Raw genomic sequence first — 57,671 nt, 5'->3', positions numbered from 1 at the left:
AAATCGCGGAGTTGGATGCGGCCTTCGAGCTCACCCAATCTGGTAACGCCGAAATTCTGACGGCTTGGCTACCCGTGGCGCTGGCTACGGGGCATCTGCCAGCCGAGGAAGCCACCCAGCGTTTTTTGCTGCGCGTGGGCCGGCGCAAATTTTTAACTCCTCTTTATAAAGCCCTGCTGGCCCTCCCCGATGGGCAGGCCCGCGCCCAGGCTATTTATGCCCGTGCCCGCCCAAACTATCACGCCGTAGCCACCAGTACTTTTGACGCGCTACTGGGCCGCCCAGCGTAAATCCTTGGAAGAAAAAGGCCGAAAGTGGGAGATTTAAGTGGTTGAGGTGTTAATTGCCCAACTCCGCTGCTCTGCTAATGGAGCTAACTCAGGCCATGCGTTGCCTGAAGGTTGCTTAAATTTGGAGCTGACTGCTCTGTTTTTTGTGTTAAACTAGTCTAGAATGTTGGTATTGGAAACGCTAAAACCTCTCGGTAAACTAATTGCCATCGGTGGCAATGAAGATAAAGGCACTTATCCTAACCCCCGCACCAAGAAGAAGTACTACCTCAACTTCTTCGAGTTAGGTATTCTGAAACGAATAGTGACCGAATCGGGCAAAGCCGACCCGCGCATTGAGGTGATTACCACGGCCTCCATGATTCCGGAAGAGGTAGCCCGCATTTACGTGGCCTCCTTTGCCATGCTCAACTGCCTCAACGTGGGGGTATTTGATATTCGCGTGCCCGATGACACCGACCGCCCTGAGCACCTGGCCCGCCTACGCGAAGCCGACATACTCATGTTTAGCGGGGGCAATCAGTCCCGGCTCACGGAAATGTTCGGCAACACCGAGTTTCTGCGCGTTCTCACGGAGCGCTATCACCACCACGCCAATTTTATTATCGCCGGCACCAGCGCTGGCGCTATGGCTATGTCAAAGGTCATGATTCGGGGCGGCAGCGTGCCCGATGCCCTGATGAAAGGTGCCGTAAAAATTGGAAACGGGCTGGGTTTAATGCCTAAAGTCATGATCGACTCGCACTTCGTGAAGCGCGGCCGCTTCGGCCGGCTTATTGAATGCGTAGCCTTATATCCCAAGCTCATTGGTATCGGATTGGGCGAGGATACCGGCATCCTTATCACGGAAGGCAATCTGATTGAAACTATCGGCTCTAATCTGGTGGTGATAATGGACGGGCACAGTCTGGAGCATAATACTGCCAGCCTGGCCAAGAAAGGTGCCGCCCTCTCCATTGAAAATATGGTGCTGCATGTAATGGTGAAAGGCAACGTCTATAATATTAAGGAGCGCAAGTTTTATCCAAGCAAGGATATTTTGCCCCCCATAGCTTCACCCAAGTCGGAGTCGCAGATTTTGTAGAAGCCTCGCTGTTTTCAATCAAAAAGCCGCTCTCCTTTGGGAAAGCGGCTTTTTTGGTAACGGGATGCTGCTTCTATATTAGGCGGGCTACTCCTATGTATATAGGTCGTAGCCAGAGCGCAGCTATTTATCCTCATAAATGGCGGTAAAAAGAGGACTTTCTGAGGTGATGGAGCCACGGTACATACCGCTTGAATTGAACGGCAGCGCCAGATTACCGGCGGCATCAACCGCTATCAATCCGCCTTCGCCACCTACCGGTGCCAATTTCTCGTGCACTACGACGCGGCAGGCCTCCGACAAGCTCAGGCCGCGATACTCCATAAGGCAGGCAACATCGTAGGCAGCCACGGCCCGCATAAAGTATTCGCCCGAACCCGTGCAGGAAATAGCGCAGGTCCGGTTGTCGGCGAAGGTGCCGGCCCCGATGATGGGCGAGTCGCCGATGCGGGAGTAGTGCTTGTTGGTCATGCCGCCGGTGCTGGTGGCGGCGGCCAGATTGCCGTGCTGGTCGCGGGCCACGGCCCCCACAGTGCCCATTTTCTTGGGCTGGGGGGCTTTTTTCGATTCGCTGTGGTCCAGATGAATTCCCCCCGATTCTAGGGCTTCCTGCAATTGGTCGTGGCGGTGCTGGGTAAAAAAGTACTCGTCGGGCTGGGTGGGCAGGTTATGCTCGCGGGCAAAGTCCTCCGCCCCTGGCCAGGCCAGCAGCACATGGTCCGACTTTTCCATTATCAGGCGAGCGACGCTGATCGGGTTTTGCAAGTTGCGCACCCCAGCTACCGCGCCGGCGCTCCGGTCGCGGCCGTCCATAATGGCGGCATCCATTTCATGGCGGCCATCGTGGGTGAATACGGCACCACGGCCAGCGTTAAACAGAGGCGAATCTTCGAGCAGGCGCACGGCCACTTCTACTGCGTCGAGGGCGGCGCCACCCTGGCGCAGCACATCGTGGCCCGCTTCGAGCACCTGCCGGAGCGCGGCGTGGTAGGCCTGCTCTTTTTCGGGCGTCATTTGGTCGCGGGAGATGGTGCCCGCGCCGCCGTGTATGGCCAGAGAGAAGGTATATTTCATAAGAAATAAATGGGTGGATACGCTTGAAAGCGCAAGATAAAGACAAAGCCTGGTTAGCTCCGTGAACCAGTTTCAGATCTTACTGGTCCTTATTGGTACACCGCTTACGGGTCGTAAATCTGCCCGTTTTTTTAACCGAAACGGGTTTTTTTTCGTACGTTTGACTTCCCCATTTTCATCATTTCAACTATTCTTTTTTATGGCTTACGACGCTACCGGCCGCCTGCACGAGATTTTCGACGAACAGCAGGTGAGTGAAAAATTCCGCAAGCGCGAGTTCGTGCTGGAAGTTCAGGAGGGCCAGTACCCCGAGCATATCAAGTTCCAACTGGTGCAGGATAAGACAGCCCTGATAGATCCTTTCAAAATCGGCGACGAGGTAAAAGTGACCTTCAATCTGCGGGGTCGCGGCTTCAACAAAAACGGCCAGATGCTGTACTTCACCAACCTGGAAGCCTGGCGCATTGAGGCTGGTGCGGGTGGCGGCGCTCCCGCTGCTGGCGGCAACTACGGCAATCAGCAGCAAGCGGCTCCTCGCCCCGCTGCTCCGGCCAACCAAAATCCGAACCTTCGCGCTCAGCCCGCCGCTCCTATCGCCGGCGACGACGACAACGATCTACCTTTCTAAGCAGTTGACTTTGCTGAATCTTCTCAATGCCGCCTTCTACCGAGGGCGGCATTGTTTTTTCCGGCTGGGGGCTTTTTTACTTAAATTTTGTTTCGAATGATGGTCATGGTTACATAACTGTCATGCAGCGCAGCGCGCAGTATCTCGCGTGTTTTGTTGAATTACCGTGGCGACATCAGCACACGAGATACTGCGCGCTGCGCTGCATGACGCTCTTTTCCGGTCGCACCACTTATCGCATGACCTTCAGATCAAACAGACTTTTTAGGCTCTAAAAGCCGTTCATAACCGAAATTCTACTCACTGTTCAACGTCTGCCCTTCTAAAGCGTACGTTACCTCAATTTTTGCCCCCACTACTGACTTTGCTTTTCTCTGATGACCGCGTCCTCTGAATCTGCTTCTTCTCCTCTGCGCGGTAAAATTGCCCTGGTTACCGGCGCCTCTGGTGGCATTGGGCTGATAACGGCCCGCGAGCTGGCCCGGCGCGGCGCCCGCGTAGTGATGGTGTGCCGTAATCCGGAGCGCGGCGAGCAAGCCCGCACTGCCATCCGCGAAGCCGTAGGTTCTGATGCTCAGCTCGATTTGCTGCTCTGCGACCTGTCGCTGCTGGCCAACGTGCGCACATTGGCCGGGGAAGTAACCCGGCGCTTCAATCAGCTTGATATTCTGGTGAATAACGCCGGCATCTTTCCCGGCCCGCTTACCATTACTGAAGAAGGCCACGAGTTGAGCTGGGCCACGAATCATCTGGCCGTGTTTGCCCTTACCAATCTGCTGTTGCCGCAGCTGCTGGCAGCCCCGCAGGCGCGCATCGTTACGGTATCGTCGGAGGCGCACTGGCTGGGCGAAATTGAGCAGTCGACGGAGGCCCGCAACGCCCCCGAGAAGTACAGCTCGTTCACGGCCTACTGCGACTCCAAGTTGGCCAACATAATGTTCACAAGCGAGTTAGCTCACCGCCTCGACCTAACCAAAGTGACAGCCAACTGCCTGCACCCTGGCATGGTAGATACTGGCTTAGTGAACACTGGTAGCTCTCCGCTGATGAAAGCAATGTGGTGGACTGCCCGGCCGTTTATGATCAGCCCCGAAAAAGGGGCTCGAACAAGCATCTATTTGGCTTCTTCGCCCGAAGTAGAAAGTGTCAGCGGCAAATATTTCAAAAACCGCAAGCCCACCCGCGCCTCCGGCCGCTCCCAGAGCCGCCCCGAAGCCGCTCGCCTCTGGCGCCTCTCGCAGGAGGAAACGGGCGTGGAGTAATTGTAAGTAACTGAGCATGATGATACTTACTGTCAAAATCAAAAGCCTCGATACCTAGTTCTTCTCTTAAAATCACTTTATAGCTCATGCCTACGCTGCAGGAGATGATTCGGGAGGGTGAGGGAGAACAGGTGGAGTTTAAGAAAAAGACGACTCACCCGACGCGCATTTCGCGCACCCTAGCTTCCTTGGCCAACACTCGGGGTGGCTACGTGCTGGTCGGTGTTGATGATGATGGGCGTATCGTGGGTGTGCGCGATGCGGCAGAGGAAATATATGTGCTACGCGAGGCGGCCGCGCAGTATATAGATCCACCCATTCTACTCACTTTCAAAGAAGTAGAGGAAGACGGCCGTACTGTCATCGTTGTAACCGTGCGCGAAAGTGCCCACAAACCCCACCGCGCCCAGGTGGCCGAGGGCGACTGGCGCGGCTACGTGCGCGTGCGCGACCAAAGCGTACAAACCAGCAGCCTCACCGAAAAAGTACTGCAACGCGAAGAGCCAACCTTTGAGAAGATTCCGCTAAATAAGGACGAGTTGGCTGTGTTGGACTACCTGCGCACGAATCCGCGCATTACGCTGGCTCAGTACCAAAAGCTCATTAATGTGGGGCAACGACGAGCCTATAGAACCCTGATCAAGCTCGTTCTCCACGGCTATCTGCGCCACCACGACAAGCAGAAGGAAGTCTATTATACGTTATGAAACCAACAGCCGGTAAGCCACTGATTATAGAAAGGCGGTCATGATTCGACTTCGCGGACGCCAGATGAAGCATGACCGCCTTTCTATTTATTCAAACAAAAAAGCCCCCAAATAAGTATTCGGGGGGCTTTTTTGGGCTTAAGCAGCTTACAATTCACTGCTACTCTCGCGCGATTTTTTCTTTTCGTCCTTGGCGGCTTTTTTTTCTTTAGTCGTCTTGGTGGGTTCTTTCTTTTTCTCTTTGCGGGCGTCTTGTGCTTTAGCCATGACTAGAACAGATGAAGGTGAGAGATGGGAGTATTAACGCAGGCAGCTTTGCTTGTGTTGTGCGCTTTAAAGCTACAATAACGGCAAATATCGTTCATGCAAAATTGTTAAATGATGCGCCTCATGGCCCGGCACTACATGCACCAGGGCCCGCACGCTTACCGGATGCTTGTTGGCCAGGCCCACCTTATCGAAGATATGAGGAGCAAATGACCGGTACAACGCGACAGTACCCGCGCGCACGGCGGCGTGCTCAGCCAGCAAATCAGCCAGCGAGCGGGTGTTGGCTTCCGAAGCCGGGGCGTAGGCATTTTCATCGAAGCCCAGCAGCGACTGTTGGTCGCCGCGGGCGATGCACAGGGCCCGGTAGGCAAAAATGCGCTCCGAATCCAGAATGTGCAGGATCATCTCCTTAATAGTCCACTTTTCGGGGGCATACGCCAGCAGGGCCTGCTCATCGGTGAGGGAGCCGAGCAACGCACGAACGTGGGCGCCTTGTTTTTCTAGAAGCTCCACCGGATCGATAGTATCGGGTACGTGCCGGAGGTAGTTATCGTAATAAGCGGGGTATTCACCACTTATGGGCTGCTTTATGACTATAGGCTCTGCTGGAACCAGTGCTTCCGCGGCCTGGGGGGCTTTTTTGGTTACCAGGCGCCGCTGCCGGTTCAGGCGTTGGCCGCTGCCCCAGTTCCGCTTAGAGGGTAGTGCTCCTGCTGGTTGCCACGTATCGGAAGGCCGAAGCGTGGCTTTCCCAAACGCCCAGCGCAGAAAATCCGGCATAATACGACCCCAGGTTTCCTGGTTATGCCGCCCGCCGGCTACTTCCACGTAGCGGATATGTTGATCGGGAATCCCCTGGCGGATCAGCTCCGCCAGCAAGTCCAGCGTATCCTCAATGGAGTCGATAATGCCGTTGTTGTTACGGTCGTTGGTTTCGTCCAGGGTGCCAGTTTGGAGCCAGAAGCGGTGCCCCGGATGCGGTCGGCCGGACCGCACCAGTGAATGCATAATCCGGTCGGCATCGATGTAGCCGTCCTCAAAGGCTTTGCGCCGCCACCAGAACGAGCCGGAAAAAACGCCTGCCCGCGTGAAAGCATCCGGGTTGCGCCATACCAAGTCGAACGCCATAAGCCCACCCAGCGAAAAGCCCGCGAAAACGGCTTGCTCGGGGTCGGAGGTCACATGGTATTTCTTCTGCACATACGGCAGCAATTCCTCCAGCACAAAATCAGTATACAAATGAGCTTTGCTGCCCCGGCCCAAATAATCGGGCCGGCCGGCCGCGCCGTATTCATGTATCCGGTCGCCGGCATGAATGGCGATGAGCACGAAGGGCCGCAGCGCCTGCTGCTGATAAAGCGCATCGAGGGTAGCTTTTAAGCGCAGGCGCCGCAAATCCTGCCCATCATTCAGGTACAACACCGGATAAGGCCCGTGGCTGGCTGGGTCGAAGGTGGGCGGCAACACCACATCAAGCCGCACCGTACGCTCTAAAGAAGCTGACCGGAGTGCTTCGTCGCGTATTACTTGTACGGCGGCGGCTTGCGAAGGCGAAAAAAGAGACTGATTCATTACTAAAAACTAAATCGGCGGGCGCTGTATTGGGCCTGCAAGGTACCTTTTTCCGGTTCTTCGCTAAAGCTTACGTGGCGCAATGAAATATTTCATTACTTTTCTCCAACTCTCCTCTCCCTATCTAAGTTCTTACGATTTTGCACGAAGAATACCGCTCCTTTCATTCTCAGCATCTTGGTCACGCCATCGAAATGCTGGTTTTTGGTACGCACGGGTACCCCATCGTCATTTTTCCAACCTCCGGCGGGCGCTACCATGAGGCCAAAGACTTTCTCTTGGTCGAATCGGCACGTTGGTTTATCGAAACGGGGAAAATCAAGCTGTTTTGCCTCGATAGCCGCGACCATGACAGCTGGTACGCCAAGCACCTGCACCCCGCCGAGCGGGTGCAAAACCACAACCGCTACGACCGTTTCCTCAGTCAGGAATTCGTGCCCGCGCTCCAGCAGGAGTGCCACGTCGATAAGATTGGGGTAGCCGGATGCAGCTTCGGTGGCTTCCACGCCCTCAACTTCGCCTTTCGACATCCAGACCAGGTCGCCTATTTATTTACGATGGGTGCTGCCTTCGATATGCGGCCGTTCCTGAACGGGCACTACGACGAGGATGTGTACTACAACAACCCGCCGCAGTACATGCTCGACGCCCAGAACGAGCATTTTTATCAGATGAATATCGTGCTGGGCACCGCCGAGCATGACTTCTGCCGCCCCGGCAACGAGGAGATGGCCGGCATCCTGCACAACAAAGGCATTCGGCACTGGCTGGACGTTCGGCCCAATGGCACCCACGACTGGCCCATCTGGCGCGACATGTTTCCGCATTATTTGTCCCTGATGTAAAAAGCCCCCCAGCCTTTCCACAACGTCACGCGCTGCCTGACATTCTTCTACCTTGAACATCTCCCTAACACCTTAACCTCTACACCATGAAAAAAATCGGAATCCTCTTTGGTCAGGAAAGCACGTTTCCACAAGCTTTTGTCGATCGGGTAAATGAGAAAGCCGGCGGCGAGTTCACCGCCGAGTTTGTCTCCATCGACCAGGTAGAGCAGAACGTGCCCACCGACTACGCCGTTATCATCGACCGCATTTCGCAGGATGTGCCCTTTTATCGGGCTTTCCTTAAGAACGCAGCTCTTACGGGCACAGCTGTTATAAACAACCCCTTTTGGTGGAGCGCCGACGAGAAGTTTTTCAATAATGCTCTGGCCGTGCAGCTGGGCGTGCCCGTGCCGCGCACGTTGCTCCTGCCCTCCAAAGAGCGCCCCGACGACACCAGCGAACGGTCGTTCCGCAATTTGCAAATGATGGATTGGGACGCGGCTTTCCAGAAAATAGGTTTTCCAGCCTTTATGAAGCCGCACTCCGGCGGCGGCTGGAAAAGCGTGTATAAGCTCCACAATCCCGAGGAGTTTTTTCGCGCGTACGCCGAAACCGGCCAGCTGGTCATGCTATTGCAGGAAGCCGTTGAGTTCGACGATTATTTCCGCTGCTACTGCATTGGCGGCAAAGAAGTGCTCATCATGCCCTACGAGCCGCGCAACGAGTTTCACCAGCGCTACGCCACCGAGATGCAAACCACTGGCCCGGCCGGCGAGAAACTTTTGGCTACCATTCACGACTACGTGCTGCGCCTAAACAAAGGCCTGGGCTACGATTTTAACACCGTAGAATTCGCCGTGCGTGATGGTATCCCAATTGCTATCGACTTCGGCAACCCCGCCCCCGACGCCGACGTGAACTCCGTGGGCCAGCAGAATTTCGAGTGGGTAGTGGAAGCCGCCGCCAACCTGGCCATCGAGCGGGCCCGCGCCTACCAGCCCGGCCGCGACAACCTGACCTGGGGCACCTTCGTGCAGCAATCGGCGCGACGCGATGCCCTGAGCATGCCAGCCGTAACCAAAGCGGCAGCTAAAAAGCCGGCAGCCTCGAAGGCAGCCGCTCCCAAAGCGGCGGCGTCCAAAGCAGCCGCGCCTACAAAAGACGCAGCTCCTGCCAAGAAAGAAAGCAAAGCCCCTGCAGCTCCCAAAGTCAAAAAAGCGCAGGAGTAGCCGCTGGGGGGCTTTTTTGACTAATGTGGCCTCATTCTCCGGTCCTCTTTATTATAGAAGCGACACCGGAGAATGAGGCCTCTTCTTCCCATTAGATAACCAGATACCACTATGGCTAAGCCCGTATTTACGCTCGGAATTGAGGAAGAATTTCAAACGATTGACCCGGAAACCCGCGATTTGCGCTCCCACATGTCGCAGATTGTGGAGGGGGGCAAAATGGTGTTGCAGGAGCAGGTGAAAGCCGAAATGCACCAGTCGGTGGTGGAGGTGGGCACTACTATTTGCCAGAACATCGAAGAAGCCCGCCATCAGGTCATTCATTTGCGCCAGCACGTAATTGAGCTGGCTGATAAGGTAGGACTGAAGATTGCCGCCGCGGGTACGCATCCCTTCTCGCGCTGGCAGGATCAGCCCATCACCTCTGATGTGCGCTACGACAAGATTGTGGAGGAGCTGCAGGACGCTGCTCGTTCCAACTTAGTATTCGGAATGCATGTGCATGTGGGCCTCGAAACCCGCGAACTGGGCGTGTACATGATGAATTCGCTACGGTATTTTCTGCCCCACATCTTTGCCTTATCGACCAACTCACCTTTCTGGGAAGGCCGCGAAACCGGGTATAAGTCGTTCAGGACCAAGGTATTCGAGCGTTTCCCGCGCACGGGCATCCCAGAGCATTTCGCCAGTGCCAGCGAATACGACGAGTACATTGCCCTACTGGTTAAGACGGGCTGCATTGATAATGGCAAGAAAATATGGTGGGATTTGCGCCTCCACCCTTTCTTCAACACCATTGAATACCGGGTGTGCGACATGATGCTGCGGGCCGATGAAGCCATCGCACTAGCGGCCGTGATGCAGGCGTTGGTGGCCAAAATTCATAAGCTGATGGTCAGCAACCTGAGCTTCCGACAGTACCGCAAGGCACTCATTAATGAGAATAAATGGCGGGCCGCCCGCTACGGCATCGCGGGCAAGATGATTGACTTTGGTAAGCAGGAAGAGATTTCGACTCGCACGCTCATTCTGGAACTGCTTGACTTCGTAGATGATGTAGTAGATGAACTGGGCAGCCGCCATGAGGTAGAATACGTACTGAAAATGCTGGAAATGGGTACTGGCGCAGACCGTCAATTAGCTGTATTCCGCCAAACCGGCGACTTAAAGCAAGTAGTAGACTTTATTGTTGCTGAGACCACTTTTGGTCTGTAATTCAAAGTGATAATAGGATTAAAACGTACTACCAGTTAGCTGCGTTGTAACTTGCCAATGTGTGTAGACCTCACAGACCTATTGGGTTACTGTTGAGGTCTACTTTTTTTTCAATAATTAGCTGACTCTCAACAGTTGGCACGTACGAATGAAGTTTTTGAAGATTGCCATTTTAGATATGTACGACAACCGGCCTAACGAAGGCATGCGTTGTATTTTGCGGTTAATTCGTCAGGCCCAAACCGACGGCGCGGCCCTGTATTTCGACGTTTTTAATGTTCGGGCCAACGGTGAGCTACCGGCTCTGGATTATGATATTTACATCTCATCGGGTGGGCCCGGCAGCCCATTGCCTTCCGATGAACCTTGGGAGCAGCCTTATTTTGCGCTGATTGACAGCATCTTTGCCTGGAATAGCATTCATGTGCGGAAAAAGCATCTGTTGCTCATCTGTCATTCCTTTCAACTGGTAAGCCGGCACCTGGGGGTTGGCACGTTGGGCAGGCGCAAGTCGACGTCGTTCGGCATTTTTCCCATCAGCAAAACCGAGGCTGGCCAAACCGACCCGCTATTCGCCGCTCTACCGACCCCATTCTACGCTGTCGATTCGCGCGATTATCAGGTAACGGAGCCTGATGCCAACCACATGGCAGACCTAGGTATCAAAGTGTTGTGCTTAGAGAAGGAACGGCCGCACGTACCGCTGGAGCGGGCCATTATGGCCATCCGGTTTACGCCCGAAATCATTGGTACTCAGTTTCATCCCGAGGCCGATGGCGAAGGTATGCTGCGCTATTTCCTGACCGATGCCAAACGCCAGCAGATTGTAATTGAGCATGGCGAGGACAAGTATAACGAGATGGTGCGTCTGCTTCAGGACCCCGGCACGATTGAATTAACGGAGTCAGTGGTTGTACCAACCTTCCTGCGCGAGGCTATTGCCGCTCTGCTAACGCCAGAAGCTACGTTGCAGCCGGCGTAGAGAACGTTAAAACAAGCATTTAGCAGAAAGAACGTCAGGTGCCACGCGGGTGGAGTCTGACGTTCTTTATTTTGCGTACACTTGCCAAACGCTCACCCTCCTCTCCGCCTCTATCCATCCAGCAATGATTCCCGAAATCCGCCAAGCGTACAACCAAGCCTTTAGCGTGTCGCGCTATCAGGCAATGCTCGCAGACATTGAGCGGGACTTGCCTGGCCTGCCGGATTTCCGTATTGCCGAAACGCCCATTTTTGTGCCAGCGACTCTGCGCGACAAGCTCATTAGCGCGGGCGAAAGCATCATTGACGTGCTCACTGCTCCTGATTTTAAAGCCCTCACCGAGCAGGCTGTGCCGCCCCGGCAGCGCGTACCCAATGAGAATGAGCACACTTCCTTTCTGGCCATCGACTTCGCGGTGTGCCGGAATGCAAAAGGCGAGCTGGAGCCGCAGCTAATTGAATTGCAGGGCTTTCCGTCGCTGTATGCTTTTCAGGATTATCTGCCGCAGGTGTTTCGTGAGCATTTTCCGGTGCCGGATTCCGTGTCGCACGTATTCCAGCCGGGCGGCAGCGCTGCTTATGTGGAGCATTTGCGTCAGCTTATCGTGGCCGATGAAGCCCCGGAGCAGGTGATCTTGCTGGAGCTGTTTCCGGAAAAGCAGAAAACCCGCCTCGACTTCGAGCTGACACGCCGGGCGTTGGGCATCGAGGTCGTGTGTTTGACCAAGGTTCGCAAGGAAGGGCGACAACTGTATTATGAGAAGGACGGCCGTCGTATACCTATCAAGCGCATCTATAATCGCCTGATTTTTGACGAGCTGGACCAACACCCCGATCTGCAAACGGAGTTTCAGCTTACCGATGACGTGGATGTAACCTGGGTGGGGCACCCGAACTGGTTTTTTCGCATCAGCAAGTACACAATGCCATTGCTGCATAGCCCTTTCGTACCCGAAAGCCATTACCTGCACACGCTGCCCGCTTACCCCACCGACCTGGAAAACTACGTGTTAAAACCCCTGTTTTCCTTCGCGGGCAGCGGCGTGCGCCTCCACGTAACGGCCGCCGACCTGGATGCTATTACTGACAAACATAACTACCTGCTCCAGCGCAAGGTACAGTACGAGCCGGTGGTACAGTCGCCGGATGGACTGGTGAAGTGCGAAATTCGGATGCTGTACGGCTGGCCCGATCAGGCACCACGCCCACTCTTGCTCACCAACCTGGGCCGCCTGAGCCGGGGCGAAATGATTGGCGTTGACTTTAATAAGAACAAGGATTGGGTGGGCGGTACGGTGTGCCTATTTGAGTAGAAAGACAGAAACAGAACTTGCAAGCTGGAGCTGAGCATCGGTAGCCAAAGCTCATTGTAAAAAGCCCCCGGAAGTAGTCCGGGGGCTTTTTATATTTATAAAAGTGCTTACAATGCTCCCAGATCCAACTTGGGGGGCATTTTGTTAGCTAATGACAGAAAGCTAATAGTGAAGTTATATCTATTCTTAGTGCTAAAACGTAGCTTTACTTATTCGCCACTTCTCCCGTACTCTATGAAACACGCGCTACTCTTTCGACTGCTGGCCTTCCTGCTCGCCCTCTGGCCTGCGGCTAGTACCTGGGCACAGGTCACACTGACGACCAGCCCCTACACAGAAAACTTCGATGACCTGGAGACGGCCCAGCCTACGGGCTTTAGCGTCCGCACGGGAGCTACGGCTACCGTGCTCGGGACTCCCGTGGCTGCTTTCCCGACAGCAGAGGTGCTCTGGAACAACACGAGTGGTGCCTTCAAAAACTTTGCTTCGGCTACCGGCCTCGAAGGCACAGCCACCGCTGAGCAGCAAAACAACGCCCCGAACCGGGCGCTGGGCGTACGGCAGACCGGCAGCTTCGGCGAACCGGGCGCCGCTTTTACGCTTCAACTAGCTAATACTGTCGGGAAAGGCAATCTGGTACTGACTTTTGCCCTTCAATCGCTGGATGCCACTTCAACCCGTACTACCACTTGGCGCGTTGACTATGGCATTGGGGCCACGCCCACCACCTTTACCCCGGTAGCTACCACGCCTGAAACCCCAGCAACCGGCGGCTCTACGTTCTCCTCTACTCCTGTAACTGCCAACTTTGGTACCGCGCTCAACAACATCAACGAGCCCATCTGGATTCGGGTGGTGGCACTGGCGGCCTCGACGGGTGCCGGCAACCGGCCCAGCTCTGCTATCGATGATTTCTCTTTGGCTTTCAATAGTAATATTGCCACTTCTCCATCGCTAAGCGTAGCACCTACCAGCCTCATCTTCGACCGGCAGGCGCTCAATACGAATTCTGAGCCGAAGTCCTACACGCTCACTGGCAGTAGCCTGACGGCCAACGTAACGGCCACGGCCCCAGCTGGTTTTGCTTTATCGAAAAGCAACGCACCCGCAGCCTCCTCTACTCCGACCCTCACCTTTACACCTGCTGAATTAGCCACGGCCCAAACGGTGTACGTGCGCTTTACGCCCACAACCGGCGGCATCACCAGCGGCACCATTACGCATACCAGCACCGGGGCGGAGGCCAAAAACGTAGTCGTTTCCGGTACGGGCATCGATCCGAACAACAATCTTTTTTCCTTTAATGTGTGTCCCAGCGGCTCTACCAGCTTCGATACCTGGACGGCTTTCAGTGTAACGGGACCTCAAACCTGGGGATGCACCACCTTTGGTCGCGCGGCCAACGACCCGACGAACCGGGCTTCTGCACCCAATGGCTTACAAATCAATGGCTTTGCATCTGGGGCCAGCGTCTCCAATGAGGACTGGCTTATTTCGCCGGCGTTCGATTTGAGCACCTTTCAATTTCCGCGTTTCTCTTTCTGGAGTCGGGTGGCTTTCTCGGGTGCGGCGCTGCGGCTCCGGGTTTCGACCAACTACACGGGTACGGGCAGTCCAACTGCCGCGGGCGTCACCTGGACCGATTTGAACGCCGATTTTCCTGGCAGCGGCTCCGACGTCTGGACGCTCACGCCCGACGTTGATCTCACGCGCTTTAAAGGCCCCAATGTGTACCTGGCCTTTGTGTATACGAGTGGCCCGGAGGTGGGGGCCGCCCGTTGGACTTTGGACGATTTGCGCCTGCAAAACGCCAACGCGCCCGCTGCGCCCGTCTTGCTGGTTAGTCCCGCTAGCCTGGCGTTTGGCTATCAGGCCGTGAATGCAGCGGCCCAGCAAACGCTGACGGCCACTTTCCGCAACCTGACCGGCCCCGTGACCATAGCATCGTCGGATCCAGCCTTTCAGCTTGCCAAGAGCGGCACGTCCCCCTTCTCTAACTCTCTGACATACACCGTTGAAGAGGCAAATTTTACTTCCGCAACCGTAAGTGTGCGCTTTACGCCTACTCTGGCGGCTCGCTCTTACACGGCTACCCTGACGGCCAGTACTGCGGGCGCTGCAAATGTAACCGTCGCCGTGGCCGGCAACACGTATGCGCCGGATAATACCCTGGACGTAGTCAACTGGAATATCGAGTGGTTTGGCTCGCCGGCGCAGGCCCCCACCAACGATGACTTGCAGCAAGCCAACGCGCTAACTATGCTGACTAACCTGAATGCTGATGTATATGGGTTGGTGGAAGTTGTAGATACGGCCCGCCTTGGGGCAGTAGTGCGCCAATTGCCCGGCAGCTACAAGTACAAGGTCGCGGACTTCGGCTCGAATGCTCCCGACAACAACGACCCCGACTACGTGTCAGCCCAGAAATTGGTTTTTGTGTATCGCACGAGTGTTGTGAGTAATCCTACGTTCTCCGGTTTGCTGCGCTGCCCCAATAATGGCACTACCTGCCCCCAGTACAACGCTTGGTCTTCGGGACGCTTTCCGTATTTAATGGAAGCCGACGTGACCGTCAATGGCCAGACGCAGCGTATCAACTTTGTGCTTATTCACGCCAAAGCCAACGAAAACACCTCCGTAGCCGATGCCCAAGCAGCGTACGACCGCCGTAAAGTGGGGGCCGACGCACTGAAAGCTGAGCTGGACGCGCGCTTTGGGACCGGCAACGTGGTTATTCTGGGTGACTTCAACGATGACCTCGACCAAACCGTGGCCTCGGGCATCAATACCACTGCTACCTCGTACAGCGCTTTCACCGCCGACGCGGCTAACTACGTGGCGCTCACCTTGCCCCTAAGCCAAACGGGACAACGCTCAACCGTTGATTTTGGCGATGTCATTGACCATGTCGTAGTATCAAGCGAGCTGAATGCCTTTTACCTGCCTTCCACGGCTCAGCTCCGCACCGATCTGGCGGCCCAGATTCCTAACTACGCGAACACCACTTCCGATCATTATCCTGTCTTGACGCGCTTTGCATTCGGCTACGTAACGGCCAGCAGCAGTGCGCGGCAGGCTAACACTCAGCTGGATATTTACCCTAACCCCGCCACTGACAAGGTGCAGTTGCGCCTACCCGCTTCCGCCGGCCAGTCGGTGCGCATGCAGGTAATGAGCACCGATGGTCGCGCCATGGCGCAGGCTGCGGGCTCGCTGGAGCAGGTAAACCAACGGCTTAACCAGCAGCTAGCTAATCTGAGCGCGGGCGTGTATATTCTACGCATTATCACCCCCAGCCAAACGTATGTGAAGCGGTTTGTGAAGCAGTAGATCCACGTCTGACAGTTTAAGAACAAAGAAGGCCGCACTTGTTAAGTGCGGCCTTCTTTGTTCTGCGGCGGCTGGGGGGCTTTTCTGAGTAAACATGGCAGCCTTATCGGGGGTAAACAGTTCTCAAAAAAGCCCCCCGGATTTAGGGAACTGGGCTGCTCGGCAATTCATTTCCTGTTTTACAGGTGTAGGTCAGCTCGCTGCATGACTTGCTGCAATAAGCTGATTTTCAAATTATTGCTATCAAAATTTATAGCCAATCATAAAGCTTCTACAACGCCAGCGCTTTCTCAACCGTACCCCTTTAACTAACCCTTTACCTAACCAATTCTCCATGTCCTCACTGTACGAAAAAGGCCTCGCTATTTCGAAAAACGCACTTTTCAACGTATTCCTGGGCCGGGCCGGCAAACTGCTGGGGCGCCCCTTCCGCATTGCCATCATCCTGCGCGAAGTAGCTTCCAAGCTCGACGCGAAAGACAGCAAAAAAGGCCCCCTGCAGCAGGTAGTCGATATGGGGCGCACGCTGATTCGTTTGATAGGCGCTTTTGCCAGTGGCTCGTACCGGCAAATTGAAACGACGACTATCGTCTCCGGCCTGGCTGTGCTCCTCTACGTGTTGTCGCCCATCGACCTAGTACCCGATTTTATTCCCGTAATCGGTTTTCTGGATGATCTGAGTCTGATCAGCTGGTTTATCAGCAAGTTTCAGGGCGAGATTGCGCGCTTTCAGGCATGGGAAAGCAAATCTGCGGCGCCAAACAACGGCGTGGTTGTCGCCCCTTCCTTACCTGCTGTATCCGATAAATCGCAGCCTGCCGTAGCCGAGTTGGGTCACTCCTAAAAAGCTACCTTTCAATGCATTCCTGCGGGAGCCGCAAAGGCGATGGCCCCTACAGGAATGCATTTATATTTTGGAGCTACCCCGAATAACCAACTGATTATGAAGGTTGCACAGGGCTGTAAATTGGTCTTAGTCGTCGGCTTTGCGTATACTTTTCTTTCTTTTATGAAGCGTTCCTCATTTAGTCGTTTAGGGTTGTTGCTGGCTGGTTTTTGGTTAGGGCCGCCGGTCTCACTGCTGGCCCAAACTTTTTCTACACCAGCGACTGTGCTACTTCGCCCGGCTGCTGTCTTCGATGGGGAAAGTCTGCATTCCGGCTGGGTGGTAGTGGTAACCGGCGACAAGATTACGGCAGCTGGACCGGCCAGCCAGATTACGGCACCGGCCGGCACCCGCTCGCTGGAGCTGCCGGGTCTTACGCTGCTGCCGGGTCTTATTGAGGGGCATTCGCACCTGCTGCTACACCCGTACAACGAGACGAGCTGGAACGATCAGGTGCTCACGGAGTCGCAGGCGCTCCGGGTGGCCCGCGCTACTGCTCACGCCCAAAAAACGCTGTTAGCCGGCTTCACCACTGCCCGCGACTTGGGTAGCGAAGGCGCGGGCTTCGCTGATGTTGGGCTGAAACAAGCTATCAACCAAGGTATTATACCGGGTCCGCGCTTACTAGTAGCCACGCTGGCGCTGGTAGCTACCGGCAGCTATGGGCCTAAGCTTTCCGTGGATGTAAATGCCCCCCAGGGCGCTCAGGAAGCCGATGGCGTAGACGGCATCGTGCGGGCGGTGCGCGAGCAGATTGGCAAGGGTGCCGATATAATTAAAGTATACGCCGACTACCGTTGGGGGCAGGGCGAGCCTTCCCGCCCTACGTTTTCGCAGGAGGAGCTGAACCTGATTGTGCAAACAGCGCGGGCCGCCGGCCGCCCCGTAGTAGCCCATGCCAGCACACCCGAAGGCATGCGGCGGGCTACCCTAGCTGGCGTAGAAACCATTGAGCACGGCGACAACGGCACACCGGAGATATTCAAGCTGATGAAGCAGCGCGGCGTAGCGCTCTGCCCCACCGTCGCCGCCGGCGATGCCGTTTCTCAGTATCAGGGCTGGCGCAAAGGCACCACGCCGGAGCCCGAGCGGATTCAGCAAAAGCGCATCAGCATGCAAGCAGCCCGCAAAGCTGGCGTCGATTTGGTAGTAGGCGGCGACGTGGGCGTGTTTACCCACGGCGACAATGTGCGCGAAATGGAACAACTGGTGCAAGACCATGGCCTGCCGCCCCTTGACGTATTGCGCGCCGCTACCAGCGGCAATGCCCGCATTTTCCATCTCCCCGACCGCGGCAGCATCCGCCCCGGCCTGCTTGCCGACCTGGTAGCCGTAGCCGGCGACCCTACCCGCGATGTGAAGGCACTGCGACAAGTAAAGCTGGTAATGAAAGGCGGAGTGCTGTACGCTCAACCATAAAATCAAAAGCTAAGCTATTCATTAAATTTCAGTCTAAGTAACTACGTCTCAATATCAATCTCTACAAATATATTTCTTATCATAATGTTGTAAAAAACTATCACGAGTTGGCTATGTTTAAATGATACTAGTATTTCTAGTGCTTACATAAACATGCGCCTTTATCAATTGGGCGAAAGCGAACAAATTTGGTTAAGACCCAATTATGCGGCACCAATAATTCGGGCTTGGTACTACTACCATCTACAATCTTTACTGTTTGTGGTTGGTCATTTCGCATATAATTGACATATAAATTAGTTTTCGCCTCACTAATAATCCGTCGAAATTCGAAATAAGTTATGTACTGCTTATTATGAGTATACTGCTTTAACTCATTAAGATCAGTAGCAATAATTTTAACTAAATCTTTTTCCAATCCATTTATTTGCAAGCTTTTAGGCATGAATAGGTGATTACTTATGCCACCCTCAGTCCTAAGATTGCTGAACATCGAAAGACTGGTCTGGGTCTTAAGACTCAAGTAAGGGCTCATGCCATTCAGAAAAACCACTAACGGAATAAACCGAAATCCAATAGGTTTAATTTTAAAAATCATGCAATATCTGTCTGATTCGAGTTTGCGTCCGAGTATATATATCACATAAAATATTATATACGCTATTCCCAATCCTAACCATAAGAATAGCCCTATGATAGTTAATTTATAAGAAACGTGAGTGATATAATCAGCTCCGGCTAAGGCTATTATAAGTAAGACAATGATACTAGCGAAGGAAAGGAGGTGAAAAATTAATAACTTGGTTATCAATTTTTTTTACTCTACCGCTAACGCAGTCTTTGGCTAGCCAACTTGACTTCATCCTCACGAATGGAAGTGACCGACAACCTATTGACTGAACTTGTAGCGCGCAGCTGCGAATCATTCTAGTTGACCCATAGCTACACTCTGCTATGCTGGTGTTGGGAAGTACTTCAGTAAAAACCGGCTAGACAACAATACAGTAAGTAAGCAAAGATCAGAGTAGCTTTTGCTCCACACCTAGCCCAAACAAAGAGAAATCGTACTTCACGGGGTCGTGGGGGGCAAAATCGCGGAGGTGGGCGGTCAATTCCTCGGCTGCGACCCAATCGACTAGGCGGCGCGTGAGCAGGCCCAGGCCGCGGGCAACACGCTCCACATGCACATCGCAGGGGCATATCAGATCGGCCATGGGCAGGCGCGTCCAGAGGCCGAAATCCACGCCTCGGTCGTCGCGGCGCACGAGCCAGCGCAGGTACATATTCACGCGTTTGCAGGCCGAACCGCGAGCGGGCGTAGCCACATGTTTGCGGGTGCGCTGGGGGGCATCGGGCAGGCTAAAGAACAGCGTGTGAAAGTTTTCGAGTCGTTCGCGCTGGGTATTACCCTGCAAAAAAGCATCTTCCAGCGTATCATGGCTGGCATAATACCAGCGCAGCCAATGCACGAAATACAGCAGGTCGGTGTCGCAGAAGGTGCGGTGGCAGAAGCCCAGCAGCTTCTTCAAATCGTCGTCGGAGTGTTGGGTAATGAACTGATAGGGCGCGTCGTCCATGCGGCGCATCAGCTCGTGGCACTTGCTGATAATGGTCGGGCGACGTCCCCAGGCCAGCAGGGCCGCGAACAGCCCGCTGATTTCCACATCCTGACGCTGGGAAAAACGGTGCGGAATACTGATTGGGTCATTAGTAATAAAGGCCGGCCGGTTGTAGCGGTCGTGGTGGCGGTCGAGAAACTGCCGGAGCTGCGCGTGATTCACAGGAGCTAAAGGTTAAGGGCTAAAAGCTAGTTCCCCTCCTCAGCTGAGGAGGGGAACTAGCTTTTAGCCCTTAGTTTCCAGTTTGTTATGGCACGTAAGAAGTTTCGACCCGAAAGCGGTTATCGGGTGTGGAGAGGCGCTGCACAGCACGGGGCGACAGGCGCACCAGAATATTACTGTTTTCGCCGGTATCAGGCAGTTGACCAATCACACGCACATACACCGACTGCCCGTTCATGATGTTGCGCACCTGCATGATGGTGCCAACCGCAGCCGTTTTGTGCAAGGCCAGATATTTATCGGTACCCGTCCCTTCAATTTTGGTTGCCAAGCCGCTTTCGGTTACGCGGCGCACTATTTCGCTGGCCCGCTCAGGAACACGTTCCTCGGCTGGCGGGGCCGGAGCGCGAACAGAATCTTTCGTGTTCGTTGGGCTCGAAGTCGGCCGTACGGGTGCCGGAGGCGTCACAACTGGCTTGGGTACAGTAGCAACTGGCGCCGATGTGGGCGCGGGAGTAGCAGGAGCAGGCGTTTCAACGGGCGCTACGGGCGGCGCAGCCACCGTTGCCGAGGCCGTGGCGGGCGACTTGGGCGCGCCTGCGGGCACAATAATCAGGCGCTGACCAACTTTTACACCGGTCGTAGCAGGCAGCCCGTTAAAACGTGCCAGGTCAGCGGGCGGAAGTTGAAAGAGGCGCGCCACGGCGTACAGCGTTTGCCCTTTCTGCACGGTGTACACGCGGTTGCCATTGTTATCAGTAGGTAGTGAGCGGGCCGCGGCGGCCGTGTTGGCGGGCTCTGATGGTCGCGTTGCAGCGTTGCCAGTTGACGCGGGCGTTATCATTACTACCCGCGTGCGGGGCACCAGCACCACCTGACCTGTTATGAGGGCTCCTTTGAGGGTAGAATTAGTTTCCACGATTTGCTCAACGGGCACCGCATAGCGCCGCGAAAGGCCATAAAGGGTTTCACCAGCCACCACGCGGTGCTTAATAAACATCTTATTGTTGCGGTACTCAACTCCAATAGAATCGGGCGGGAGAGCAGGCCGGGGCGCGGCGGTGGCAGCGAAGCCAGCGAGAACAAACGCGGGCAGCAGCGACAAAAAACGGGTCATACGAGCAGTTCGCGAAAAACGAGTGGCCCCAAAATCGGGCGGGGCAGCTTGGGGGAAATTTAAAAGCGCCGAAAGATAAAAAATAATCCCGGCTGAGTCCCAAAACGGCCACTTCCGCTGGGTTGAATGGCATTTGATACGCCACCTGTACCCAACGTGGTCGGGTTGCATTTATTGGCCAGCTAAGCCAAGTGTTTTATGAGAGCACAAAGTGATTCATGGTTTTCACTGTTCTTTGCAAAAAAGCCCCCCAGCTTCTATTCCGCTTCAATAATTCTCTTTTTTATGGTCCACGCCATTGGTATTATTCCCGCCCGCTACGCTTCTACTCGCCTGCCCGGCAAGCCATTGGTTGATCTGGGGGGCAAATCCATGATTCAACGAGTAGTGGAGCAGGCCCGGCAGGCTCAGTTGCAGCGTGTGGTAGTAGCGACTGATGATGAGCGTATTCTGGAGCACGTGCGCGGTTTTGGCGGTGAGGCGGTGCTTACTTCGCCCGAGCATCCGAGCGGCACTGACCGCGTGTTCGATGCTTACCAGCAGCTTGGCGAGGCAGCAGATTGCATCATTAACATTCAAGGCGATGAGCCCTTTATTCACCCCGCCCAAATTGATGCGCTTGTAGCACTTTTTGGCGCTGAAAAGCCCCCCCAGCTTGTCACCCTGGTCAAACCGGTGCTCAGTGAAGAGGAGTTATTTAGTCCGCACTTGCCCAAAGTAGTGCTCGATACTACAAGTCACGCGTTGTATTTCAGCCGTCATCCCCTGCCCTATCAGCGCCAGGCTGAACCCGCCCAGTGGCTTGCGCATCACCGCTATCTGCGCCACATTGGCCTGTATGCCTACCGCCCCGATGTGCTGGCCGCTATCACGAAGCTGTCGCCTTCCTGGCTGGAGCAAGCCGAAAGCCTGGAGCAGCTGCGGTGGCTGGAGAACGGCTACCGCATTCTGACGGCGGAAACGGAGCTGGAAACCATCGGTATTGATACGCCCGAGGATGTGGAGCGGGCCAGAAAGAGGCTGGCGGGAAGTGAATAATGTTTCGTCAGAACGGTGTCGAGACGCGTATTCCCACCTCAATCGTGGAACGACCGATTAAGGGCGTCCTGTTGAACAACGGCAGCAACGAGGAGAGGAGCCACGAATACGTGTCTCTACACCCTTCTATTTATCCTAGTTTTCAGGGGCTTGGTGCGCTCGCTCCGTCACCGATTGTTCGGCGCTTTGGCGTTCCTCTTCCTTCATTTCCTTGGTCAGAAAATAATTGAGGCCTGTTCGGATAACAGCAATGGCGCCGAGCTGCCCAATTTGCTGCCAGCTGGGGGCAATAGCCGTGGAGAGAATATCAGCGCCTAACTGGAACTCCAGGGCCAGGGCCAGGTAGCGGGCAAGCGTCAGGCGAATAGCCGTAAAATTAGCCGTACGACGCTGTACCAGTGCCTTTATCAGCAGCCAGCCCGCTACTCCGATGCCCAAGGCAATGATGAACGCCCCTACGGTTTCGACCCCCAGCTTCAGCCACTGCACGGCGTTGATAATGCCGCTTTCGGCTAATTCGCGTGGGTTTACCGCTTCCATTTATGACAACAAAAGGTGGCTGCACTAGTGAAGCACAGTTGTTAAGAGCAAGAATCTACGCCGAATACTGCTACATACGCTTTTACCACCAGACTAGCCGCCCGCTTTCTTCGCTTTATAGCCCTGATCGAGCAGTACGCCCATCACTTTGTCGCGGAAGTCACCCTGGATGAGTATGTCGCCGTCTTTGGCGTTGCCCCCTACGCCGCATTTGGTTTTGAGCAGCTTCGCCAGCGTTTGCAAGTCAGCATCCTGCCCCACGAAGCCAGTGATGAGCGTTACTTGCTTGCCCCCACTTTTGCGGTCGAGGTGTACGCGCAGGTTTTGCTGCTGGGGCGGCAGGGTTACCACCGACTCTTCGTCGGCGTGCTGGTAAGAGAAGTCGGAGTTAGTGGAATACACCACTCCCTCGCGGCCGCGCCGGTTTTTGTCAGCTTTCATGTGGTGAAGTTGTAAAGTTGTGAGATAGTGAGTGGTGAGTTTGACGTTCGGTTTGCGCAAGATTGAACGTCAAACCCACCATTTCATCATCTCACCACTTCACTATCTCATACGGCTACCTCCAGAGCCAGGGGCAGCAATTCAATTTCAAAGCTAGTGGCCTCGCCCGCGTAGTCGCCATCCACATGAAAGCCCAGGGGCGCTTCGGCCTCCACCAATATGTGCCGCGAGGTATGATACACCGCCGCCCCCGACTGTGGCAAATCGCCCAGGGCCAGGCCGAGGGCCACGCGTACGGCGCGACGCAAGGGCAACGCATCAATCAGGCACACGTCCAGCAGCCCGTCGCGAATGTCGGCGCGCGGGGCAATATAGGCGTTGTTGCCGTACTGCCCGGCATTGGCAAAGGCCAGCACGTAGCAATCGGTGGCCAGCGTGCGGTTGTTGAGCGTAACCGTAATAGGCTTGGGCTGAAAAGTTCGGTACTCGCGCAGTGCCACGCGCACGTAGGTGGCCAGGCCGCGGGTGCCGGCCGTGGCGAAGCACTTGCTTACGTGGGCATCAAATCCCAGCCCGGCCGTGCAAAAAAAAGGGTGGCCATTGATCCGGCCCACATCCATGCGCTGAAACTCGGGCTGACTCATCCGACTAATAGCGGCAGGTAGCGCCAATGGCACCTCCAGATGGCGGGCCAGGCCATTGCCGGAGCCCCGCGGCAGAATGCCCATAGCGGCATTCGTACCCAGCAGACCGCGTCCTACCTCGTTTACTGTACCATCGCCCCCCACTGCCACCACCGTGCGAAACCCATCTGCGGCAGCGGTGCGGGCTAGTTCCTCCGCGTGGCCAGCGTAGGCCGTCAGGCGCAGGGCGTGGTCAACGGCGGAATGGTCGAGGTAGCGCTCAATAAGGGCCGGCACATCCTGCTGACGACTAGTGCCGGAAGCAGGATTCAGAATAAAACAGATACGCGGCTTGGCGGGCATAGATGGATAGAAACGCGTTGCGAAGCGCAAGGTTGAGTAGTGGAGTAAGCAGGAGCGGCAGGACGTAAAACGTCGCGTTTCTACAATGGTTAAAACAATCGAAAAAGCCCCCCAGTTGCTTCAATTTACCAACAGAAAAGCCCGCCCAAAGCGGGCAGGCTTTTCACTAGAAAGCAATACAATAAGCGTTACTTCGCCATTTTTTCGCCTAGCTGCTGGATTAAATCAGCGGTGCGCGTGCTGTAGCCAAACTCGTTGTCATACCAGCCTACTACTTTCACCAGCGTACCGTTGGCGGCCGTCAGCTGCGAGTCGAAGATGCAGGAATGCGGATTGCCTATGATGTCGATGCTTACCAACGGATCGGTGGAATACTCAATAATACCTTTCATAGGGCCTTCAGCAGCCTTTTTCACGGCTTCATTGATTTGCTCCTTGGTTACTTCCTGCTTCAGAATAACGGTCAGGTCAGTGGTTGAGCCGTCCGGCACGGGCACGCGCATGGCGATACCATCGAGCTTGCCTTTTAGCTGGGGCAATACCAGACCTACGGCCTTCGCGGCACCGGTGCTGGTAGGAATAATGCTCAAAGCAGCAGCGCGAGCCCGGCGCAAATCCTTGTGCGGCGCGTCCTGCAGATTCTGATCGGAAGTGTAAGCATGCACCGTGGTGATATAGCCTTTCTCAATGCCGAAAGCCTCATCCAACACCTTCGCCATCGGGGCTAGGCAGTTGGTAGTACAGCTGGCGTTCGACAGAATGGTTTCGTCGCCGGTCAGGATATCTTCGTTTACCCCTAATACTACGGTCGGAATACCATCGCCCGAAGCAGGAGCCGATATCACGACTTTTTTGCAGCCCGCCGTGAGGTGCTGGCCCGCGCCGGCCTCATCCACGAAGCGGCCCGTAGATTCCAATACCACGTCGATGCCCAGGTCGCCCCAGGGCAATAGCTTAGGATCACGCTCAGCCAGGGCCTGAATGCGCTGGCCATTTACGGTCAGGCTGTTTTCATCGTATTCCACCGTGCCGTCGAAGCGGCCGTGTACGGAGTCGTATTTAAGCAGGTGAGCCAGCGTCTTATTATCAGTCAGGTCGTTAATAGCCACGACTTCCACGTTGTCGCGGCCGAGCAAAGACTTGAACGTGAGGCGACCAATGCGGCCGAAGCCGTTGATGGCGACTTTAATTTTAGCCATGAGTAGAGATTTGGGGTTTGGGAATTAAGTAGACCACGAGGGCCGGGTGGAAACGCGGAGCGAAGGTACAGGGCTAGGGGAATATAGCCAAATCGGCTAGTAAGCCTTCTGCTTTGCAACTACTCTTACGGTTTCTGGCCGCTCCCGACGGGCTTTCAGGTTTAAAAATGCCCCCCGCGAAAAGAATTTCCTCCTGAAAGTCAGCCCATTTACTGCTGGGGGCCATTTTTTTTGACCCTACGTATTGCGCTGAATTATCTCTGCCTTATCTTTGCACCACTAAAAACGAGTAAGGCACATCATCTGGTCCGTTCGTCTAGGGGTTAGGACAGTAGATTTTCATTCTACCAACAGGGGTTCGATTCCCCTACGGACTACATTGCAAGCCCACTAATTAACTGTATATCAGTCGATTAGTGGGCTTTTTGCTTTGTTACGACACAACTATCAAGAAAAAATCTCTATTTACTGCATACCAGCAATATCTCGCTCTATACGTTTTTCCAACGTCGGAGCCGTAGTCTTAGCGAGCCACAGAAGTTTGGCATTCCGGTGCTCTGTCGCAATATTGGGGGCTGAACAAGATCAGAGTGGGTCCGTATCTTCGGGCTACACAGTAAGAGAAAGAACATTCATCATCTGTCCCCTGAGGAAATGACAAAAATCAAAGTAGCAAACCCGGTCGTGGAGCTTGATGGCGACGAAATGACGCGCATCATCTGGAAGTTCATTAAGGACAAGCTGATCACGCCTTATCTCGACCTGGACATTAAGTACTTTGACCTGGGAATTGAGTACCGCGACGCAACGAGCGACCAGGTTACCATTGACGCCGCTAATGCAATCCGCCAGTATGGGGTAGGCATTAAGTGCGCCACTATCACGCCGGATGAGGAGCGCGTAAAAGAGTTTAACCTGAAGCAGATGTGGAAGTCGCCAAACGGCACCATCCGCAACATCCTGGACGGCACTGTTTTCCGTGAGCCCATCGTGATGAGCAACGTGCCCCGCCTGGTTCCTAACTGGACGGCTCCTATCTGCATCGGGCGCCATGCTTTCGGCGACCAGTACCGGGCTACTGATTTCGTGACCAAAGGAAAAGGCAAGCTCACTATCACCTTTACCCCGGAAGATGGGGGCGAAACCCAGTCTTTTGAAGTATATAACTTCAAGAGTGACGGGGTAGCACTCGCCATGTACAACACGGACGAATCTATCCGGGGGTTTGCTCATGCCTGCTTCAATCAGGCCCTGATGAAAGGCTGGCCCCTGTACTTGTCGACTAAAAATACCATCCTGAAAAAGTACGATGGGCGTTTTAAGGACATCTTCCAGGGGATCTACGAGCAGGATTACCGCGCTAAGTTCACGGCCGCGGGCATTACCTATGAGCATCGGCTGATTGATGACATGGTGGCCTCCGCTCTGAAGTGGAATGGCAACTTTGTCTGGGCCTGCAAAAACTATGATGGCGACGTGCAAAGCGACACCGTAGCCCAGGGTTTTGGGTCGCTGGGCCTGATGACCTCTACGTTAGTGACTCCAGACGGCACCGTGATGGAGGCCGAAGCCGCCCACGGAACCGTGACTCGCCACTACCGCGACCATCAGGCGGGCAAGCCAACCTCTACCAATCCCATTGCGTCCATCTTCGCCTGGACCCGCGGACTGGAGTTCCGGGGAATCCTGGATAGCAATCAGGAGCTGATCGACTTCTGCAAAACCCTGGAAACGGTCTGCATTGAAACCGTTGAAAGCGGTAAAATGACCAAGGATTTGGCCGTTTGTATTCATGGCAACAAGGTAGCGCACGGCAAGGACTACCTCTACACCGAGGAATTCCTGGAAGCGCTGGACGAAAATCTGAAAGCTAAGTTGGGCAAGTAAGACTGACGTAAGCGTACCGTAAAAAGCCCATCCGGTAACGGGATGGGCTTTTTCGTGTTTCCGGGTGCTTTGTATTCTTTACGCCGCATGGTTAGCGCCGCCGATGTTGACTTTATTTAAAGGCGAGCTAATAAATCCTGTAGGTTTGATGGCACACTTTGCCACATATTCGTGTTGCAGGCTTTTTGTACCTAATACTAGTTCTCCTTTAGAACAGACTTTAAATAAGGAGGATATAAATTCTAAATGATTTATTTCTTATATTAAGCCAATATATGCCCTGGAGTTGCCGCCGCCATCCCACCCAGCCAGCTCATTATTTCGCCTGCGACAGGGAGCAGGCGGACCAGACCATTGGCGGGGCTTGACCTCTGTATAATGGGGCTGGGCAACGGTACCAACATTCTCTCTTTTTCGACCTTTTCCAAAAGGCAACATTTTTTTAACACTGACTTCCAGATACTTATACTAATCTGGAGTATAAGTCAAGTGCTTCGCGTGGGCATGTAGTATTTCCTGAGAAAGACGATCTGCGCGCCGACGCTGGGTGTACCGCTGGGCGCTGGCCTACCGGCTACCCAGCAGGTGGGCCGATGCTAGTACTCGTCCCGCCACCACTTCTGACGATAACCCAATGATTTCCAACATAATAATCCTAGATCAGCCAACTGCTCTATCTCATACCCGCACTCACGAGCTGAAAATCTGGCCGGCGTGTTTCGAGGCGGTGCAGTCGGGTGCCAAGACTTTTGATGTGCGCGAAAACGACCGCAACTACCAGGTGGGCGATGCCGTGCAATTGCAGGAGTATGAGCCGGAAAGCGAAACCTACAGCGGCCGCTCGGTGGCCCGCTGGATCAGCTACGTGCTGCAGGGCGGTGCCTTCGGCCTGCAAGATGGCTGGTGCGTGCTGGGTCTGAGCGAGTTGCGACCTCTTCCGCCTGGCGTCAGCGACACCCGCCTGTGGTAAACTGAAGACCTTTTCAAGGGGTGAGGGCGATTTCAATCTCATCCTTTGTAAAGCTGCGTACCCACTTATTGCTGCTTGTTGAGTCCCAGCGTGCTACCGCCAACTGAGCAGTACGACCGAACCCTAACGCCCTCTTTCCAGTGATGAAATCTACTGACTCGCAAGGCCTGTATCGTCCTGAATTTGAGCATGATGCATGCGGCACCGGTTTTATCACTTCCCTCAACGGCCATAAGTCGCACCAAACGATTGCGGATGCGCTGACCATGTTGGAAAACATGGAGCATCGCGGCGCCTGCGGCTGCGATTCCGACTCAGGTGATGGGGCCGGCTTAATGCTGCAGGTGCCGCACTGGTTTTTCCTGGAAGAGTGTACGGCCCTCAACATTCGGCTACCTGAGCCGGGCTGCTATGGGGTAGGCATGGTTTTTTTGCCCAAAAATGCCCCCCAGCGCGAATCCTGCCGCTCTATTATTAATGCAACAACCGAAAAACTGGGCTTGCAGCTGCTGGGCTATCGGCCGGTACCAGTGAATCCGGCGGGTATCGGGCAAACGGCTTTGGCGGCGGAGCCCGTGATGGAGCAGGTTTTCGTGGCCCGGCCCACCGGCATTACCACTAGCGAAGAATTTGAGCGTAAGCTGTTTGTGCTGCGGCGGCTGATTACGAAAACGGTTATGAAATCGGTGCCGGAGGCGGCAGATGACTTCTACTTCGCGTCGCTTTCCTACCGGGTTATCGTGTACAAAGGCCAGCTGACCACCTATCAGGTGCGCCACTACTTCCCCGACCTGTCCGATTCGCGCGTCACGTCGGGGTTCGGGATGGTGCACTCGCGCTTTTCCACGAATACGTTTCCATCCTGGAAGCTGGCTCACCCCTTTCGGCTGCTGGCGCACAATGGCGAAATAAACACGCTGCAGGGCAATCTGAACTGGTTTTATGCCGGGCTCCGCTCCTATCTCGCCCTATTTCTCGGCCGAGGAAATGGACATGCTGCTGCCCGTCATCGACAACAATCAGTCGGACTCGGCCTGCTTGGATAACATCGCCGAAATTCTGCTGCACTCGGGCCGCTCCCTGCCCCATGTGATGATGCTGCTCGTGCCCGAGGCCTGGGACGGCAACACCCAAATGGACCCGCTGAAAAAGGCGTTCTACGAGTTCCACGCCACATTTATGGGCCCCTGGGACGGCCCGGCGGCCTTGCTTTTTACCGATGGCAAGATGATCGGGGCCATGCTCGACCGCAACGGGTTGCGGCCCCTGCGCTACGTGGTCACCAATGATGGGCGGGTACTGGTGGCCTCGGAGGCCGGCGTACTACCCATTCCCGATTCCAAAATTGTGCGGAAAGGCCGCTTGCAGCCCGGCAAAATGCTGCTGGTCGATACGGTTGGGGGGCAAATTATTACCGATGAGGAGCTGAAAATCCAGGCTGCCAGCCAGCAACCGTACGGGCAGTGGCTGAACGAGTACCAGATTCGGCTGGTAGAGCTGCCCGAGCCGCGCCAGATGTTCACCGACCTGTCGGCCGAGTCGGTGTTCAAATACCACCAGGTTTTTGGCTACATCCGCGAGGATATTGACAGCATCATTACGCCGATGGCGGTGGAGGGAAAAGAGCCTATTGGCTCGATGGGGGTTGATGTGCCGCTGGCGGTATTGTCTGATCAGCCCCAGCACCTATCCAGCTACTTCAAGCAGTTTTTTGCCCAAGTCACGAACCCGCCCATCGACCCGATTCGGGAGCGGCTGGTGATGAGTCTGGCCACCTTCATCGGCAACAACGGCAACATCCTCGACGAGGACAAAATGCACTGCCACTGCGTGGCCCTGCGCCAGCCGGTGCTGACCAACCACGAGCTGGAAAAGCTGCGCAGCATCGATACGGGCCTGTTTCATGCCAAGACGCTGATGAGCTACTTCAAGGCCGATGGCAAGCCCGGCTCCTTGCAAAATGGCGTCGATCGACTGTGCCGCTACGCGGAAGACGCGGTGAGCGACGGGTTTGAGGTGCTTATTCTCTCCGACCGCGCCCTGGATTCCGAGCACGCACCTATACCTTCTTTACTAGCGGTTTCGGCGGTGCATCACCACCTTATCCGCAAAGGGTATCGGGGCTTGGTGGGACTGGTGGTGGAGGCAGGCGACGTGTGGGAAGTGCATCACTTTGCTTGTCTGCTGGCGTTTGGGGCCACGGCGATCAATCCGTATCTGGCCCTTTCCACCATCCAAACCATGCAGGCTGGGGGGCAATTTGACTCGGCGGGAGATCATCCGCAGCTGGTCAAAAACTACGTAAAGGCCGTGTGTGATGGCTTGCTGAAGATTTTCTCCAAGATGGGAATCTCGACTTTGCAGTCCTACCACGGCGCGCAGGTGTTTGAGATTCTGGGTATTAATCAGGAGGTAGTTGACCACTGTTTCACGGGGGCCGTCACGCGCATCGGCGGGCTGGGCTTCGATGAAATAGCCCGCGAAACCCTCTACAAGCACTTTCAGGGCTTCAAAAGCACCACGCCCGAAGAGCAACAGCTACTGCCCGATGGGGGCGTGTACCAGTGGCGGCGGGGCGAAGCGCACATGTTCAACCCCGAAACCGTCCACCTGCTTCAGCACGCCACCCGTACCAACAACTACGCGACCTACCAGCGCTACGCCCGTCTGCTCAATGAGCAAACCGAGCGGCTGTTCAGCATCCGGGGCCTGCTGGATTTTGCCCACCACCGCGAACCTATTTCTTTGGAGGAGGTAGAACCTGCCGAAGACATCATGCGGCGCTTTGCCACCGGGGCCATGTCGTTTGGCTCCATTTCGCACGAGGCACACAGCACTTTGGCCATTGCCATGAACCGCATTGGGGCCAAGAGCAACACGGGCGAAGGCGGCGAAGACCCGATGCGCTACGAGGCACTGCCCAACGGCGACTCCATGCGCTCCGGCATCAAGCAGATTACCTCAGCCCGCTTCGGCGTCACGGCCCATTACCTCACCAACGCCGACGAGCTGCAAATCAAAATGGCCCAGGGGGCAAAACCCGGTGAGGGCGGACAACTTCCTGGCCATAAGGCAGATGAGTGGATAGCGCGGGTTCGCCACGCGACACCTGGCGTGGGCCTGATTTCGCCTCCGCCCCATCACGATATCTATTCCATCGAAGATTTAGCCCAGCTCATCTTTGATCTAAAAAACGCCAACCGCGCCGCCCGCATCAACGTGAAGCTGGTGTCGAAGGCGGGCGTGGGCACCATTGCGGCCGGCGTCGCCAAGGCTCATGCTGACGTGATTCTGATTGCCGGCTACGACGGCGGCACCGGCGCTTCGCCCATGAGCTCCATTAAGCACGCCGGCTTGCCCTGGGAATTAGGTCTGGCGGAAGCTCACCAAACGTTGTTGCGCAACCAGCTCCGCAGCCGCGTGGTGCTGCAAGCCGATGGCCAGCTCAAAACCGGCCGCGACCTGGCAATTGCCGCCTTGCTTGGTGCCGAAGAATGGGGCGTTGCCACGGCCGCTCTGATTGCGGGTGGCTGCGTGCTGATGCGCAAATGCCACCTGAACACCTGCCCCGTGGGCGTGGCTACCCAGGACCCGGAGCTGCGCAAGCTGTTCACGGGTCAGCCGGAGCACATTGTGAACCTGTTCCGCTTTCTGGCCGAAGAGCTGCGCGAAATCATGGCGGAGCTAGGCTTCCAGACCGTGAATGAGATGGTGGGCCGGACCCAATTTCTGAAGGTGCGCGAAATCAGCCATTGGAAGGCCCGTACCCTGGACCTCAGTGGCCTGCTTCACCCAGCCGCCAACCCTTCGGGGGGCACGTTGTACAACAGCGAAACTCAGGATCATGGGCTGGATAACATTCTCGACTGGCAGCTGCTTCAGCAGGCCAGATCGGCGCTGGACAAGCGCATTCCTGTTTTCGCGTCCTTCGCGGTGCGCAACATCGACCGGACCATCGGCACGCTGCTTTCCAACGAAATAACCAAGCGCTACCACGCCGCGGACCTGCCGGATAACACGATTAACTTTCACTTTAGCGGCTCGGCCGGGCAGAGCTTTGGGGCGTTCAGCGTGCGCGGCTTGTCGCTTACGCTCGAAGGCGAGGCCAACGACTACGTCGGTAAAGGTCTTTCGGGGGCTCAGCTGGTCATTCTCCCCTCCGCTAATAGCCACTTTGTACCCGAGCAAAACATCATCATCGGCAACGTGGCCCTCTACGGCGCTACTTCCGGGGAGCTGTTTGTGCGGGGCCAGGCTGGGGAGCGGTTTGCGGTGCGCAATTCCGGCGCCACGGCGGTAGTGGAAGGCGTGGGCGACCACGGCTGCGAGTATATGACGGGCGGCCGCGCCCTTATTCTGGGCCGCACCGGCCGCAACTTCGCCGCCGGCATGAGCGGGGGCGTGGCCTGGATCTACGACCCCGACGGCAGCTTCCCCGACAACTGCAACCGCGAAATGGTGGAGCTGGACCCCTTAGATGCGGACGATGAGGATCAGATACAGGCGCTGCTGCGCAAGCACGTACAGCTCACCCACAGCCAACTAGCTGCTTACCTGCTGGATAGCTGGGCGGAGGAAGCAGGCAAGTTCATCAAGGTATTTCCCTCCGAATACAAGAAGGTGCTGCAAAAAGCGCAGTACGCCACGGTGTAGAGACACATATTTGTGTCTCGGCGTTGAACGATACAGCGCCAGTCATGGCAAATATCTGTCATCCTGAGCTTGCGAAGGACCTTATAACACTAGCGCAAATAGTGCAACGGGCATAAGGTCCTTCGCAAGCTCAGGATGACCAAGTAAACAACGTCAGCAACGCTAAGACGCGAAGTGTCGCGTCTCTACATAACTATCTTCCGATGGCGCACATCACAGGATTCAAGGAATTTGAGCGGGAATTGCCACACAAGGCAGCGCCTCAGGAGCGAGTAACGCATAATCAGGAATTTGTCGGAATGTATTCTGATGAAGAGCTAAATCAGCAGGCGGCGCGGTGCATGGATTGTGGTATTCCGTTTTGTCACGCGGGCTGTCCGCTGGGCAATATCATCCCCGAATTCAACGACGCGGTGCATCAGCAGGATTGGGAGCAAGCGTATCAGATTCTGTCTTCTACCAATAATTTTCCCGAATTCACGGGCCGCATCTGCCCCGCGCCGTGCGAATCGGCTTGTGTGTTGAGCATTAACCGCGCACCCGTTGCCATTGAGGAAATCGAGAAGCATATTATTGAAATTGCTTTTAGCAAAGGCTACGTGAGGCCAACAGCGCCCATCCTGAAGTCGGGTAAAACAGTAGCGGTAGTTGGTTCGGGGCCGGCGGGTTTGGCAGCAGCGGCGCAATTAGCCAAAGCTGGTCATTCCGTGACCGTATTCGAGCGCGACGACCGGCCTGGGGGGCTTTTACGCTACGGCATTCCCGATTTTAAGCTGGACAAATGGGTGATTGATCGTCGCATCAAGCTGCTGGAGGAAGATGGCATCGTGTTTCGCTGCAACATCGAAATCGGCAAAGACCTGCCAGCCGCTGAGCTTACGCGCACCTTCGACGCGGTAGTGCTGGCCGGCGGTGCCCTCATGCCCCGCGACTTACCCATTCCAGGCCGCGAGTTGGCCGGGATTCACTTTGCCATGGACTACCTGACCCAGCACAATCGTCGGGTGAGCGAGCTGCCTATCACGGATGAGCCCATTCTTGCCACTGATTGTCAAGTAGTTGTGATTGGCAGTGGCGACACGGGCTCCGACTGCGTGGGCACGGCTAACCGACAGCAGGCTCGCTCCGTTACCCAATTTGCCCTGATGCACGAGCCCTCCTCCGACCGCCCCGTGCACGCGCCCTGGCCCAGCTACCCCACTATTTTCCGCACCAGCACTTCCCACGAGGAAGGCTGTCACCGCTACTGGGGCATCCATACGAAGGCCTTCCTGGGCGACGATGAAGGCCGCTTACGGGCCGTGCCGGTTACCGACGTAACCTGGGAAACCGATGTACTCGGCCGTCGCGTCGCCTTTCAGGAAATAGAAGGCTCTGAGCGCGAAATCCCTTGCGACATGGTTCTGCCAGCCCTGGGCTTCGTCTCGCCTCAATTCAAAGGCTTATTGGAGCAGCTAGGCGTGCAACTGGACGACCGGGGCAACGTGCTCGCCCCCGACGATACGTATCGCACCAGCCTACCGAATGTGTTTGTGGCCGGTGACATGCGCCGCGGCCAGTCACTGGTAGTCTGGGCTATTTCGGAAGGCCGGGAAGCGGCGCGACAGGTAGACGTGTTTTTGCTGGGCAAAACGTCGTTATCCAGCAAGAATGCCGTGGCAATGTTTGCCTAAGATATGAGCGGCCGTAATGTCAATCTGGATACGAAAAGCCCCCCAGCCATTATAAAACAGCCAGAGCCTATCATAGCCGCGTAGCGGCGATAGGTTTGTAGAAAGTAGAAATAAAACGACCAAAGCCGCATAGCGGCGGCAGAATCGTTGGACAATTCTACCGCCGCTATGCGGCTTTGTCTGCCTGGTAATCCAGATTCTACAAATCTGTCGCCGCTACGCGGCTATGATAGGCTCTGGCTGTTTTATAATGGCTGGGGGGCTTTTTTGCAGATTAAATAATCGTACTCAACCCAACCTCAATATTGCTTCGGTGCAGCTGGCAATCCTGCAAATCCAGGACGCCATAGGCAATGAAGCTACCTACTTGCTCGGTGGTGTACGGCACGCCGGAAGTCAGTTCAGGCGTGAGCACTCCCCTTTCCAGGGCATTATCTACGGCTTCTTTCACGCAGTCCGCTTCGGCTTGTAAGCCAAAGTGCTCCAGCAACATAGCAGCGGATAAGATGGTGGCAATGGGGTTGGCGATGCCTTTGCCTTTGGCTTGTGGGAAAGAGCCGTGAATTGGCTCAAACAGAGCAATCTGGTCGCCGACGGAAGCGGAGGGCAATAAGCCCAGCGAACCGGCAATTACGGAGGCTTCGTCGGAGAGGATGTCGCCGAACATATTCTCCGTCAACAGCACATCAAACTGCCGTGGGTTGAGGATAAGCTGCATGGCGGCGTTGTCCACGAACAGGTAATCGACGACCACACCGGGGTATTGGGGGGCAATTTCCTGCACTACTTCGCGCCACAAGCGCGACGTTTCCAGCACGTTGGCTTTATCCACCAGTGTCAGCTTCTGGCGGCGGTTTTCGGCGGCGTGAAAAGCGCGGTGGGCAACGCGGGCAATTTCCTCCCGAGTATAAGTGCACTGATCAAAAGCAGCTCCGTCTCCGGTACGGCCTTTTTCGCCAAAATAAATGCCCCCCGTCAGCTCCCGAAAAATGAGCATATCGACGCCCTGGATGCGGTCTTTCTTGAGGGGCGAATGCTCCAGCAGCCGGTCGTAGGCCGTGACGGGCCGAATATTGGCGTAGAGCCCCAGCGACTTGCGCAGCTTCAACAGGCCTTGCTCAGGCCGCACTTTGGCGGCGGGGTTGTTGTCGTACTTCGGGTCGCCAATGGCCCCAAGCAGGACTGCATCGGCCTGCCAACAGGCAGCCAGGGTTTTTTCGGGCAGCGGGTCGCCGGTAGCGTCAATGGCGCACGCGCCCATGAGCTGGTGGTCGAAAATGAATTCGTGGCCAAAGCGCTCGGCCACGGCTTTCAGCACCCGCACGCCCTCCTGACACACTTCCGGGCCGATACCATCGCCACCCAGTACTACAACTCGCTTTCTTAATATGCCCATGGTCGCTGCTGTTCGTAGGCGGCAATAGCCGCTTTTTGGTTTAAGAGAAAATCAATGTCGTCGTACCCATTGATGAGGCATTCTTTTTTGTAAGGGTCTAAGTCGAAGCCGATACTTTCTTCCCAGACGGGCACCGTCAGCGTCTGCGTGGGCAGGTCAACCACCAGCTGCGTCTGCGGGTCCAGCTCTACCTGCGCGAAAAGCCGTTGCAGAATTTCATCCGACACTTGCAGGGGCAACAATCCGGTATTCAAAGCATTGCCGCGAAAAATATCAGCGAAGTAGCTGGAAATGACAACCTTGAAACCAGCGTCATAGAGCGCCCAGGCGGCGTGCTCGCGGCTGGAGCCGCAGCCAAAGTTTTTGCCCCCCAGCAGAATTTTTCCCCCATAGCGCGCATCGTTCAGCACGAAGCTCTCCTTAGGCTGACCATCAGCCGTGTAGCGCCAGTCGCTGAACAGATTAGCGCCGAAACCTTCGCGGGTAGTCGCCTTCAGAAAACGGGCGGGAATAATCTGGTCCGTATCGATATTTTCGATGGGCAGCGGCACGGCCGTTGAGCGGAGCGTTTGAAACTTTTCCATGAGCGCAGCCTAGTTTAAGTACTTGGTAATGTCCACGATGCGGCCCTCCACGGCGGTAATAGCCGCCACTAGCGGACTAGCCAGCAGGGTGCGGGCGCCAGGGCCTTGGCGTCCTTCGAAGTTGCGGTTGGAGGTGGAAACGCAGTAAGCGCCGGCCGGAATCTTGTCATCGTTCATGGCCAGACAGGCGCTGCAACCAGGCTCACGCAACTCGAAGCCGGCGGCCGTCAACACCTGGTCCAAGCCTTCGGCAATGGCCTGCTTTTCTACCTGTTTGGAGCCCGGAACGATGATGGCCTCCACATGCGCGGCCTTGTGCTTACCCTTCACGTAGGCCGCCACGGCGCGTAAATCCTCGATGCGCGAGTTAGTACAGCTGCCGATAAACACGTAATTAATCTGCTTGCCCAATAAGGATTCGCCGGGCGCAAACCCCATGTATTGCAATGACTTATTGAAGCTGACTGTCTCGCTCTCCAGCACCTGCAACGGAATACTGCCATTCAATACCATGCCCATACCGGGGTTCGTACCATAGGTAATCATGGGCGAAATGCCCCCCGCGTCGAAGTGCAGCTCGGTATCGAAGGCGGCATCAGCGTCGGAAAAAAGGGTTTGCCAGTAAGCCACGGCCTGCTCCCACTGCTCGCCCTGTGGTGCATAAGGGCGGCCTTTTAGATAACTAAACGTGGTGACATCAGGCGCGATAAGGCCGCCGCGGGCCCCCATCTCGATGCTCATGTTGCACACCGTCATGCGGCCCTCCATGCTCAGGGCCCGAATAGCGCTGCCCGCGTATTCCACGAAGTAGCCCGTGGCCCCACCCGTACCAAGTTGGGCTATCACATGCAGAATCAAGTCTTTGGCCGTGACACCCCGCCGCAATTGCCTCTCCACGGTGATGCGCATGCGCTTGGGCCGACTAATCAGCAAGCATTGTGAGGCCATTACCTGCGTCACTTGGCTCGTACCGATACCAAAAGCAATGGCACCAAAAGCGCCATGAGTGGAAGTGTGGCTATCGCCGCACACGATAGTCATACCGGGCTGGGTAATGCCCAACTCAGGTCCGATGACATGCACAATACCCTGGTATTCATGCCCTAAGCCAAACAACTCCACCCCGTGCCTAGCGCAGTTTTCGGTCAATTTATCAACTTGGGAGCGCGAAAGGGGGTCCTGAATGGGCAAGTGCTGATTACGCGTGGGTACGTTGTGGTCGGCGGTGGCAACTATCTGGGCGGGGTTGTACAAAGTGAGGCCACGGGCGGCCAGCTCGTCGAAGGCCTGGGGGCTGGTCACCTCATGAATCAGGTGACGGTCGATGTAAAACACTTCCAAATTGCCCCCCACGGCTTTCACCACATGAGCATCCCAGATTTTATCAACTAGCGTTTTGCCCATGTTAATTGGCCGTAACCAGGTTTTCCTGTTCCACTAATAAGTGTAAGTCGCTGTCCACAACTTCTTTCTTACGATCAGCCAGGTGCATGAATGAGGCGTAGGCCTTATTGAGCGCCGGGCGGTCAAATTCATAGCCTAACTTTTGCAGGCGATACGCCAGCGCCGCCCGTCCCGAGCGGGCCGTAAGCACGATAGACGAATCAGCCACGCCCACTACGCACGGATCAATGATTTCGTAGGTTGCGCGGTGCTTAATCACGCCATCCTGGTGAATGCCGCTGGAATGGGAAAAGGCATTGGCCCCCACGATAGCCTTATTGGGCTGCACCGGCATCCCCATCATCGCCGAAACCAGGGCCGAGGTGTCGGCCAACCGCTGGGAGATAATGCTGGTATCGAGCTGCAGGTATGGATGCTGGCGCAAAATCATGACAACTTCTTCCAGCGCCGTATTGCCGGCCCGCTCACCTACCCCGTTGATGGTGCACTCAATCTGCCGGGCGCCGTTGAGCACACCCGCAATAGAATTAGCAGTTGCCAGCCCCAGATCGTTGTGGCAATGCGTTGACAAACAGACGCTTTCAATACCGCGCACATTCTCACGCAGATACTTAATCTTGGCACCGTACTCGTCGGGCAGACAATAGCCGGTGGTGTCGGGAATATTCAGGACGGTGGCTCCAGCCTTAATGGCCGCTTCACAGACGCGGGCCAGGTAGGCGTTTTCCGTGCGGCCGGCGTCCTCGGCGTAAAACTCCACGTCTTCCACAAATGATTTGGCCAGCCTTACGGCGGCCACCGCGCGCTCCAGCACTTTATCCTGGGTGCTGCACAGCTTGTGCTGAATATGCGACTCGGAGGTTCCGATGCCGGTATGAATCCGCGGATAGCGCGCCGGCTTCAGCGCCTCAGCCGCCACCCGAATGTCGTTCTCCACGGCCCGCGTCAGGCCACAGACGGTCGCCTCGCGGGTCTGGGCCGCAATAGCTTGTACCGCCTCAAAGTCGCCGGGGCTGGAAACGGGAAATCCGGCCTCGATAACATCGACGCCCAGCCGTTCGAGCTGTTCGGCAATAATCAGTTTCTCATCGCGGTTTAGCTTGCAGCCCGGCACTTGCTCGCCATCGCGCAGGGTGGTATCGAAGATTTGAATTTTCTCAGCTGCCATATAGTCGGAGTACTTTTAGCGAATAGCTGCCCGCAAGTACACCGGCAAAACGTAGGGAGAGAAACGAATTTTCGATAAGCCTACTATTTCCAATAGCGGCTTTTTAATTTATAAACTATTGATAGTCAGTTTATAAAAAGCCCACTAAATACGAAGGCTAACGCTTAAATAGAGTATATTTTATGTTAACAATATGCTATCAAACTACCTCAAAAGGCAGCTATGCTGAGCTCGTCGAAGCATCTCTCCCGCAGTGCCATCTAGTTACCACTGCGGGAGAGATGCTTCGACGAGCTCAGCATGACCGCCTTTTATTATTCATTCGTCAGCACGCGAGATGCTTCGCTGCCGCTCTGCATGACGTCCATTTAGACTTAGGCAATCCGTTTAGCTTAAGGCTATACCAGCAGGCTCAAGAAATCCTGCTTACCATTGAGGTATTCGTAGGCGAAGCCTTCCGCCTCCATCCGAAACTGGATACCCTCAATTTCGTGGGGCTTTTTTACTTCAATACCCACGAAAACAGGGCCTTTTTCCTTGTTGTTTTTCTTGATGTACTGGAAATGAATGATGTCATCGTCGGGATGGAGCACGTTGTTTACGAAGCGCCGGAGCGCCCCTGGGCGCTGGCTGAAGGTGACCATAAAGTAGTGCTTCAGGCCCTGGTGGCGCGTGGCGCGCTCCTTGATATCCTCCATCCGGGTGATGTCGTTGTTGCTGCCGCTGAGCACACACACGACCGTTTTTCCTTTGATTTCATCGGCGTATTGGCGCAGGGCCGAGATGCTTAGCGTGCCGGCCGGCTCCAGCACAATACCTTCTTCATTATACATTTTGAGCAAGTCTTCGCACACCTGCCCTTCCGGCACCAGCACCACCTCGTCGAGCAGCTCGCGGCACAGCTCAAAGGTCAGCGCGCCGGGGCACTTCACCGCAGCGCCATCTACGAAGCTTTCGATATGCTCCAGGGCCTGCCGCCGCCCGGCCTGAATGGCTTGCTGCATGGAAGGCGCCCCCAGCGGCTGCACCCCAATGAGCTTGGTATGCGGACTCAACTGCCGAAAAATGCCCCCCACACCTGAGGCCAGCCCTCCACCCCCTATGGGCATAAAGTAGTAATCAATAGGCACGGGCGACGCCTGCAGAATTTCCAGGCCCACAGTGGCCTGTCCTTCCACAATAGCCATGTCGTCGAAGGGGTGAACGAAGGTGCTGCCCCGCTCGTCGCAGAAGTGCTTGGCGGCCGTAAACGTGTCGTCGAAGGTGTTGTCGGTCAGGATTACCTCCACCTGATCCTTGCCGAACAGGCGCACCTTGCTCACCTTCTGGGCCGGCGTATTGGCCGGCATAAAAATATAGCCCTTCAGTCCCAGCAGCTGGCACGCGTAGGCCACGCCCTGGGCGTGGTTGCCGGCGCTGGCACACACTACATCTTGCGCGCCCTGCTCCCTCGTTAGCATGGAAATTTTGTTGTAGGCGCCCCGAATCTTGTAGGAGCGCACCACCTACAAGTCTTCCCGCTTGAGGTAAATGGTGGCGTCGTAGGCGGCCGACAAGCCCAGATTCTGCTGCAACAGCGTTTCGTAGATCACGCCATGCAGGTTGCGGGCGGCTTGTTCCACGTTTTTCAGCAGCACCGCCGGGGCTGAAGGGGCTATCGTTTCGCTATGCATCAGCTTCCTGGGTCTTTTTAAGGGAGCGAAGCTGGCGCACGGTCGCACCGGTCTGCCACAGCTCCGACTCGCGGACTTCCTTCAATTCCACTTCTAACTCCTGGCGATAATTAGGCGTCGAGCCGCGCTGAATGGTTCGCTCTGCTTCTTTGCCCGAGGCCACGCTGTCGTAGAGTTCATTGAGCACGGGCAAGGTAGCTTCGCGGAAGCGGCCTTTCCAGTCGAGGGCCCCGCGCTGGGCCGTCACGGAGCAGTTGCTGAACATCCAGTCCATGCCGTTTTCACTCACCAGCGGCACCAGGCTCTGAGTCAGCTCTTCCACGGTTTCATTGAAGGCCTCCGAGGGCGGGTGGGATGATGTTGGTTTGGTCGTTGAAGGTGATGCCGAAGCCGTGCGAGAAGTAGAGCGTTTTGCCGGGCGTGAGCCGGGCTTTCAGCGTGGGCCACAGCGCAATCTGGCCGGCATCCGACAGCAGGTTGGCGATGATGGTGCCGCGCTCCGCCGCTTCCTCAATGGAAAACAGCGTTTCGCCCTCCACCCAACCATCCTGCAAGGCCTTCTCCCAAGAAGGCGAGTTCTGGCGCTGCCCGATGATGACGTTGAAGCCATTGTCGCGCAGGTTTAGCGCTTGGCCGGGGCCCTGTACTCCGTACCCAATCACGGCAATTACTTCGTCCTTCAAATAGGCCTGCGCCTTGAACAGCGGATATTCGTCGCGGGTAATTACGGTTTCGTCTACGCCGCCAAAATTGATGGTTGCCATGTTATTGGAGTTGGGGTTTTGAGGTTTAAAGTTGATTTTCTGTTGTCTGGGGGGCTTTTTTCAGATTAATAACTGTCATGCAGAGCGGAGCGAAGCATCTCGCTCGCGGTGGCAGGATTAGTAATCAGACGACTGCACGCGAGATACTTCGCTCCGCTCTGCATAACAGTTATTAATCCATGTGTCAGCACACGAGATGCTTCACTGCGTTCTGCATGACCGCCTTTCTCACATCGTAAAGACTTTATCGCGGCTGTTGAGAAATTCGTTCTCAATGACTTCTGAGCCCGGCTCGGTGCGCTCAAACTCGCGCAGCTTGCGGTTAAAGCCGTCGCTGTGTTTGATGATGGCGATGCGGGCGCTGCGCACAAACTCAATCAGGCCGTAGGGCTGCAGCACTTCGATCAGATTGTCGGTTTCTTCGCGGTGGCCCGTGGTTTCGAATACCGTGTAGTCCCGGCGAATCACGACGGCACGAGCACCATATTCGCGCAGCAGGCGCTCCACAGAGGCTTTTTCGGCTATGATATCGGTGGGCACTTTGTAGAGCGCCATTTCCTGCCAGATTACTTCCTGATTGGTGTTGTAGTTCACTTTGAGCACTTCCACCTGCTTTTCAATCTGCTTAGCAATCTTGCGCACCACGTCTTCCGTTTCGTGAATCACGATGTTAAAGCGGTGAATTCCATCAATTTCAGAAGGCGAGGTGTTCAGACTTTCAATGTTGATTTTGCGGCGCGAGAAGATGATGGCAATGCGGTTGAGCAAGCCAATCTGATTCTCGGTGTAAGCCGTGATGTTGTATTCCTGGCTGTCGATGGGTTGCTCACTCATGATTTTTATTTTTTCTCTATTATCGAACGTCATGCATCGGCCCCGCCTCTGTATGACAGGTTCTGTTTGTTGTCGCAGTACCGCGCTTACCGCAGCCGGATTTCGCTGACGCTGCAGCCTTGCGGGACCATCGGGAAGATGTTGTTCTCCTTGGTCACCATCACTTCCAGCAGAAAAGAACCCGCGTGGTTCAGTATTTCCTGGAGGCTACTTTTCAACTCACGGCGCTCCAAAACGCGTTTGCCGCTAATGCTGTAGCCACTGGCCACCGTCACGTAGTCGGGGCTGGCGATGTTCACGAAGGAGTAGCGCCGGTCGTTGAACAGCTCCTGCCACTGCCGCACCATACCCAGAAACTGGTTGTTGAGAATGATGATTTTGACGTCAACTCCGGTCTGCATAATGGTTCCCAGCTCCTGAATCGTCATCTGAATACCTCCGTCGCCAATGATGGCGACCACCGTGCGATCCGGGCGGCCAAACCTGGCTCCAATGGCCGCCGGCAAGGCAAAACCCATCGTGCCCAGCCCGCCGCTGGTGATGTTGCTGCGCGAGTGGTTGAACTTGGCGTAGCGGCAGGCTACCATCTGGTGCTGGCCCACATCGGTTACCACAATGGCCTCGCCTAGGGTCAGCTCGTTTAGCTGCTGAATAACTTCGCCCATGGTCAGCTCATCCGACGTCGGGAAAAGCTCGTCCTGAATAACGGCGGCAACTTCTTCGGTCTGAAACTGCTCGAACCGCTGCCGCCATGCCGGATGATTTTTCGCCTCAATCAACTCCGTGAGTAAGGGTAAGGTTTCCTTACAATCACCCCACACAGGCACGGTGGTAGCCACATTTTTGTCAATCTCCGTGGGGTCGATGTCGAGGTGGATTACCTGGGCCTGCCTGGCGTATTTGTCGAGGCGGCCGGTTACCCGGTCGTCGAAGCGCATACCGATGGCAATGAGCACGTCGCACTCGTTGGTCAGCATGTTGGGACCATAGTTGCCGTGCATGCCAAGCATCCCCACGTTTAGTGGGTGGCCAGTAGGCAGAGCACCAGCACCCAGAATTGCCCAGGCGGCCGGAATACCACTTTTCTCGATAAAAGCGAGGAATTCCTGCTCGGCTGCTCCCAATATTATTCCCTGGCCCCAGAGCACGAAGGGCCGCTTGGCCTGGTTGATTAGCGCTGCCGCCCGGGCCACATACTCCGGGCGCACAATGGGCGCGGGCCGGTAGCTACGAATGTGGGTGCAAGGTGTGTACTCCGAAAAGCCAAACTTCTGCTGCTGCGCGTTTTTGGTGATGTCAATCAACACCGGGCCGGGCCGGCCGCTGCGGGCTATGTAGAAGGCTTTGGCCAGCGCCTCCGGTAGTTGACTGGCCTCCGTAACCTGATAATTCCACTTGGTAACGGGGGTCGTAATGTTGATAATATCGGTTTCCTGGAAGGCATCAGTACCCAGCAAATGCGCGAACACCTGACCGGTGATACACACCAATGGCGTGCTGTCGATAAGCGCATCGGCCAGACCCGTAACAAGATTGGTAGCACCGGGCCCGCTGGTGGCAAACACTACCCCTGCTTTGCCAGAAGCGCGGGCATAGCCCTGGGCAGCGTGAATTCCGCCCTGCTCGTGGCGCACCAACACATGGTTCAGCTGCTCTTTAAAGTCAAAAAGCGCGTCGTAGATGGGAATAATGGCCCCGCCCGGATAGCCAAAAACCGTGTCTACGCTTTCCGCCAGCAGGGCCCGCAACGTCATTTCGGCTCCCGACATGGTCTGGGGGGCTTTTTCCTGCAGAAGTCGGATGGGTTCTTCCTTCGTGAACATAGTCTTGCTTATGAATCGGTGATGCACCCCTCACTGGCGGAGCCCACGGTGCGGATATACTTGCGCAGCACGCCCCGGGGGGTTTTTTCGGCCGGGGGAGTCCATTGGGCCCGGCGGACCGTCATTTCGTCTTCTTCCACCAGCACACTGATCGTATTGTTGGCGGCATCCAGCACCACCTGGTCGCCGTTGCGAACCAGCGCGATGGGGCCGCCGTCGTACGCCTCCGGGCACACATGACCGATAACGAAGCCGTGCGTGCCGCCCGAAAAGCGGCCGTCGGTTACCAACGCTACTTTGTCGCCTAGGCCAGCCCCGATGATGGCCGAGGTCGGCTTGAGCATCTCGGGCATACCGGGTCCGCCTTTCGGCCCTACGTAGCGGATAATCACTACCTGACCGGCCTCGACTTTCCCTTGGATCAGCCCTTCGTTCAACTCCTCTTCCGAATCAAATACGCTGGCCGGGCCCACGAACTTTGTCCCTTCCTTGCCGGTGATTTTAGCCACGGCTCCTTCCGGGGCCAGGTTTCCGTACAGAATCTGAATGTAACCGTCGGCTTTGATGGGATTTGAAAACGGCCGCAGCAAATCCTGCTCCTCCCCCAATGCAGCTACGCCAGCCAGATTCTCCGCTAGAGTTTTGCCCGTTACGGTCAGCAGGTCGCCGGTCAGCAGCTTCTCGTTGAGCAGGGTTTTCAGCACGGCAGGAATGCCTCCCAACGCCGAGAGGTCTTCCATCAGGTACTTACCGCTGGGCTTGAGGTCGGCCAGCATGGGCACCCGGTTGCTGACTTGCTGAAAATCTCGCAACGTCAGCTTCACACCCGCCGCGTCGGCAATGGCGATGAGGTGAATAACGGCGTTGGTAGAGCCCCCCAGCGCGGTGATGAGCACCATAGCATTTTCAAAAGCCTCGCGCACCAGAATATCCCGCGGCTTAATGTCCTTTTCCAGCAGGCGCAGCAGGTACTCCCCCGTGTGCAGACATTCCTCCCGCTTCGCAGCACTCACGGCCGGCGCCGACGAAGAATACGGCACCGACATGCCCAGTACTTCCGCCGCCAAGGCCATCGTATTGGCCGTATACATGCCCCCGCACGCGCCCGGTCCTGGGCAAGCGTGGTTTATAATGCCCCGGTAATCTTCGTCGGAAATGGCGTTTTGCAGCTTTTTCCCATAAGCCTCAAAACAGGAGACGATATTGAGCTGCTGCCCTTTAAAATTGCCCCCCTTGATGGTGCCGCCATACACCATGAGCGAAGGTCGATTCAGGCGCGCCATCGCCATGAGAGAGCCGGGCATATTTTTGTCGCAGCCTACCACGCAGGCCAGCGCATCGTAGTTGTGCGCGGCGGCCATGGCTTCAATGGAATCGGCAATTATCTCCCTCGAAACCAAGGAATAACGCATGCCCGGCGTGCCATTGGTAATGCCATCACTCACGCCAATGGTATTGAAGCGCAGGCCCACCATGCCGTGCGCGCCCACTCCTTCCTTCACCTGATCGGCCAGCCCATTCAGGTGCATGTTGCAGGTGTTGCCATCGAAGCCGGTGGAGCAAATACCCACAAACGGCTTGCGCAAATCGGCCTCCGACAGGCCGGAGCCAATCAGCATAGCTTGCGAGGCTGGCAAGCTGTCGTCCTGGGTGTAAATGCGGCTGTAAGGGTTCAGGGCCATACGTAGGGGCGCGTTGCACGCGCCCGGTTAGGGTGTTTGGAGGTTTTTTGGCTAGGCGTCTCAGGCGGGACGTTCAACGAGCGGGCGCGTGCGACGCGCCCCTACCTGACCCGTTACCAAATCCTGGTAACGGCGCGCAAGCTGGGCTCCAATGGTGTCTTGAAAGGGCTTCTCGAACACGACATCATTCACGGAAGACACGCCAATAACCTCGGCGGCAGTGCCCGTCATAAAGGCGCCGGTAGCGCCCTGCAAAGCGGCGGGCGTGAAGAATTTTTCGTGCACCGTGATGCCAGCTTCCCGAGCTAAATCGATGATGGTGTTGCGGGTGATGCCGCGCAGAATGCTGCCGGCCGGAGCGGTAAACAGCTCCCCGTTCTTCTCGAAGAAAAAATTGGCCCCCGGCCCCTCAGCCACGTAGCCGTTCATATCCAGCAGCAAGGCTTCGTCGTAGCCCCGACCTTTTGCTTCGGTGCTGGCAATGATGGAGTTGACGTAGTGCCCGGATATTTTAGCCTCAATGGGCACTGCTCTGGGGTTGGGTCGCTCGTAGGGCGAAATGGTCAGGCGCAGGCTTTGGTCGCCGAGGTATTTGCCCCACTCCCACACGGCCAGCAGCAGGTTGCTGCTGCTCGGGCATTTCAGGCTCATATTGGGCGTGCCGGCGTATACCAGCGGCCGGATGTAAGCGTCAGAAAGGCCGTTTTTCTCCAGTAGCTGGTAGCTGATCTGAATCAGCTCCTCCACCGAATACGGTAGCGGCATCCCGACGGTATTGCACGAGTACTCCAGCCGTTCGTAGTGCTCACGCGCCTTAAAAATCCGGGAGCCTTGTGGCGTATTGTAAGCCCGAATGCCTTCAAAAACGGCATACCCGTAGTGCAGCGACTGCGCATACACGCTACACGTAGCCTGATCGACCTGAACAAACTCACCATCTACAAACGCGACGGTGTTTTCCTTGAAATACATAGAAGCGGTGAATTTGAGTAAGTAGTCAGCAGTAAAAAACCTTTCTGAGCGCGGGGCTTAGAAAGGCTTGTTCTTGAAAAACAGAAGCAATTTCTTCAGCCCGGCGGCAGCTGAATAATGACCAGAATGACGACTAGAACGGTAAAAAGCATGACGGCTGAGGCGGCAGTATTGATGATGTGAGCGGGAAAGTGTGGCCCAACTATGCACGTAGGTTCGTTTGGGTTGTCGGTCAGGACGACCAGCGGGCAGGCAATAAGCAGGTTCTACTTTCTGTTTAGCTTGCGTTGCTACCGTGAGCTTTGGCTGAGTGTAGCAGCTCGACTGAAAGCAGGCGCGTTGTTGCTGGAAGCTGCACGCAAGTAGCACCGCAGGTTTATCGGGCTAAAAACAAAAATGACTTTATTCACTATTTCCAAATGCGGCTTTCTTAGCCATAATATACTCTTATACAATAGTTTACCAAACAGCAGAATACAATGCCTAACGAAAGCCTTGACCCGGTTTTTCAGTTAATTAAGTCTTTAACCCGCTCCGAAAAGCGGCACTTTCGGCTATTCACCAACCGGCAAGGCTCCAATGAAGGATTGAAATTTCTACAGCTATTCGACGCGCTGGATCGCTACGACGAGGAGCGCGTGCTGGCGGAAGTACCGGCCATCAAAAAAGTGCAGCTGGCCAACCTGAAAGCCAACCTGTACAAGCAAATGCTGGCCAGCCTGCGCCTCTACCATATGGGCCAGAACCTGGATATTCAGCTGCGCGAGCAGCTCGATTACGCCAGGGTGCTGTACAATCGCGGCCTGTACCAGCAGAGCCTTAAGATGCTGGAAAAGGTGAAAGTAGCCGCTCACCACGCCGAAATGCCCCACATCGCTTTGCTGGCCCTCGACTTCGAAAAAATTATTGAGGCCCAGTACATCACGCGCAGCTTGCGCGACAAGGCCGAGAGCCTATCAGCGGAGGTGCTGGATACGGTAGCCCACCTGACCCAGGAGCATGAGCTGTCCAACCTGGCGCTGCGCATGTACGGGCTGTACATCAAAATCGGCCACTCCCGCAACCAGCAGGATCACGAAAATATCAGCGCTTTTTTTCACACCGCGGTAGCGAGAGTCGACCTGACGGCGGGGGGCTTTTTTGAGAAGCTTTACTACTACCAGTCTCAGGTGTGGTACCACACCATCACGCAGAATTTTCGGGCTTGCTACCGCTACGCGCAGAAGTGGGTCGATCTGTTTTTCCACTATCCGGCCATGCAGGAGCAGCAAGCTATGCTCTACCTCAAAGGCTTGCACAACCTGCTCATCTCGCTCTTTAATCTACAGTATTACAGCAAGTTCAGTGAGGTATTGAAAATGTTGGAAGCATTTGCCGCGAACCCCGAGCGGCGCGCGAGTCCGAACACCAACATGCTGATCTTTTTGTACTACTACACCAATCGGATCAATGCCTACTTCATGCGGGGGCGCTTTACGGAAGGCCTCACTATCATCCCGGACCTGCTCGACAACTTAACCCGATTTCATTATCAGCTGGACCCGCACCGCCGAATGGTGTTTCACTACAAAATTGCCAGCCTGTATTTTGGGAGTGGTGACTACGGCAAAGCCATTATGTATCTCGACAAGGTTATTCAGCAGAAGGACGTCAGCCTGCGCGAGGATATTCAGTGCTTTGCCCGCATCCTGAACCTGATTGCGCATTACGATGCCGGCCGGGATGAAGTGCTGGAGTATCAAATCAAATCGGTGTATCGGTTTCTGGGCAAGATGGACGAGCAACAGCAGATGCAAGTCGCGATTTTCCAGTTTCTACGCACCCTAGGCGACTTAGCGCCCAACCAGCTGCGGGGGGCTTTTTTACAGCTCAAAGACCAGCTCATCAGCATCGCGGCCAATCCATTTGAGCGACGTCCCTTTCTCTATCTGGATATTATTTCCTGGCTCGAAAGCAAGATTGAAAATGTGCCCGTGCAGGAAGTTATTCAGCGCAAATTCCTACTGCTGAAGTAATTTCCGTCGCACAATGAATTGGCAGTTGATGGTAGCTCAAACACAAAAAAGCCCCCACGGTGTCATGGGGGGCTTTTTTAAGATACACTACCTGTCAAGCTTTCCCTGAGGTTTTGCCTAGTTAAAAAGCTAGTATATACCACGTATGGTACTTTCCCTCAATAGCTTAGTTTATTAAGAGCTTCTGTGTTTTGATATTTTTATCACTTTTCACAGTAGCCATATACATACCACGCTTTAGATGATGAACGGCAATTTTATTTAGTTTGCCGGATAAGGCTGACGTCAATATTACTTTACCATTCATATCCTGAATAATCAATTCGAATGGCATTGAGTCAAACGTAATAGTCAAATAATCGCTGGTTGGGTTAGGATAAAGTTGAAATGCCGCATTAATCTGATTATTTGCAGTACTTAAAACAACATTCGGGGCAATTAATGAACTACCAAAAGCTACGTCCAAATAATCTAATCTATTTTTAAGCCAAGTAGATATATACGTCAGCTGTTCTGCATCTCGCTCAAACGCGCGCCACGTCTTTCTTTCTCTCTCGTATACATTGTTAGCCAGCAGATAATCATAATTATTCCTGAATTTTGCCAGTATAAACTCCTCTGTTACTACCGTTGCTCTTAACTCAGCCCAGCGGCGATTAACGGCAGCGCGAAATCCGTTTACGGAACGGTCCTGCATCAAACGATCATAAAATCCATTAGATAAGATATCGTTCGTAACATTTATATTCCAACCCTGCCAGTCAGTACCAAATACACCATCAAGATCCCATGGCACATAATAGTAGGGATCGTCCGTCTTGTATTTAGCGATATAAATATTTTTTCCGGTATTATCGGCAGCCCTAGATAAATTCAGAAAAATGAAATAATCGACGGCATTTTCAAGGTTAAATTTTTTCTGGTAATCCCGGTAGAATTCCTCGTTTGGGCTGTTCTTGACAAAATCTACGAAATTGTATATGCTAGACCAGTTGGTTTCCTCTTCTGGATGCTTATACTCAAAGCCTCCCCAGGTTAAACTGGTATTATCGAATGGTGGCAATGCGGTGAAAGTTACGGCTCCACCCCATTCGCTGCCCTTATATAATTCTCCCTTTATCCCGTTGTTGTATTTTTTCAACTTCAATTGCTTACGGTCAACCCGCTCGCTTAAGGTGTATACACCTTTATATTCAGCGTTAACAAAGAGCTCTACATAAACCATGTCTATTCCATTCTTGGCCTCTGGCTCTTTATCTTTATAATATATCTGGTGGATATTCTGCCACAATTCATTTGACACTTTGCTTCTGATACGCAAAGGCTCATTGTACATAGCTTGCAAATTCCACTTATTGTCGGTGCGCATCTGTAATAGTCGTATATCACGGCTTTGCGCAGTTACGGTATCATTCAAAAAATTTAGCTCATACGAATTTTTTGGGAAAGTCTGCGAAAAAGAACCTCTAATCTCTATTCCTATTGCCGACTCAGTTACAACACCAGTTATTTCGGACATAGAGAAGCCAGCATAAACGCTAGGACTATCTGCTATTTCCTTCTTAGCGCCAATTTGAACTACTGGTAATTGAGTAAAATACAAAGTATACATTGATTCCTCAGATTTAACCTGATAGGAATTGGTAGTGCTTAAAACTGGAACCGATTCTATAAAACTGTATTTTCTGTCAAGTTGGATATCACTAATAGCCCCCTCACCAACAATGCTTATTTCATTAATATTTTGATTAACTAGGATTAACCCCTTTTTGTGGTCAATATGGTAGAACTTGGGGGAAACAGTTAAAGTAACGCCAGCCACGGCGTTCACGATTGTAATAATAATTACAATAAATATAATTATTAAATTATTGGTAGTAAAGAATTTTCGCATCTCTTATTCATTTTAAATTAGGATTCGACAGTCTGAGGACACATCTATATAGCTGAACTCAGCTATTAAAAAGCATGCCAGAAATCCTTATTATATAATTAAAATAAGAAGACAGTATGAGCATGATAAGCTGCTGTATTTCAAGCAAGTACTAAGTCGTATATTAGATTATTCGCTTCATTGAGCTCAGGAACCAACTGATATTCCGCATTAAGTGTCTCTATTTTTAACCGTTTGTTAGCGCAATATCCAAACTGGTACTATACCCAAAAGCGCCTTGCCAGCAGGTTCACGACCTCCTGCTCATTGCACGAAAAAGCCGCATTCGTGACTGCCCTTAGCGAAAGGCTTGGTCACAAATGCAGCTGATAAGTAGCTTGATAACAAGTTAATAAGCTACAGCGCGGGTTACCAGTGAGAAGTTGCTGCCAAGCAGTTGTACGTAGTATACGCCAGCAGGCAAGGCGTTGCGCTGCCAGGTAAGCCGATGCCAACCAGCCTTTACTATGCCTTGTTGCAGAGTACTTACCTCCTGACCCAACGTATTCAGAATTCGCACCTTTACCTCGGCTGAACCTGGAAGAGAAAACTCAATCTGAGCAGCATCCTGGAAAGGATTGGGACTAACCGGGTAGAGAGTGGGCACCGTGATGGGGGCCGGCCGTAGCACATAGGTATCCTTGAGCTCATGCCGCCGGGTAAAGAATTGAAAGACTAAGCTATCGGGTGTGGCATTCAGGAGCATTGCCCCATAGTTGGCGTCGTAAACGGCCTGGCTTTGGGGTAAGGGCTGCTTCTTGATAGGATTCACGCTCCGCCCCCCCAATCCATTTACAAAATACGGTATTCCGTCTACCAACAGCCGCTCGTAGTGGTGGTCGTGCCCGGCCATGACCACGGAAGCACCCCACTCGCGGAAGGGCCACTGCATAATCTCGGTGTTACCATGGTGGCCCGATGATGAATACGGCGCGTGGTGCAGATACACTACTTTCCACCGCGCCGTGGAAGCAGCGAGCCGCTTCTTTAGCCATTGGGCCTGCACTGAGCTGGCAGCAATGCCATCAGGCTCGGCGGGGTCGCTGTTGAGGGCGAAAAGGTGCACATCACCGCGCACGAAATCGTAGTAGCGGCCGTTGCCGGGCAGGGTAAAATAATCCCGGTAGGGTTCACCATTCGAGGTATAATAATCATGGTTGCCGAGCGCAGGGAAAAACCGGTTGGTGGAGGCGCTGGGGCCATAGCGGCCTTTGTATTTATGAATATAGGCGTGATAATACTGGCCAATGTTCTGATCAATAGTAGCGGAGTCACCTAGCTCGTAGTTGTTGTCGCCGAGGGTAATGATAAAATCCGGGTTCCAGCTTTTAACCAAATCCGCTACCTCCTTCTCGGGCCGGCCCGCAAAGCCATAGTCGCCGATGGCCGCAAACCGCTGCCCGTAACCAAGCTTAGCCAGCACACACAAGCAAATAACAAGTGTGAAGCGTCGGGAAGCCTCAAAAAGACGAGATGACATGAAGCTAATATGATGAAAAAAAAAGGTACGCTAAGTAGTACGTACCTGCATGAACTGAAGCTACTCGTCAGCTGCCACACTACATTCCTACCGCATCGAATTAATTCAATTTTCTTGCCACTGTCGGGTTTAAAAATCGTACAAGACAGGTTTCATGTTCTACACCAAACGTTGGGGTTGCTTTATCGCACCTCTCCTCGGTGCAGTCGTTGGGGCCCAATTGCCGCCGCTAGATCGGATAAATCGTAGTAGCGCAACACGTTGGGCAGCACCAGCGAGTACCAATCCTTGTGGGTCGGCTGCGTCAGAATATCGTGGAAAGAGCCAGGTAAATCACTCAGTTCTAATCGGGTAATCTGAGGCGACAGCACGGCGGCATGCAGGGCCACCGGCGCAGCCCGACCATTGGCATATACCTCCACGGGCAAGGCGCTGAACCGGCTATCCTGCCGGATGAAGCTCAATGCCGAAAACACATCCTCTACCCGTTGCCCCAATAACGGACGGCCCAGGTGCAGCGCCAGCAGCGCCGGGCGGTACTCGCGGTTGTAGTATTTGGGGTCGTTGAACGCGGCCGGGTCGGTGGTTTCGCCTAGGCCGCGCAAGTCTACGAGCAGCACGGCCGCCCGCTCTTGCAGGTAATGGGCGAGTAGGTGGGCGCTATCAGCAAGTGCCGCTTTGCCCTGGTCAGGCAGCCAAATAATCACCTTGGTGGGGGGCAAATTATTGGGTGGCATGGCCAGCAGGGCGGGTAAGGGCGGCTGCCCGGCCCGGCGGAGCAGCAGCTTACGCACGGCAATGCCATTGGCCTGCACGCTGCCTTCGTCGGACGCTTCTACAGGAGGTATTATGGCCGTAGTTTCGGGCAAGGCCAATACGTGTCGAATAGCCGCCGTCAGGCTGGCATACGGAAGTGGCTGGCGCCGGGAAGCCAGTGCTTGCGCCTGTGTCAGATACTGAGCTGACAGCGTACTTTCCTGGGGAAAGGCCGTGTTTACCTGGCCCGTAGAAGTGCATTGCAGCTGCGCAGCTGAGAGAGTAGCCAGGTCGCTTTCCGGCACGAGTTGAGCATCATCGCGCAGCCAGCGCCGGAACCAGGCGACGGCGGCCTCACGCTTGGGCAGCGAAATGCCGTGTCCGTCGTCGTAGGTAAACAGGTTGATCCGGCCTGGTTTTTCCAGCGCCGTGTAGGCCTGCTTTAGCTCGTGGTAAGTAGCTTGTATGCTGGCATAATCAACAAAATCGTAGCGGCCAGCCAAGAGCAGCAAGGGCTTGGGCGCAAACATGAGCGGCCACTCCATTAAGTCGAGGCCAGCCAGGCCAGCGCCGGGAATCTGCACGCAGCCGTCGGCGGGGCCGGTAAGCTCTAGGTTGCTTTCGCCGCTGGCCACGTAGCTGCACAGCGCGGCCACCTTCACCCGCGGATCGAACCCAATGAAATAGGCGGTCTGAGTAGCACCTCCGGAGTTGCCGAGGCAGCCGATGCGGTCAGGGTCGACCTCGCGGCGGGTGAGCAGATAATCGAGGCCGCGCACGTTGTCCCAGAGCTGGGCGGCGGGCACGCTGGTACCGAGCAAGGCCGCGCCCCCATTGAGCAAGGTGTGCTCAGTGGTGCCGCCGCGCGTGAGTGGCTGGCCACTGGCATCGGTGAGCTGATACCGCTCACCCTGAGAAATAGGGTCGATGACCAGCACCACGAAGCCATTTTGAGCAAAGAGAATGGCTGTTTTCTGGTACGACTCGGTGGCTTTGGCGGTGGCTTCGTGGCCGCAGAAAAGTAGCACGGCGGGCCACTTGCCTTTACCCTTGGGCACGTATAAGTTGGCCGTAACGTGGTGGCGGGGGGTACTTTCGTAGATGACTTTTTCCACCTGATAGCCGGCACGCTCCATTTTGCCCCCCACGCGGGCCTTGAGCGGCGTGCGGGCCGGCAGCGGGCCCAGCAGACGGCGGTAGCGCGCCCGAGCACTGTCCTGATAAGCCTGCATGGCCATCCCCGACTTCACAGCAGCCGTGAAAGCAGCCCGCCGCTGATCGGACTGCTGGTGCATTTGCTGAACCAGGTACGTATTCAAAGTAGTTGGTGCCTTCCAGTCAATAACGTTGTAAGACATCTGGGCGCGAGCGTACCCGTTAAGCAGCAACCCGAGTACAACGGAAAGCAGCAGAACTCTCACGGCAGAGGATCGATTACATTGATTGGGCACTCTTAAAGTTACCGAAAGCTCTTCATTAAACAGCCACAAAAAGGCCCAAATACCACCGATTGCGGGCCTTTCTCAAAACAAGAGTGCGACGAATTCAATTTGATTAAGTGATCTTGCGGCTGCTACGAGCCATGCCTTAACCGGCTCAAAAAGCCCCCCACTGCCGCCGTGCCCGATTCTACCGCTCACCCCCATGCTCATCTGTTCCAAGTTCGCCACCCGGAGTGGGCCGCTCAGGCGAGTATTTACGAAGTAAACCTGCGTAACTACACCCCGGAAGGCACGTTTCGGGCGTTTGCGGCCCACCTGCCCCGGCTGGCGGCTATGGGCGTGAGCATCGTGTGGCTGATGCCGATTCACCCGATTGGGAAGGTGGAACGCAAAGGCAGCCTGGGCAGCCAATACGCCGTGCGCGACTATTTCGGGGTGAATGCGGAGTTCGGCACCCTCGACGACCTGCGCTACCTCGTACAAACGGCGCATGACCTGGGCTTGCGAGTATTGCTCGACTGGGTAGCCAACCATACCAGTTGGGACAACCCGCTGGTAACCGAGCATCCCGACTGGTACCAGCACGACACCCTGGATAATCTGGTGCCGCCCGTGGCCGACTGGACCGACGTCGTAGCCTTCGACTATGCCCACCCGGCGCTGCGCCGCTACATGACGGACGCCCTGCTCTACTGGGTGCGTGAGGCCGACATCGACGGCTACCGCTGCGACGTGGCGGGCCTCGTGCCCACCGATTTTTGGAACGACGCCCGCCGGGAGCTGGATGCGGTGAAGCCCGTATTTATGCTGGCTGAGTGGGACGAATTATATCCTTCCGGGGGCCTCAGCTGGGAAGAGTTCAACAGCGACACCAAGCTGCTGGAAAAGGCCTTCAATATGACCTTCGGCCTGCGTCTGCACTACCTGCTCGACCACATTGCCGAGGGCCGGCAGTCACTCCAGACCATTGACGGCTACCTGACCGCCGAGCGGGCCAAGTACCCGCCATCGGTGTACCTGATGCATTTTACCAGCAACCACGACGTGAACAGCTGGGATGGCACTGAGTACGAGCGGCTGGGTCCGCTGGCGTTACCCTTCGCGGTCCTTACGGTGCTACTACCCGGCATGCCCCTTCTCTATTCCGGTCAGGAAGCGGCTCTGAACCGGCGGCTGGCTTTCTTCGACAAGGATACCATTGACTGGCAGAATTTCCCACTCCAGGACTTCTACACCCACCTGCTCCACCTCAAGCGCCGCCACCCGGCCCTGCGCAACGGCGACGCCACCGGCCACTTCCAGCGCCTCCCCGGCCCCGACGACCTCTACGGTTTCTGGCGACACAAGGAAGGGGCCGCCGTGCTCTGCGTTATCAACCGCGCCGCCACCGCACAGCTGCTACCCCTGCCTGCGGAAACTAATGGCACCTGGTCCGACATTTTCACTCACACTACGCTTATTCTTTCAGCGAGTGAAGCCCTGCTCGTACCGGCTCACGGCTGGCGGGTACTGGAGAAGGTGTAAGACTGGCGCGGTCTTACAGCTGCCGGCCCGCACCATAAAGAATTTGCCCCCCACGGGTTCCGGTATGATGGCCATCGCGCAACGTGAGGCGACCATTTACCAGCACGTACTGCATACCCACGGAATATTGGTGGGGTTTGTCGAAAGTGGACCGGTCAGCAACAGTCGTAGGATCGAAGACAACAATATCGGCCACGAAGCCGGGCCGCAGCAGACCTCTATCCGCGAAACCGAAGGTTTGGGCGGGCAGACTGGTCATGCGGCGGATGGCTTCTTCCAGCGTCAGGACGTGCAGCTCGCGCACGTAGTGGCCCAGCACGCGGGCATTGGAGCCGTAGCCACGCGGATGCGGCACGCCCTCCCGCCACACCCGGATGCTGGCATCGGAGGCCACCATATTCTGCGGGTAGCGCATGATGTTTTGCACGTCCTTTTCGCTCATGCCATGAAACACCATACCCGCATCATATTGCAACACGAGGTCGAGCACGGTGGCTGCCTCGGCGCGGGCCTTGTGACTGTGGCCCCGCATGCGGTTAATCTCCTCGATGCTGTGGCCGTTATAACTGGTGTCGGGCGGAAAGCTGGCTACTACGGCGTAGCTGAAGTGCTTGAGCTTGCGCCGGCGCAAGCGTGCCACTAAGCTGGCCTCTACGGCCTTGCGCACGGCGGGGCGCGCCAGGCGGACTTGCAGGGAGTCGCGGCCGTCGGCCTGCACGTCCTCGGGGAGCAGGGTGCTGAGCGAAGTAGAGCTGGCTGTGTACGGGTACTGGTCGATGGTAACCTGCTGACCGGCCTGACGAGCAGACTCGATAAGGCCGAGCAGGTCGGCGGTGCGCCCCCAGTTTTGCTGACCTCCCAGCTTAAGATGAGAAATCTGCACAGGCAAGCCGGCCTCCCGCCCCACACGCAGCGCCTCCTGAATAGAATAAGTTACGCTGTCAGTTTCGTTGCGCATGTGGGTGGCGTAAAGGCCATGATGACGACCAGCTACCCGCGCTAGGCGCACCAGCTCAGGAGTACGCGCATAGGTGCCAGGAATGTAAATCAACCCCGACGACAACCCCACCGCGCCGGCCCGCATGGCGCTGTCTACCAAGCCTTCCATCCGCAGCAGCTCCGCTTCCGTGGGTGCCCGCTGCGCCCGGCCCATTACGGCCTTTCGCACGGTGCCGTGGCCGACCAATGACGCGATATTCACCGACAAGCGCGCACTGTCCAGAACGTGAAAATAGCCCCCCAGCGGTAACCGCGAGGAGCCACAGTTGCCCGTTACTACCGTCGTCACGCCGTCGTAAATAAAGTTATCGGCCGTGGGCTGGCGCAGCTCGTCGTCTTCGATGTGCGTGTGCACGTCGATGAAGCCCGGCGCTACAGCCAGGCCCTTGGCATCCAGCACGGTATCAGCCGGATAGTTTGTTGGCAGTCGGCCCACGGCTACAATGCGGCCCGCCCGGATGGCCACGTCGCCCAGGGTCCAGGTGTTGCCGGTGCCGTCGTAGAGGCGGCCGTTGCGGATGAGAATATCGGCCTTCTGGGTTTGGGCCGAAGTAGCCTGGGCGAACAGTAGTAGAATAAGTAGCAGGTAGCAACGCATAGCTGCTAAGGTAATGGGTAGCTGTTGTTTCTTTTAGCCCTTCGAAAGGGAAGCATGCTGGCGGTGTATAGGCGGCTCGGTGGTGAGTAACAAGGTGATGGTAGGCACAAAAGCATCACCAGTTACTTTGACGCTAGTTGACATAAGGGGGTTTATAATCAGTGAGCGGGCTTCCCTACGCAGCTAATCTCCGCGTTTGGCAGAAGAGCCACTTGAAACCGGTGCCATGAGGGGCATCAGAGGATGCTTTAT

41 protein-coding genes, 1 tRNA gene and 2 pseudogenes (1 of these 44 running past the window's edge) are annotated in these 57,671 nt (G+C 55.3%); 21 read left to right on the top strand and 23 right to left on the bottom strand.

What is annotated here, in order from left to right:
* A protein-coding gene (locus B9A24_RS15815) for a M1 family metallopeptidase (RefSeq protein WP_084446992.1) crosses the window boundary here: on the top strand, nucleotides 1–290 show its end. It extends 1,525 nt beyond the left edge of the window; only the last 290 of its 1,815 coding nucleotides appear in the window; its start codon lies off the left edge, out of view; the stop codon is at nucleotides 288–290.
* A 163-nt stretch (nucleotides 291–453) separates the two neighbouring features.
* On the top strand, nucleotides 454–1,374 hold the full coding sequence (locus B9A24_RS15810) for a cyanophycinase (RefSeq protein ID WP_200813940.1): 921 nt from the start codon (nucleotides 454–456) through the stop codon (nucleotides 1,372–1,374).
* 123 nt (nucleotides 1,375–1,497) lie between these two features.
* Here B9A24_RS15810 and B9A24_RS15805 read toward each other — a convergent pair whose 3' ends face one another.
* On the bottom strand, nucleotides 1,498–2,448 hold the full coding sequence (locus B9A24_RS15805; RefSeq protein WP_084446991.1) for an isoaspartyl peptidase/L-asparaginase family protein: 951 nt from the start codon (nucleotides 2,446–2,448) through the stop codon (nucleotides 1,498–1,500).
* 199 nt (nucleotides 2,449–2,647) lie between these two features.
* On the opposite strand from B9A24_RS15805, the gene B9A24_RS15800 reads away from it, so the two are divergent.
* The 3 genes from B9A24_RS15800 to B9A24_RS15790 all read left to right on the top strand — a co-directional run bounded on the left by B9A24_RS15800 (nucleotide 2,648) and on the right by B9A24_RS15790 (nucleotide 5,045).
* Nucleotides 2,648–3,076 (top strand): DUF3127 domain-containing protein, encoded by a 429-nt coding sequence (locus tag B9A24_RS15800; RefSeq protein WP_084446990.1) that lies wholly within the window; start codon nucleotides 2,648–2,650, stop codon nucleotides 3,074–3,076.
* 377 nt (nucleotides 3,077–3,453) lie between these two features.
* Nucleotides 3,454–4,338, top strand: a complete 885-nt coding sequence (locus B9A24_RS15795; protein WP_084446989.1) for an SDR family NAD(P)-dependent oxidoreductase — start codon at nucleotides 3,454–3,456, stop codon at nucleotides 4,336–4,338.
* An 86-nt stretch (nucleotides 4,339–4,424) separates the two neighbouring features.
* A complete protein-coding gene (locus B9A24_RS15790) occupies nucleotides 4,425–5,045 on the top strand; it encodes an AlbA family DNA-binding domain-containing protein (protein ID WP_084446988.1) in 621 nt (206 codons plus the stop codon).
* Nucleotides 5,046–5,384: 339 nt separating this feature from the next.
* Here the strand turns inward: B9A24_RS15790 and B9A24_RS23095 are convergent, their stop codons facing one another.
* Complete coding sequence (locus B9A24_RS23095) at nucleotides 5,385–6,887, bottom strand: alpha/beta hydrolase-fold protein (RefSeq protein WP_317044254.1); 1,503 nt, start codon at nucleotides 6,885–6,887, stop codon at nucleotides 5,385–5,387.
* 140 nt (nucleotides 6,888–7,027) lie between these two features.
* On the opposite strand from B9A24_RS23095, the gene B9A24_RS15775 reads away from it, so the two are divergent.
* The 8 genes from B9A24_RS15775 (at nucleotide 7,028) to B9A24_RS15740 (ending at nucleotide 18,087) form a co-directional block, all read left to right on the top strand.
* A complete protein-coding gene (locus B9A24_RS15775) occupies nucleotides 7,028–7,732 on the top strand; it encodes an alpha/beta hydrolase-fold protein (protein ID WP_084446987.1) in 705 nt (234 codons plus the stop codon).
* An 86-nt stretch (nucleotides 7,733–7,818) separates the two neighbouring features.
* Complete coding sequence (locus B9A24_RS15770) at nucleotides 7,819–8,943, top strand: ATP-grasp domain-containing protein (protein WP_084446986.1); 1,125 nt, start codon at nucleotides 7,819–7,821, stop codon at nucleotides 8,941–8,943.
* Between the two features lie 111 nt (nucleotides 8,944–9,054).
* Nucleotides 9,055–10,158, top strand: a complete 1,104-nt coding sequence (locus B9A24_RS15765; protein WP_084446985.1) for a carboxylate-amine ligase — start codon at nucleotides 9,055–9,057, stop codon at nucleotides 10,156–10,158.
* Between the two features lie 148 nt (nucleotides 10,159–10,306).
* Nucleotides 10,307–11,140: a type 1 glutamine amidotransferase gene (locus B9A24_RS15760; RefSeq protein ID WP_084446984.1), complete on the top strand. Its 834-nt coding sequence runs from the start codon at nucleotides 10,307–10,309 to the stop codon at nucleotides 11,138–11,140.
* Between the two features lie 124 nt (nucleotides 11,141–11,264).
* Nucleotides 11,265–12,452 (top strand): hypothetical protein, encoded by a 1,188-nt coding sequence (locus B9A24_RS15755; RefSeq protein ID WP_084446983.1) that lies wholly within the window; start codon nucleotides 11,265–11,267, stop codon nucleotides 12,450–12,452.
* Between the two features lie 234 nt (nucleotides 12,453–12,686).
* Nucleotides 12,687–15,782 (top strand): T9SS type A sorting domain-containing protein, encoded by a 3,096-nt coding sequence (locus tag B9A24_RS15750; protein ID WP_084446982.1) that lies wholly within the window; start codon nucleotides 12,687–12,689, stop codon nucleotides 15,780–15,782.
* Nucleotides 15,783–16,116: 334 nt separating this feature from the next.
* Nucleotides 16,117–16,626 (top strand): YkvA family protein, encoded by a 510-nt coding sequence (locus tag B9A24_RS23250; RefSeq protein WP_084446981.1) that lies wholly within the window; start codon nucleotides 16,117–16,119, stop codon nucleotides 16,624–16,626.
* Nucleotides 16,627–16,791: 165 nt separating this feature from the next.
* Nucleotides 16,792–18,087: a metal-dependent hydrolase family protein gene (locus B9A24_RS15740; RefSeq protein WP_084446980.1), complete on the top strand. Its 1,296-nt coding sequence runs from the start codon at nucleotides 16,792–16,794 to the stop codon at nucleotides 18,085–18,087.
* A 1,019-nt stretch (nucleotides 18,088–19,106) separates the two neighbouring features.
* On the opposite strand, the gene B9A24_RS15730 is transcribed toward B9A24_RS15740, so the two are convergent.
* Complete coding sequence (locus B9A24_RS15730; RefSeq protein ID WP_084446978.1) at nucleotides 19,107–19,868, bottom strand: TIGR02757 family protein; 762 nt, start codon at nucleotides 19,866–19,868, stop codon at nucleotides 19,107–19,109.
* 85 nt (nucleotides 19,869–19,953) lie between these two features.
* On the bottom strand, nucleotides 19,954–20,985 hold the full coding sequence (locus B9A24_RS15725; protein WP_159452074.1) for a LysM peptidoglycan-binding domain-containing protein: 1,032 nt from the start codon (nucleotides 20,983–20,985) through the stop codon (nucleotides 19,954–19,956).
* A 285-nt stretch (nucleotides 20,986–21,270) separates the two neighbouring features.
* Here B9A24_RS15725 and kdsB point away from each other — a divergent pair, with 285 nt between their 5' ends.
* Complete coding sequence (kdsB, locus tag B9A24_RS15720; protein ID WP_084446976.1) at nucleotides 21,271–22,023, top strand: 3-deoxy-manno-octulosonate cytidylyltransferase; 753 nt, start codon at nucleotides 21,271–21,273, stop codon at nucleotides 22,021–22,023.
* A gap of 135 nt (nucleotides 22,024–22,158) precedes the next feature.
* Here the strand turns inward: kdsB and B9A24_RS15715 are convergent, their stop codons facing one another.
* The 4 genes from B9A24_RS15715 to gap form a co-directional block, all read right to left on the bottom strand.
* Nucleotides 22,159–22,563, bottom strand: a complete 405-nt coding sequence (locus tag B9A24_RS15715) for a DUF1622 domain-containing protein (RefSeq protein WP_084446975.1) — start codon at nucleotides 22,561–22,563, stop codon at nucleotides 22,159–22,161.
* Between the two features lie 93 nt (nucleotides 22,564–22,656).
* Complete coding sequence (locus B9A24_RS15710) at nucleotides 22,657–23,004, bottom strand: translation initiation factor (RefSeq protein ID WP_084446974.1); 348 nt, start codon at nucleotides 23,002–23,004, stop codon at nucleotides 22,657–22,659.
* 107 nt (nucleotides 23,005–23,111) lie between these two features.
* Nucleotides 23,112–23,990: a diacylglycerol/lipid kinase family protein gene (locus tag B9A24_RS15705; protein ID WP_084446973.1), complete on the bottom strand. Its 879-nt coding sequence runs from the start codon at nucleotides 23,988–23,990 to the stop codon at nucleotides 23,112–23,114.
* Nucleotides 23,991–24,178: 188 nt separating this feature from the next.
* On the bottom strand, nucleotides 24,179–25,189 hold the full coding sequence (gene gap / locus B9A24_RS15700; protein WP_084446972.1) for a type I glyceraldehyde-3-phosphate dehydrogenase: 1,011 nt from the start codon (nucleotides 25,187–25,189) through the stop codon (nucleotides 24,179–24,181).
* A gap of 305 nt (nucleotides 25,190–25,494) precedes the next feature.
* On the opposite strand from gap, the gene B9A24_RS15695 reads away from it, so the two are divergent.
* From B9A24_RS15695 to B9A24_RS15675, 5 genes and pseudogenes are all read left to right on the top strand, one after another.
* A tRNA-Glu gene (locus B9A24_RS15695) sits at nucleotides 25,495–25,566 on the top strand.
* Between the two features lie 277 nt (nucleotides 25,567–25,843).
* Nucleotides 25,844–27,076, top strand: a complete 1,233-nt coding sequence (locus B9A24_RS15690) for an NADP-dependent isocitrate dehydrogenase (protein WP_084446971.1) — start codon at nucleotides 25,844–25,846, stop codon at nucleotides 27,074–27,076.
* Nucleotides 27,077–27,710: 634 nt separating this feature from the next.
* Complete coding sequence (locus B9A24_RS15685; RefSeq protein WP_084446970.1) at nucleotides 27,711–28,046, top strand: ASCH/PUA domain-containing protein; 336 nt, start codon at nucleotides 27,711–27,713, stop codon at nucleotides 28,044–28,046.
* 143 nt (nucleotides 28,047–28,189) lie between these two features.
* Nucleotides 28,190–32,699: pseudogene (gltB, locus tag B9A24_RS15680) on the top strand (glutamate synthase large subunit).
* A 203-nt stretch (nucleotides 32,700–32,902) separates the two neighbouring features.
* Nucleotides 32,903–34,372: a glutamate synthase subunit beta gene (locus B9A24_RS15675; protein ID WP_084446969.1), complete on the top strand. Its 1,470-nt coding sequence runs from the start codon at nucleotides 32,903–32,905 to the stop codon at nucleotides 34,370–34,372.
* A gap of 274 nt (nucleotides 34,373–34,646) precedes the next feature.
* On the opposite strand, the gene leuB is transcribed toward B9A24_RS15675, so the two are convergent.
* The 11 genes and pseudogenes from leuB to B9A24_RS15625 all read right to left on the bottom strand — a co-directional run bounded on the left by leuB (nucleotide 34,647) and on the right by B9A24_RS15625 (nucleotide 46,672).
* Nucleotides 34,647–35,768, bottom strand: a complete 1,122-nt coding sequence (gene leuB, locus B9A24_RS15670; RefSeq protein WP_084446968.1) for a 3-isopropylmalate dehydrogenase — start codon at nucleotides 35,766–35,768, stop codon at nucleotides 34,647–34,649.
* On the bottom strand, nucleotides 35,756–36,352 hold the full coding sequence (gene leuD / locus B9A24_RS15665) for a 3-isopropylmalate dehydratase small subunit (protein ID WP_084446967.1): 597 nt from the start codon (nucleotides 36,350–36,352) through the stop codon (nucleotides 35,756–35,758). The genes leuB and leuD overlap by 13 nt, the downstream gene beginning before the upstream one ends.
* A gap of 9 nt (nucleotides 36,353–36,361) precedes the next feature.
* On the bottom strand, nucleotides 36,362–37,756 hold the full coding sequence (gene leuC, locus B9A24_RS15660; RefSeq protein WP_084446966.1) for a 3-isopropylmalate dehydratase large subunit: 1,395 nt from the start codon (nucleotides 37,754–37,756) through the stop codon (nucleotides 36,362–36,364).
* A 1-nt stretch (nucleotide 37,757) separates the two neighbouring features.
* Nucleotides 37,758–38,924, bottom strand: coding sequence for a 2-isopropylmalate synthase (locus B9A24_RS15655; RefSeq protein ID WP_084446965.1), 1,167 nt, complete (start codon nucleotides 38,922–38,924; stop codon nucleotides 37,758–37,760).
* Nucleotides 38,925–39,322: 398 nt separating this feature from the next.
* On the bottom strand, nucleotides 39,323–40,426 hold the full coding sequence (ilvA, locus tag B9A24_RS15650) for a threonine ammonia-lyase IlvA (protein ID WP_317044252.1): 1,104 nt from the start codon (nucleotides 40,424–40,426) through the stop codon (nucleotides 39,323–39,325).
* Between the two features lie 3 nt (nucleotides 40,427–40,429).
* A complete protein-coding gene (locus B9A24_RS23090) occupies nucleotides 40,430–40,597 on the bottom strand; it encodes a hypothetical protein (RefSeq protein ID WP_317044251.1) in 168 nt (55 codons plus the stop codon).
* Nucleotides 40,590–41,361 (bottom strand): annotated as a pseudogene (locus tag B9A24_RS15645) (hypothetical protein). The gene B9A24_RS23090 and the pseudogene B9A24_RS15645 overlap by 8 nt, the downstream one beginning before the upstream one ends.
* A 228-nt stretch (nucleotides 41,362–41,589) precedes the next feature.
* Nucleotides 41,590–42,195 (bottom strand): acetolactate synthase small subunit, encoded by a 606-nt coding sequence (ilvN, locus tag B9A24_RS15640; RefSeq protein ID WP_200813939.1) that lies wholly within the window; start codon nucleotides 42,193–42,195, stop codon nucleotides 41,590–41,592.
* 86 nt (nucleotides 42,196–42,281) lie between these two features.
* Entirely contained in the window at nucleotides 42,282–44,018 is a 1,737-nt protein-coding gene (gene ilvB / locus B9A24_RS15635; protein ID WP_084446963.1) for a biosynthetic-type acetolactate synthase large subunit, read from the bottom strand.
* Between the two features lie 8 nt (nucleotides 44,019–44,026).
* On the bottom strand, nucleotides 44,027–45,700 hold the full coding sequence (gene ilvD, locus B9A24_RS15630; protein WP_084446962.1) for a dihydroxy-acid dehydratase: 1,674 nt from the start codon (nucleotides 45,698–45,700) through the stop codon (nucleotides 44,027–44,029).
* A gap of 60 nt (nucleotides 45,701–45,760) precedes the next feature.
* A complete protein-coding gene (locus B9A24_RS15625) occupies nucleotides 45,761–46,672 on the bottom strand; it encodes a branched-chain amino acid transaminase (protein WP_084446961.1) in 912 nt (303 codons plus the stop codon).
* 479 nt (nucleotides 46,673–47,151) lie between these two features.
* Between B9A24_RS15625 and B9A24_RS15620 the strand changes: the two genes are divergently transcribed.
* Entirely contained in the window at nucleotides 47,152–48,687 is a 1,536-nt protein-coding gene (locus B9A24_RS15620; RefSeq protein WP_084446960.1) for a hypothetical protein, read from the top strand.
* Nucleotides 48,688–48,853: 166 nt separating this feature from the next.
* Here the strand turns inward: B9A24_RS15620 and B9A24_RS15615 are convergent, their stop codons facing one another.
* From B9A24_RS15615 to B9A24_RS15605, 3 genes are all read right to left on the bottom strand, one after another.
* Nucleotides 48,854–50,581: a CotH family protein gene (locus B9A24_RS15615; RefSeq protein ID WP_084446959.1), complete on the bottom strand. Its 1,728-nt coding sequence runs from the start codon at nucleotides 50,579–50,581 to the stop codon at nucleotides 48,854–48,856.
* A gap of 388 nt (nucleotides 50,582–50,969) precedes the next feature.
* Nucleotides 50,970–52,100: a metallophosphoesterase gene (locus B9A24_RS15610; RefSeq protein ID WP_143434974.1), complete on the bottom strand. Its 1,131-nt coding sequence runs from the start codon at nucleotides 52,098–52,100 to the stop codon at nucleotides 50,970–50,972.
* 182 nt (nucleotides 52,101–52,282) lie between these two features.
* Complete coding sequence (locus tag B9A24_RS15605) at nucleotides 52,283–54,214, bottom strand: alpha/beta hydrolase family protein (protein ID WP_084446958.1); 1,932 nt, start codon at nucleotides 54,212–54,214, stop codon at nucleotides 52,283–52,285.
* A gap of 261 nt (nucleotides 54,215–54,475) precedes the next feature.
* On the opposite strand from B9A24_RS15605, the gene B9A24_RS15600 reads away from it, so the two are divergent.
* The gene (locus B9A24_RS15600; RefSeq protein ID WP_084446957.1) at nucleotides 54,476–55,822 is read left to right on the top strand and encodes an alpha-amylase family glycosyl hydrolase; all 1,347 of its coding nucleotides are present in this window, start codon (nucleotides 54,476–54,478) and stop codon (nucleotides 55,820–55,822) included.
* A 13-nt stretch (nucleotides 55,823–55,835) separates the two neighbouring features.
* Here B9A24_RS15600 and B9A24_RS15595 read toward each other — a convergent pair whose 3' ends face one another.
* Nucleotides 55,836–57,419 (bottom strand): N-acyl-D-amino-acid deacylase family protein, encoded by a 1,584-nt coding sequence (locus B9A24_RS15595; RefSeq protein ID WP_084446956.1) that lies wholly within the window; start codon nucleotides 57,417–57,419, stop codon nucleotides 55,836–55,838.
* Nucleotides 57,420–57,671 lie beyond the last annotated feature (252 nt).

The sequence above is a fragment of the Hymenobacter roseosalivarius DSM 11622 genome, assembly GCF_900176135.1.
Taxonomy (GTDB): domain Bacteria; phylum Bacteroidota; class Bacteroidia; order Cytophagales; family Hymenobacteraceae; genus Hymenobacter; species Hymenobacter roseosalivarius.
This window is presented reverse-complemented; position numbering and strand designations above follow the sequence as displayed.

What these genes read in the sequence shown, in the direction of transcription:
- gap (WP_084446972.1), bottom strand. Translation starts at nt 25,189, where the DNA reads ATGGCTAAAATTAAAGTCGCCATCAACGGCTTCGGCCGCATTGGTCGC.
- B9A24_RS15725 (WP_159452074.1), bottom strand. Translation starts at nt 20,985, where the DNA reads ATGACCCGTTTTTTGTCGCTGCTGCCCGCGTTTGTTCTCGCTGGCTTC.
- B9A24_RS15710 (WP_084446974.1), bottom strand. Translation starts at nt 23,004, where the DNA reads ATGAAAGCTGACAAAAACCGGCGCGGCCGCGAGGGAGTGGTGTATTCC.
- B9A24_RS23250 (WP_084446981.1), top strand. Translation starts at nt 16,117, where the DNA reads ATGTCCTCACTGTACGAAAAAGGCCTCGCTATTTCGAAAAACGCACTT.
- B9A24_RS15675 (WP_084446969.1), top strand. Translation starts at nt 32,903, where the DNA reads ATGGCGCACATCACAGGATTCAAGGAATTTGAGCGGGAATTGCCACAC.
- B9A24_RS15810 (WP_200813940.1), top strand. Translation starts at nt 454, where the DNA reads ATGTTGGTATTGGAAACGCTAAAACCTCTCGGTAAACTAATTGCCATC.
- B9A24_RS15770 (WP_084446986.1), top strand. Translation starts at nt 7,819, where the DNA reads ATGAAAAAAATCGGAATCCTCTTTGGTCAGGAAAGCACGTTTCCACAA.
- B9A24_RS15755 (WP_084446983.1), top strand. Translation starts at nt 11,265, where the DNA reads ATGATTCCCGAAATCCGCCAAGCGTACAACCAAGCCTTTAGCGTGTCG.
- B9A24_RS15800 (WP_084446990.1), top strand. Translation starts at nt 2,648, where the DNA reads ATGGCTTACGACGCTACCGGCCGCCTGCACGAGATTTTCGACGAACAG.
- B9A24_RS15655 (WP_084446965.1), bottom strand. Translation starts at nt 38,924, where the DNA reads ATGGCAGCTGAGAAAATTCAAATCTTCGATACCACCCTGCGCGATGGC.
- B9A24_RS15685 (WP_084446970.1), top strand. Translation starts at nt 27,711, where the DNA reads ATGATTTCCAACATAATAATCCTAGATCAGCCAACTGCTCTATCTCAT.
- B9A24_RS15610 (WP_143434974.1), bottom strand. Translation starts at nt 52,100, where the DNA reads ATGTCATCTCGTCTTTTTGAGGCTTCCCGACGCTTCACACTTGTTATT.
- B9A24_RS15805 (WP_084446991.1), bottom strand. Translation starts at nt 2,448, where the DNA reads ATGAAATATACCTTCTCTCTGGCCATACACGGCGGCGCGGGCACCATC.
- ilvN (WP_200813939.1), bottom strand. Translation starts at nt 42,195, where the DNA reads ATGAGTGAGCAACCCATCGACAGCCAGGAATACAACATCACGGCTTAC.
- leuD (WP_084446967.1), bottom strand. Translation starts at nt 36,352, where the DNA reads ATGGAAAAGTTTCAAACGCTCCGCTCAACGGCCGTGCCGCTGCCCATC.
- ilvD (WP_084446962.1), bottom strand. Translation starts at nt 45,700, where the DNA reads ATGGCCCTGAACCCTTACAGCCGCATTTACACCCAGGACGACAGCTTG.
- B9A24_RS15760 (WP_084446984.1), top strand. Translation starts at nt 10,307, where the DNA reads ATGAAGTTTTTGAAGATTGCCATTTTAGATATGTACGACAACCGGCCT.
- B9A24_RS15690 (WP_084446971.1), top strand. Translation starts at nt 25,844, where the DNA reads ATGACAAAAATCAAAGTAGCAAACCCGGTCGTGGAGCTTGATGGCGAC.
- B9A24_RS15795 (WP_084446989.1), top strand. Translation starts at nt 3,454, where the DNA reads ATGACCGCGTCCTCTGAATCTGCTTCTTCTCCTCTGCGCGGTAAAATT.
- B9A24_RS15705 (WP_084446973.1), bottom strand. Translation starts at nt 23,990, where the DNA reads ATGCCCGCCAAGCCGCGTATCTGTTTTATTCTGAATCCTGCTTCCGGC.
- B9A24_RS15605 (WP_084446958.1), bottom strand. Translation starts at nt 54,214, where the DNA reads ATGTCTTACAACGTTATTGACTGGAAGGCACCAACTACTTTGAATACG.
- B9A24_RS15765 (WP_084446985.1), top strand. Translation starts at nt 9,055, where the DNA reads ATGGCTAAGCCCGTATTTACGCTCGGAATTGAGGAAGAATTTCAAACG.
- B9A24_RS15790 (WP_084446988.1), top strand. Translation starts at nt 4,425, where the DNA reads ATGCCTACGCTGCAGGAGATGATTCGGGAGGGTGAGGGAGAACAGGTG.
- B9A24_RS23095 (WP_317044254.1), bottom strand. Translation starts at nt 6,887, where the DNA reads ATGAATCAGTCTCTTTTTTCGCCTTCGCAAGCCGCCGCCGTACAAGTA.
- B9A24_RS15595 (WP_084446956.1), bottom strand. Translation starts at nt 57,419, where the DNA reads ATGCGTTGCTACCTGCTACTTATTCTACTACTGTTCGCCCAGGCTACT.
- B9A24_RS15750 (WP_084446982.1), top strand. Translation starts at nt 12,687, where the DNA reads ATGAAACACGCGCTACTCTTTCGACTGCTGGCCTTCCTGCTCGCCCTC.
- B9A24_RS15740 (WP_084446980.1), top strand. Translation starts at nt 16,792, where the DNA reads ATGAAGCGTTCCTCATTTAGTCGTTTAGGGTTGTTGCTGGCTGGTTTT.
- B9A24_RS23090 (WP_317044251.1), bottom strand. Translation starts at nt 40,597, where the DNA reads ATGCATAGCGAAACGATAGCCCCTTCAGCCCCGGCGGTGCTGCTGAAA.
- B9A24_RS15620 (WP_084446960.1), top strand. Translation starts at nt 47,152, where the DNA reads ATGCCTAACGAAAGCCTTGACCCGGTTTTTCAGTTAATTAAGTCTTTA.
- leuC (WP_084446966.1), bottom strand. Translation starts at nt 37,756, where the DNA reads ATGGGCAAAACGCTAGTTGATAAAATCTGGGATGCTCATGTGGTGAAA.
- B9A24_RS15625 (WP_084446961.1), bottom strand. Translation starts at nt 46,672, where the DNA reads ATGTATTTCAAGGAAAACACCGTCGCGTTTGTAGATGGTGAGTTTGTT.
- leuB (WP_084446968.1), bottom strand. Translation starts at nt 35,768, where the DNA reads ATGGGCATATTAAGAAAGCGAGTTGTAGTACTGGGTGGCGATGGTATC.
- ilvB (WP_084446963.1), bottom strand. Translation starts at nt 44,018, where the DNA reads ATGTTCACGAAGGAAGAACCCATCCGACTTCTGCAGGAAAAAGCCCCC.
- kdsB (WP_084446976.1), top strand. Translation starts at nt 21,271, where the DNA reads ATGGTCCACGCCATTGGTATTATTCCCGCCCGCTACGCTTCTACTCGC.
- B9A24_RS15715 (WP_084446975.1), bottom strand. Translation starts at nt 22,563, where the DNA reads ATGGAAGCGGTAAACCCACGCGAATTAGCCGAAAGCGGCATTATCAAC.
- B9A24_RS15615 (WP_084446959.1), bottom strand. Translation starts at nt 50,581, where the DNA reads ATGCGAAAATTCTTTACTACCAATAATTTAATAATTATATTTATTGTA.